The following is a 57,671-nucleotide window of genomic DNA, read 5'->3' on the forward strand; positions in this document are numbered from 1 at the left end:
AAAGACGCTGACGTTGACGCTATGATCGAAAACTTGCAAAAACAACGTCAAACTTGGGCTGTAACCAAGGGTATGGCGAAAAAAGACATGCAAGTGACTTTTGACTTTGAAGGCACTATCGATGGTGAGAAGTTTGAAGGCGGTTCTGCTGAAGACTTTAAACTTGTGTTAGGTTCAGGTCGTATGATCCCTGGATTCGAAGATGGCATCATTGGCATGAAAGCTGGTGAAGAGAAAGTAATTGACGTTACTTTCCCTGAAGATTACCAAGCTGAAAACTTGGCTGGTAAAGCAGCTCAGTTCAAAATCACTGTGAAGCAAGTTGAAAAATCTAAACTTCCAGAAATTGATGCTGAATTCTTAAAAATCTTCGGTGTAACTGAAGAGGAAGGCGTTGAGAAGTTAAAAGCTGACGTTCGTAAGAATATGGAACGTGAAGTTCGCAATGGTTTACGTAACCAAGTTAAACAAGCTGCTTTTGATGCTCTTGTTGCTGCGAATGAAGTTGAAGTTCCAACTGCAATGGTTGCTCAAGAAATTGACCGTCAACGTCAACAAATGGTTCAACAGTTCACTCAACAATTTGGTGGTGCAGGCGCGCAATCTTTTGACAAGAGCATGCTTCCTGACGAATTGTTCAAAGAACAAGCAGAGCGTTCTGTTAAGCTTGGCGTATTGGTAAGCAAAGTTTTAGCTGATGCTAAACTTGAAGTTGATCAAGCTCGCGTTGATGCTTACATTGACGACATGGCTTCTTCTTACGAAGATCCAACTGAAGTGATTGAATACTTCAAAAATGATGCTCAACAACGTGCTCAAATCGAAGCAGTTGTATTAGAAGATCAAGTTGTTGATCACATTTTAGCTGGTGCTAAAGTGACTGACAAAGCTGTATCTTATGATGACTTATTGAAAGAACAGCAAGCTCGCCGTATGGGCTAATCTTTTGAGAAGTCAGAAGAAGGCGCCTGAGGCGCCTTTTTTGTTTTTCTTTATGTGGTCAATTAGAGTGCGGTATTAAGTACTTAGGTATAAATAATATAATATTTCAGTGCGAACCTTTTGCAATTTGAGAAATTATCCCGCATATTGTTGCCATAGGTTAAGTCACAAAAAATTTAGGAATAAATAACGTATGTATGTTCCAACAATTGAAAATGCTTTAGTTCCTGTTGTGGTTGAACAATCTTCTCGCGGCGAACGTTCTTTTGATATTTATTCACGACTTTTACGTGAGCGCGTCATTTTTTTGACAGGTGAAGTTGAAGATAACATGGCAAATCTGATTGTTGCCCAAATGTTGTTTTTAGAAGCTGAAAATCCTGATAAAGATATCCACCTTTATATCAACTCTCCAGGTGGATCTGTGACAGCGGGCATGGCTATTTATGACACGATGCAGTTTATTAAACCTGATGTCGTGACATATTGTATGGGTCAAGCTGCTTCAATGGGTGCATTCTTGTTAAATGCGGGCGCTAAAGGTAAACGCTATTGTTTAGAAAATGCTCGTGTCATGATTCATCAACCACTGGGTGGTTTCCGTGGTCAAGCATCGGATATTGAAATCCATGCGCGTGAAATTCTCTTTATTAAAGAACGTTTGAACCGCTTAATGGCAGAGCACAGTGGTCAAGACTATGAAACCGTTGCTCGTGATACTGACCGTGATAACTTTATGACAGCCCAAGCTGCTAAAGAATATGGTCTGGTTGATCAGGTGTTAAGTAAGCGTCCATAAGGACCTTATTATATAAATAACTTGAGATGTTGAAAAAGATCTCCATTTAGTTATTTATGCAGTGCATCTTGCCCTAATATTTAAGATTCTATTTGTGGAGTGAATATGTCCGAACATCCTCAAGGACAAAAACATTGTTCATTTTGCGGTAAAACGCAGTCTGAAGTCGGGAAACTGATTGCAGGTGAGGACGCATATATTTGTAATGAATGTGTGGATGTCTGCTTAGACCTTGTACAAACCAGCCAACAGGTTGAAGCAGGTGACTGGGCGAGTAAGGCATTGCCAAAACCACATGAAATACGTGCTGCGCTTGATCAATATGTTATTGGTCAAGATCTTGCCAAAAAGACATTATCTGTTGCGGTTTATAACCATTATAAGCGCTTAAAAGTTGGTCATAATGGCCATGTGTCTAAAGAAGTAGAAATTGCTAAAAGTAATATCTTACTGATTGGACCTACTGGCTCAGGTAAAACTTTACTTGCGCAAACATTAGCTCGCCTTTTAGATGTTCCATTTGCGATGGCAGATGCAACAACATTAACCGAAGCTGGTTATGTGGGTGAGGATGTTGAAAATATTGTGCAAAAGCTTTTGCAAAAAGCAGACTACGATGTAGAGAAGGCTCAGAAGGGCATTATCTACATCGACGAGATTGATAAGATTACTCGTAAATCTGAAAATCCATCAATTACGCGTGATGTGTCTGGTGAAGGTGTACAACAAGCATTATTAAAAATGATTGAAGGTACAGTTGCTTCGATTCCGCCTCAAGGTGGCCGTAAGCATCCACAGCAAGAGTTTATCCAAATTGACACCTCAAATATCTTATTTATTTGTGGTGGTGCATTTTCTGGTTTGGAAAAAATTGTACAACAGCGTCAAGAGAAAGGCGGTATTGGTTTTACAGCTGACGTTAAAAACAAAGATGAAACCAAAAAGCTTGCTGAATTGTTCCGTCAGGTTGAGCCAACTGACTTAGTGAAATTTGGTTTGATTCCAGAATTCATTGGTCGTTTACCAGTGATTGCTACACTTGAAGAGCTAGACGAAGAAGCTTTAATGCAAATTTTGACTGAGCCAAAAAATGCATTAACACGCCAGTATCAATATCTTTTCACTATGGAAAATGTTGATCTGATCTTTGAAGATTCTGCATTACGTGCTGTTGCTAAAAAAGCGCTTGAACGTAATACGGGTGCGCGTGGTCTACGTTCTATTATGGAAAACGTACTGCTTGAAACTATGTATGATTTACCAAGTCGTACAGATGTTGGAACAGTCATTATTAATGAAGCAGTCATTAATGGTGAAGCAGAACCTGTTTATCAGGCTGAACGCCAACCTAAAGAAGCTGCAACGCATGAAAGTGTTGCTAAAGCAGATTTAAAGGTTATTGATTCGAAGTCTGCATAGATTTCATTCATCTAAAAAGCATGAATCGCGTTAGTGATTCATGCTTTTTTTGTTTTCAATTTATATGGGTAGTGTTAATCTTAAAAATACAAAATACGCATAGTTTTGCGGTGTAAAAAATAAATCAAAAACAAAACGCTTTGAGGGATGCCATGCGTTATTTAATCGTATCTTTGTGCTGTGCAGGACTATTTGTGGGCTGTCAAAGTTCATCTCATTTAGAAAAAAATCCGAGTGAATTGACCGCGACTCTACCTAAAGTTGATGTTGAAAAAGAACCTGGTTTATTAGATCAATATCATTTAGGCGGTTTTACTGTGGGAGGGTGGGTCAACCAAAAATTGGGTCAGACTTTTGCTCCAATCAAACCACAAAATGAACAGGCAGCTGTAGTTTATCTATATCGACCAGACACAAAATGGAATCGTCAGGAAATTGCAGCAATTAATCTCTTTGTGAATGGTAAGCGCATTCCGAGTCTATTACATAATCATTATTACTGGATTGAGTTACCAGCAGGAACGTATCGTCTTTCTGCGAGTCGCCCTTTACTTGGTATCCATTTTCAAGAACCAAAATATATTGATATCACTGTTGAGGCGGGAACGTCTTATTATTTGAAATATGATGAAGAAAATAAAATGGACCGAAGTGAACATACTGGTCCATTTATGTTAATGCAAGACAATATTGGACGTAGAGAGATAGCATTTACCGAGCTTAAATCTTCTAGCTATAATTTTGTTGCTGAAGATGCTTCAGGAAAGATCCGCCATAAACCACAAGAATTAAAGCCAGCTAAATATGATGAAAAATCAGATGTACATCTGATTAAACCATTTAAATTATGGAATCCTTTAACTTGGTAATAGCCTAAAAAAGATAAAGAAAAGTTAAGACTTTTCTTTATCTTTCATCAATGGTGCAAGAATTTTAAGCATCTCTTCTTGCATATGATCTCGTGCTTTAGGGTCATTAAATGTTTGCTGTCCCAACTCCATCATATATTCTGAAATTTGCCCCATAATCTGTACGTTTTTGCGCGTAATTGATTGGCCTTCTGGGGTTTTTAAAAATTTCAGATTCGCCTGAATTTCCTCTTCAGTATAAGTCTTTAGGTAAATATCCTGTAAGGCTTGAGCTGTTTTGGGGTTGCTAATGAGCTGATTGCTCGAATCTTTTAGGAGAGAGCCTAACTTCTTCGCGGCCTCTTTTTCTTTTGGACCTAAAGTTTTGATACCCGTGATATTACTAACGATCTGTTCTGCCTGTTGATCATAGTAAGGCGTTAATTCATTAATTGACTCTTTAAGCAGGTAATCAATTTGGCTCATTTGCATGAGTTCTTTAACTGAACTTAATTTGGCAGGAGAGGCAAATAAGCTTGTGGTAATACAGCTTAGGCAGAGGCTGATTGAGAGATTTTTAAGAATAGGGCGAATAGTCATGAAATGACCTATATTCAATATTTGGCGAGAGGGTGCTTTCATTAATAGCACAGATTGACGAAGTAATTGTTACAATTCTTTTCAGATTTTAAAATAAAAAAAGAATGCATAAAAAAAGCACCGAATTCGGTGCTTTTCTTGATTAGCCAGCTGCTGCATCGACTACTGGAATTTTTCCAATTTTCGCTTGCCAGATTTTTGGAGCTACTGCGTGAATTGAAGTACCGTTTACATCAACTGCAACAGAAACTGGCATATCTTCAACTACGAATTTGTAGATTGCTTCCATACCTAAGTCTGCAAACGCAACAACTTCAGCTTCACGAACAGCTTTGGATACGAGGTAAGCCGCACCACCAACTGCCATTAAGTAAGTTGCTTTGTTGTCTTTGATTGCTTCAATTGCTGTAGGACCACGGTCAGCTTTACCGATCATACCGAATAGGCCAGTATGTTCTAATACTTTACGTGTGAATTTATCCATACGTGTTGCAGTTGTAGGGCCAGCAGGACCAACGACTTCATCACCCACTGGATCAACAGGGCCAACGTAGTAAATAAACTTACCTTTAAGATCAACTGGTAATTCTTCACCATTGTCGATCATTTCAACCATACGTTTGTGCGCAGCATCACGACCTGTGTACATTGTTCCGCTAAGAAGTAATGTGTCACCCGGTTTCCAAGAGTCCATTTCTTCTTGAGTAATGGTATCAAGGTTTACGCGTTTAGACTGTGAAGAGTCCCAAGTTACAGATGGGTAGTCTTCAAGTTTTGGTGCTTGAATATGAGCTACACCTGTACCATCAAGCTGGAAGTGAGCATGACGAGTAGCAGCACAGTTAGGAATCATACCTACTGGTTTACCAGCAGCATGACATGGGTAATCTTTAATCTTAATATCAAGAACAGTCGTTAAACCACCGAGACCTTGTGCACCAATACCAAGTGCGTTTACTTTTTCAAAGATTTCTATACGAAGCTCTTCGATTTTGTTCTCTGGTCCACGGCGAAGTAATTCATCCATATTGATTTCTTCCATGAGTGCTTCTTTAGCAAGCATCATGGCTTTTTCAGCAGTACCACCAATACCAATACCGAGCATACCAGGAGGACACCAGCCTGCACCCATAGTTGGAACGGTTTTAAGTACCCAGTCAACAATCGAGTCAGATGGGTTAAGCATCGCAAGTTTAGATTTGTTTTCTGAACCGCCACCTTTAGCAGCAACAGTAATATCTACTTTGTTACCCGGAACGAGTTTGTAGTGAATTACAGCAGGGGTATTATCTTTTGTATTTTTACGACCAAATGCAGGGTCAGCAAGTACAGATGCACGAAGAACGTTGCTGTTTTCAAGGTAACCTTGGCGAACACCTTCATTTACTGCATCGTCTAAGCTCATCGTTAAATCAAATTTAACATCTAAGCCCACTTCAAGGAAAACGTTAACAATACCAGTATCTTGGCAAATTGGACGATGACCTTCCGCACACATGCGAGAGTTAATTAGAATCTGTGCAATTGCATCCTTTGCGGCTTTGTTTTCTTCGCGATCATAAGCACGGCTCATCGCTTGGATAAAGTCTTGCGGGTGATAGTACGAAATAAACTGTAGGGCGTCCTTGATCGATGTAATCAAGTCATCTTGTTTGATAATCGTTGTCATACCAGAAAATCTCTTGAGCGGGCTGTTAGCTAGCGGGCTAAATTATATGACAAAAAGAGGGTGTTGTGGGAAATTGGTTGATCTTTTGACCGAAAGTCGCATAAGAACATATTGATGAGATTTAAAAGAGAGAAATCGGAAAATTATTTATTTTTAATGACTAAAATAAAAAAAGCCATTTGAGCGGATATCAAATGGCGAGAGGTAGTAAAGGCGAATTTATTAATTATTTGGCAGCGGCTTGCTGCTCTGCCTGAATTGCCGTTAACGCAATGGTAAAGACGATGTCATCTACCAATGCTCCACGAGACAAGTCATTGACTGGTTTGTTGAGGCCTTGCAGCATTGGTCCAACGCTCACAACATTTGCAGCACGCTGTACTGCTTTGTAAGTGGTATTACCCGTATTTAAATCTGGGAAAATAAATACATTGGCACGGCCAGCAACACGTGAGTCAGGTGCCTTTTGACGTCCCACACTTTCAACGGAAGCTGCATCGTATTGAAGTGGACCATCAATCAGTAAATCCGGGCGACGTTGCTGAGCAATTTGAGTTGCTTGCTGTACTTTTTCAACATCAGCACCTGTTCCAGAAGTACCAGTTGAGTAGCTGATCATGGCAATACGCGGATCAATTCCAAAAGCTTTCGCTGAGTCAGCCGACTGAATTGCAATTTCAGCAAGTTGTTCTGCGGTTGGATCTGGATTAATCGCACAGTCGCCATATACATAAACTTCATCTGGCAAAAGCATAAAGAATATTGATGAAACCAGTGAATATTCAGGTGCTGTCTTGATGAGCTGGAATGCTGGGCGGACCGTATTTGCTGTGGTGTGTACCGCACCTGAAACTAAACCGTCGACTTGATCTAAGGCTAACATCATGGTGCCAAGCACTACGGTATCTTGAAGTTGTTCTTTCGCTTGAAGCTCGTTGAGTTTACCTTTACGTAGCTCAACCATTGGTGCAACGTATTGGTTACGAATACTATCGGGGTCGACAATTGCCAATTCGGCAGGTAATTCAATACCACGTGCTTTGGCAACATCGTGCACAGCATCTGGTTTAGCTAACAAAATACAATCAGCAATACCACGTGCCTGACAAATTGCCGCAGCTTGAATGGTGCGCGGTTCATCACCTTCTGGTAACACAATTCGTTTTTTTGCTGCAATTGATTTTTGCACCAGTTCATGACGGAAAGCAGATGGCGACAGGCGAGGGGTAGCGGCATTGTTGCTGTGCTGCTTAAGCCATTCGACATCAATGTGACTTGAAACAAATCGAGTCACTTGCTCAGCACGTTCAGTATCGTCAGTTGGAATTTCATTACCAAAATTAGATAGGCGCTGTGCGGTTTCAAGTGTATTTAAACGGGTATGTAAAATCGGTAACCCTTGTTTAATTGCACTTTGGCAAAATTCTAAAAGCTCTGGTGCTGGCGCTTCTCTTTCGGTAAGTACCAAACCTGCAAGAGGAATACCATTGCTGGTTGCCAAACTACTTGCAAGTAAAACGTCGGTACGCTCAGATGCGCTAATAATTAATTCGCCTGCAATAAATTTATTCAGTTCATATTCAATGCTTGAAGCAATTAAACTCGAATGCAAAATACGACGTGTTTTAGCTTCACCTTGATGAACCCATTGCCCATCAATGACATTTGCAATATCAAGTGTTCTAGGTACGCTTAGCGTGTTACTAAATGGAACCAAACCAATAATCGGTAAATCGCTAGAACCAAAATAACGATTATATTTTTGCAGTTCGGTCGTAAATTTCGCAATTTCTTCAGTCGGTCGTAACGATGGATCAAACGCAACAGGAATTTGTGCTGTTTCTTCAGTTAATCCACGGGTACGCATAAACAGTACGCCAGCAGTACGATTTGATGCTGCTCCACCAAACTGGCGTAAATGAGCATCTACTTTTTCTGCTGCTTTTTTCGGGTTTTGAATATCTGCTGTACTGACCAACACGACTTCTGCATCAAGTGCTTGTGCAAGACTTGCATTGAGCTCACTGGCAAAATGATCTTGTCCGTTTGGTAATAAGCCTTCCACAATAATGACATCATGGTCTGCTGCAACACTACGATGAAGGCTAACCGCTTCTTCAAGTAATTCATCTACTTCCCCAGCGGCAATAAGCTGAGTTAATTTTTCATGTGAAATAGATTGAACAGTTTTACTTTGAAATAAATGACCAAATAATGAAGTGGTTCGGTCAAGATGCTCTTGGTCTTCTTGAGAAAATGGTTTTAAAAAGCCTGCTTTAATGCCGTTGCAATCAAGTGCGTAAATCATACCTAAGCAGGCAGAGGTTAAGCCAACCCCTTCACCTGTAGGAATCAATAAAATTGTATTCATATAAACCTATAAATAAACGAATATCGAGTTTTCGCTAAGCTCTAATTAAGCAAGGCTTGCTACAGATGCTGTATTTTCTGCCGCTTCAACAACTTGACGAGTTTCTTTGGCAATACGGCCTTCTTCATCTGTAGGAATGACCCAAATTTGAGGTCCTGTTCCGTTGTCGATTCGGCCTTCAGTGCCACGTTTTAGGTTGTTGTTTTGATCTTTATCAAGCTGCAAACCAAAATGAGGTAAATAAGCTAAGGTTTTTTCACGAATATAGGCTGAGTTCTCGCCAATACCGCCAGTGAAGATTAAGCCGTCTAAAGTTGGTAAACCACAGCTTAATGCAGCAAGTGATTTTGCAAGACGATAACTAAACACTTCAATTGCAAGGCAAGCATCTTCATTACCATTTTCAGCAGCTTCAATCACTGTACGCATGTCGTTAGACAGTTGAGATAAACCTAGTAAGCCACTTTCATTATTTAAAACTTTATCAATTTTTGCTAAATCCCAACCGAGGTTTTTCGCAAGGAAGCTATGTAAGCTTGGATCAACGTCACCACTACGCGTTCCCATCACTACGCCTTCAAGTGGAGTAAGGCCCATAGACGTGTCAACACTTTGTCCATTCCACACTGCGCAAGTTGAACTGCCGTTTCCTAGATGCGCTGTTAACCATCCACCTTTTTTCAGGTTACCTGCCAGCTCACTCGCTTTGTCAGACACATACGCATGGCTTGTACCATGGAAGCCATAACGGCGGACGTTGTGGTCAGTATATAAAAACTTAGGAATTGCATAACGGTATGCATGCGGTGGCATGGTTTGATGGAATGCAGTGTCGAATACGGCAACTTGAGGTAATTCAGGAAATAGACGTACGGTTGCGTCAATACCAATTAAATGTGCTGGGTTATGAAGTGGGGCTAAAGGTGTCGCAGCACGAATACGTTCAATAATTTCAGGAGTGAGTAATTCTGCTTTGGTTAAACTACCCCCGTGTACAACACGATGTCCGATTGCTTGCGGTTTGTAGTTGGCAAGACGTGCAAGTAAAGTTTCTAAAGCTTTGGCATGGTCAGCATAAGGGATTGAAAGTTCAAGTGGTTCACCACCTACTGTAATTCCCTTAATACGAGCATCAGCTGCCCCCAAGTTTTCTGCTAAACCGTAAATACGATCTTCACGACGCTCTGAAACCAGTGCGTATTTAATAGATGAAGAGCCGCAATTGATAACTAATACTGATGTAGCCACGTTGAAATACCCAAGTCCTGATTTAAAATAGTTTTCCTAACTTCCTGTTCAACATGTATTATTTTTCGATACAGATTGAACGGGTTGTCATGTTTTAACATGTGTTGTTTTTCTGTCCAAGATAGACTTTAGCCCATTAGACTTAAGCACTATCGACCATCAAATTATTTGTAACTAATATTTGTCCAGTATAAAGCTTAACCACTGTATTCCTTGTTTTTTTATGCGTGTTGAAACGAGTTTTTTGTATATATTTATGAAAGGTAAATTTCTATTTAATGTATTTTTCAAATATTTGGTATAAATTTTTTAAGAAAAAAGACATGCTGTTATTTTAATCAAACTAAAGGGGAGTATTACAAATAATATACGTAAATGAAATTAAATTTTAATCGTTTATATATAGGTTAAAATATATAAATCATAAACATTTTTAATATAAAAATTAGTATAAAAAATCCGGTATTAATACATTTATAAGAATATTTTATTGCTTTGATATTATGAGAATTTTCTCATAGTTATTAGGGGCTAATATACCAGTAAATATAGTCAAAAATAAAACCAGCTTCTTGTTTAAAACTTAAACATAATTTGTATTTAATAACCATGCTCGGGTATTACCGTAAAATTGACTAGGGCTTGCATGTCGCTTTTTGCCTTAATAATATTGTTCCTTCCCCTTATCAAATGATGATGAAATATATCATTTGGTCTATTTTTATGTTCCGGCTTATCCGGTTGTACAGGAGCGTCCAGCATGGACTTGCCGAATCCAGTATTGGCAAAAGTGACCGAGCGTGTAATCGCACGTAGTCAAAAAACTCGTTCTGCATATTTACAACGTATTGAACATGCACAAGGCAAATTTCCTGCTCGTGGAGCACTTTCATGTGCCAATCTGGCTCATGGTTTTGCCAGTATGGACGATAATGAAAAATTAATTATTAAAGTAGGCCGTGAACCAAATATTGGCATCGTATCTTCATACAACGAAATGCTGTCGGCTCACGCACCGTATAAAACATTTCCAGATTTAATTAAAACAGCCGCTCGTGAGAATGGCGGCGTGGCACAGTTTGCAGGTGGTGTTCCTGCGATGTGTGATGGTATTACCCAAGGTAATGCTGGCATGGAACTGTCATTGTTCTCTCGTGAAACCATTGCGATGAGTACAGCGATTGCATTGTCTCATAACATGTTTGACGCAGCTTTATGTCTTGGTGTTTGTGACAAGATCGTGCCAGGCTTGCTCATTGGTGCTTTGCAGTTTGGCTATTTACCTACTATTTTTGTGCCAGCTGGCCCAATGACCAGTGGTTTATCTAACGATGAGAAAGCCAAAATTCGTCAGCAATTTGCAACGGGTCAGGTTGGTCGAGATGCTTTGCTAGAAGCTGAGTCAGCTGCTTATCACGGTCAAGGGACCTGTACTTTTTATGGTACAGCCAACAGTAATCAAATGCTGATGGAAGTAATGGGCTTACATTTGCCAAGTGCCGCATTTGTTCATCCTCATACACCATTACGTGATGCACTCACCGCAGAAGCGGCGATTCGTGTACTTGATTTAACAGTTGAGCGTGGAAACTACACGCCGATTGGTCATGTTGTCGATGAAAAAGCAATTATAAACGGTATTGTGGCATTGCTCGCTACAGGTGGGTCAACCAACCATACTTTGCATTTGATTGCGATTGCTCGCGCTGCTGGTATCTTGATTGACTGGGATGACTTTGATGAGTTATCGGCTGTTGTTCCATTACTCGCAAAAATCTATCCAAATGGTAAGGCTGATGTAAACCATTTCCAAGCTGCGGGTGGAGTCGCTTTCCTCATTCGTAACTTACTTGAAGCTGGTCTGTTACATAACGATGTAACGACTGTGGCTGGTAAAGGTTTACAGCATTACACCAAAGAACCAAAACTGATTGATGGCAAGCTCACTTGGGTTGACGGTGTGGTTCAAAGCCTTGATGACAAAGTTCTACGTAGCATTGATGCACCATTTCAACCAGATGGTGGCTTACGCTTAATGCAAGGTCGCCTTGGCCGTGGCGTAATCAAGATTTCTGCTGTTGCGCCACAACATCGTAAAGTTAAAGCTCCGGCAATTGTGTTTGATTCTCAAGAAGCAGTGCAAGCTGCATTTGATCGTGGTGAATTACACCGAGACTTTATTGCAGTTGTTCGTTTCCAAGGTGCGCGTGCTAACGGTATGCCTGAATTGCATCGTTTAACGCCTGTGTTGGGTGTTTTACAAGATCAAGGTTTCCACGTTGCTTTAGTGACTGATGGGCGTATGTCTGGTGCTTCAGGCAAAGTTCCTGCGGTGATTCATTTATCTCCAGAAGCCTTATTAAATGGGCCGATTGCTAAAGTTCAAACAGGCGATATGTTAATCATTGATGCCGAAGCTGGCGTACTTGATGTCGAAATAGATGACGATGTATGGCAGTCGCGCCCTGTTGCACAGCCAGAACATCAGGCAGAAAACGAAGTTGGTTTTGGCCGTGAATTATTTGGTGTTTTCCGTGCTGCTGCTGCGCCAGCTGAACATGGAGCATCTGTATTTGGTGCATTGGTTGGTGAAAATTCACCAGAGCAGATTTGAGTCAAAGGAACTAAAAAATAATGATTAAAATTGAAGATATCGTCGAATTAGGCCCAGTCATCCCTGTATTGGCATTTGATTCTGCTGAGCAAGGTGAAGATGTATCACGTGCTTTACATGCAGGTGGCGTAAAAGTCCTTGAGATTACATTGCGTACCGCTGCGGGTCTTGCTGCTATTGAGCGTGCTAGCCAATTAGCTGATGACATTGTGGTAGGTGTAGGTACGATTACCAAGCCAGAACACTGTGCTCAAGCCAAAAAAGCAGGCGCTCAATTTGGGGTATCTCCTGGTTTAACTAAAGATTTGCATTTGGCTGCGCAAGATGCTGGCTTACCTCTATTGCCGGGTGTGATGACACCAAGTGACCTGATTCAAGCGATTGAATTGGGTTATGACATTGTGAAGTTCTTCCCAGCTCAACAGGCAGGTGGCGTTGAGATGCTAAAAGCATTTTATGGTCCATTTCCAAACTTGCGCTTTTGTCCGACTGGTGGAATTACGGCAGAGTCAGCGCCAGATTTCTTAAAACAACCTAACGTGGTTTGTGTAGGTGGTTCATGGTTAACACCTAAAGCTACTGTAGCTGCACAAGACTGGGCTGAAATTACTCGCTTGGCACAAATTGCGAGTCAGTTGAGAGCTTTGTAAATGTAGACAATATTTATAAAAAATGAAGTGCATTCTATGTGCTTTAAAGGCTGTATTGATGTGACCAGTTTGTGCTGGTCACACCTAAATATAAAAATTTAATGTCTTAACAGTAGGAATTACTGTGGTTGAAGACCCTTGTTTAGGCAGTGTGCCTAAATAATTATTCCAAGGAGAAGTGTCCCATGGAGACGGTTCAGGGTGGCATGTTACTGATCTACACTGTAATCGCGATTATTGCTTTAGTGGTCATGATCGCGAAGTTTAGAATTTATCCATTTTTAGTTCTTATTATTGTTTCACTCGGTTTAGCCTTGGCTGTTGGCATGCCAATGGGTGATATTGTTAAGTCTTATGAAGCCGGTACAGGTAAAACCTTAGGTCACCTTGCGATTGTAATCGCACTAGGAACGATGCTCGGTAAAATGATGGCCGAGTCTGGTGGTGCAGAGCGAATAGCAATTACTTTAATTAAGTGGTTTGGTGAGAAAAATATTCACTGGGCTATGATGTTTATTGCCCTTATTGTTGGCCTTCCCGTATTTTTCGAAGTAGGTTTCGTTCTACTCATTCCAATTGCATTCAACATTGCTAAACGGACAGGCAAATCTTTATTAGTTGTTGGCCTGCCAATGGTTGCCGGTTTATCGGTTGTGCATGGCTTAATTCCACCACATCCAGCAGCATTGTTGGCAGTACAGGCTTATCATGCTGATATTGGTAAAACGATTGCTTATAGTCTGATCGTTGGTGTGCCAACAGCTATTGTTGCTGGACCATTGTATGCACTTTGGATTAATAAATACGTTAAATTGCCCGAAAATAATCCGTTAGCGAAGCAGTTTATTGAAGCAGATACGAATAGAACTCGTGAGCTACCAAGCTTTGGGATTACCTTATTCACAATTATGCTGCCTGTAGTATTAATGTTGGTTGGAAGCTGGGCTGATCTGTTCTTTGCACCACAGACTTTCGCAAATGATTTACTACGTTTTATTGGTACTTCTGATATCGCATTACTCATTGCCGTACTGGTCAGCTTTATTACCTTTGGTACGATGCAGGGCTTTAATCGTGAACAAATTGAAAAATTCTGCGGTGGATGTTTAGCTTCTATTGCAGGGATTATGTTGATTGTAGGTGCTGGTGGTGGTTTTGGCGGCATTTTGCGTGACACTGGTATTTCTAATGAGATTGTCTCTACAGCGTTGAAAGCAAACCTGTCGCCGTTGTTGTTGGGTTGGTTTGTTGCAGCATTAATTCGTTTGGCAACAGGTTCTGCAACGGTGGCTATGGCTACAGCGTGTAGCATTGTTGCTCCAATTGCAGCTACGGCTGGTGTCGCAGTTAGACCAGAACTTTTAGTGCTTGCGACGGGTTCAGGTTCATTAGTTTTCTCACATGTAAATGACGCAGGATTCTGGTTAATCAAAGAATATTTCGGTATGACAGTAGGGCAGACCCTCAAGACTTGGTCGGTATTGGAAACGATCATTTCAGTGTTGGGTTTATCTTTCACGCTACTGCTTAGCACAATTTTATAATTAAAGGTGAGTAATCCATGATTGTGATTGCAATGGGTGTCTGTGGAACAGGTAAAACCCTAATTGGTGAGTTGTTATCAGAGCGTTTGGCTTGTGAGTTCCTTGATGGCGATACGCTTCATTCAGCTGCAAATAAAAGTAAGATGAGTCAAGGTATCCCTTTAACTGATGAAGACCGCTTGCCATGGTTACAGGCAATTCGTCAGGTCATTGAAACCAAACAAAGAGACGGTGAAACGGCTGTATTTACATGTTCATCTTTAAAACGCATGTATCGCGATATTTTAAGAGGGCAGGATCAGAATGTTAAGTTTGTGTACTTAAAGGGCTCTTATGAATTATTAGAGCAAAGACTCGCAGCAAGATCTGGTCATTTCTTTGATCCATCATTGCTACAAACTCAGCTAGATACATTAGAAGAACCTGATGTGAATGAAGCAATTGCTATTGATATTGCTCTCACACCAGAACAGATCATTGAACAAGTCATCCAGAAGCTAGGGGTGACTGATAGTGTGTGTCGGGGGTAAATTCATCTAGAAAGATTATCAACGCTTTAAGATATTCACCTTGTAGTTTACGGTTCAAGCAAGGTGAGTACGGATAATAATAGTGATATTGACCCGAATAAGACCTGATTACAGTGGCAAGTTCGGGAATATATAAAAGACATACGAATAATAAGGTATTAAGAAGAATGAATCAGTTAAATAATCTACAGCTTAAATTCCCAGTAGTGGACAGTATTCCTGAAAGTGTGCGTCTGCCCTCCCAAATTCATCAGCGTGTTTCACTCGTGGATGGTGAGTTGAAGCTATGGGCTGGTGCAACTAAGAAAACATTATCTCCAATTTGGATTCAGCAGCCTGACGGTAGCCTACAGCAAGTTGAACTTGGTAGTTATCCAATCATGGGTGAAAAAGAAAGCGATGAAGCACTAGAAGCAGCGGTAAGGGCTTACAACAATGGTCGTGGCGAATGGCCAATCATGAAGGTTGGTGAGCGCATTGCCTGTATGCAAAATTTTATTCAGCGCATGGTGGAACAGCGAGATCTAATTATTAAGCTGATCATGTGGGAAATTGGCAAAAGCTTGGCGGATTCAGAGAAAGAATTTGACCGTACGATTACCTACATGCGTCAAACGATTGATGCTCTGAAAGATTTAGATAATGCCAACTCCCGCTTTGTAATTGCTGAAGGTACGATTGGACAAATCCGTCGTACTCCATTAGGCGTAGTGTTGTGTATGGGACCATACAACTACCCACTGAATGAAACCTTTGCAACTCTGATCCCAGCCATGCTGATGGGAAATACCATTATTTTTAAACCACCTCAATTTGGGACTTTGTTGTTTGAACCTTTACTAGAAGCGTTCCGTGATTCATTTCCAAAAGGCGTGATCAATACCATTTATGCACCAGGTTCTCTAGTGGTACCCCATCTACTGGCATCTGGGAAAATTAACGTACTGGCACTGATTGGTTCTAGTAAAGTGGCTGATCACTTGAAGAAGCAACATCCTAAATCTCACCGTCTGCGTGCGATTTTGGGGTTGGATGCGAAGAATGCAGCTATTATCTTGCCAGATGCTGACTTGGATTTGACCGTGAAAGAATGCCTGCTGGGTGCATTGTCGTTTAATGGTCAGCGTTGTACTGCGCTCAAAATGCTGATGGTACATCGTTCGATAGCCGATGAATTTGTTAACCGCTTAACGGCTGAACTGGCCAAACTTAAAGTGGGGATGCCGTGGGAAAAAGGTGTATTTATTACGCCATTACCAGGTATGCACCGTACGACCTACATGACTGACGTCATTGAAGATGCCGTGGCTAAAGGGGCAAAAGTAGTTAATCCGGAAGGTGGTGAATTCTGCAAAACAATGTTCTATCCAGCCGTAGTTTATCCAGTGACTGAGGGGATGAGACTGTATCGTGAAGAACAGTTTGGTCCAGTGATACCAGTCTCTGTTTATGATGATATTGAAACTGTCTTGGAATATGTCACTACTTCTGATCATGGGCAGCAGGTGAGTATTTTTGGTAGTGACCCTGAGCAAATTGGTCATTTAGTTGATCCGCTGGTCCATCAGGTTTGCCGTGTAAACATCAATTGTCAATGTCAGCGTGGCCCTGATGTGTTCCCGTTCGGTGGTCGTAAAGATTCTGCGGAAGGTACACTGTCTGTGCATGATGCTCTACGAGCGTTCTCTATCCGTTCTATGATTGCTGCTAAACAAACAGATGATAGCAAAGGCATGTTGGCCTCTATGGTGTCTGAGCACTATTCTAAATTCGTGAATACCGACTTTATTTTCTAATTAATAACTTGAATAATAAAAAACGCCTGATATTGATCAGGCGTTTTTGTTTGAACTCATAGATTAATTATTGGCGAATTTGACCGTCACCTAACACAATCCATTTTTGAGAAGTTAAGCCTTCTAAGCCAACAGGACCGCGGGCATGGATTTTATCTGTAGAGATACCAATTTCTGCCCCTAAGCCATATTCAAAACCATCAGCAAAACGAGTTGATGCATTAATCACGACTGAACTTGAATCTACACGAGCCAAGAACTGACGAGCCAAAGTATAGTTTTCAGTCACAATTGCATCGGTGTGATGTGAACCATATTTGTTAATATGGTCAATTGCTTCATCAATACCGCTAACCACTTTAACAGCAAGAATTGGCCCTAAATATTCGGTATACCAATCTTCTTCTGTCGCAGGTTTTACAGAGGCACCCAAAATACAGCGTGTTTCTGGGCAGCCACGTAATTCAACTTGTTTTTCAGCATACAGTTCAGCAATACGTGGTAAGAAAACGTCTGCAATTTTTTCATCAACAAGCAGTGTTTCCATCGCATTACAAACACCGTAACGATGTGTTTTGGCATTTAAAGTAATTGGTAATGCTTTTTGCAAGTCTGCCTGCGCTTCAACAAATACATGGCAGTTACCATCAAGATGTTTAATGACAGGAATACGCGCTTCGTTGGTTACACGCTCAATTAAGCTTTTACCGCCACGTGGAACAATTACATCTACATATTCAGCCATCGTGATGAGGTGACCAACAGCTGCACGGTCAGAAGTTTCAATGACTTGTACTGAATGCTCAGGTAAACCGGCAACTTTTAAACCATGCTTAATTGCTTCTGCGATTGCTTTATTTGACTCGAGTGCTTCTGAACCACCACGTAAAATAATGGCATTGCCTGATTTAATCGCTAAAGATGCAGCTTCAAGTGTTACGTTTGGACGTGATTCGTAAATCATACCAACAACACCTAAAGGTACACGCATTTTCCCAATTTGAATGCCTGTGGGGCGATATGCAAGATCAGTAATTTCCCCAATTGGATCGACAAGCGCGATCACATCTTTTAAACCTTGCAACATCCCTTTAAAGCGTGCGGGCGTAAGCTCAAGACGATCAAGTAAGGCACTGTCGAGCTGGTTATTACGACCTTTATCCATGTCGATTTGATTCGCTGCCAAAATAGCTGCCTGGTTATTTTCTAAAGCAGTATAAATAGCAGAGAGTGCATGATTTTTTAGTGAGGTAGAAGCACTTGTTAAGACGCGTGAGGCCTCGCGTGCTTGTTGCCCAACTTTTTGCATATATTGTTCAATTGAATCTTGCATAGCATTTTTTAATCATTTACCAATGAGTAAGATAGTAGCAGTCAAATGCGGAACAATGAATGGCTTTTTTTGAAAAATGTGACCGCCATAAAAAAACATTTAAATATTTTGCAAACTATTAGCGACTTAAACAAGATGAGCGGTCATTTCAGCGATTGCGTATATTTCAGACAATTGTTTAGAATGTTATTGTGCAATACAAACTAATACAAATTTTAAAGTTTTGTGCATAAAAGATTACGTGTTCAAGAAGGAACTCTTGCAGCATAAAAAAATTACAGCAAGGAGGAAGCAAGGATATGAATTCCATTATTCAAATGGATTCGGAGATCAACCAAGCTTATGCCGGTTTTGGCTTTTTCGATATCTACCATAGAGATAGTTTTAAACAACCTGCTCGTACAACATGGATTGACGGTTGGAAAATTGAATATATGGCAATTGCCGATCCTAAAACGATTCACAAAACGCCGATTGTGATTGTTGGTGGTGCTTTCCAGAATTTTAATTCTTATAAATATTGTGTTGAACAATTGTTTGAAAGTGGTCCGGTTATTTTAATTGATTTACCTTCGATGGGTGCAAATCAGCAAATTACTAATCGCGACACAGGAGTATCTGCGGGTACTTTAGAACTTCCTGATTTATCTGAAATGTTAGGACGTTGGTTAGATATCGTTGGAATACAAAAAGTTTCTGTAATGGGAATGTCTTTAGGGTCCGTGATTGCCTCTTGTTTTGCTCATCACCGTCCTGACCTGATGGATCGTATGATCTTGATGGGAGTTATGCAAAAGACTCGTAAAAGTTGGCGCATGATTTTGGAAGAGTCGCTCAAACTCATGCAAGAAAACCGCATGGAAGAGTTTGGGCAAGCTGTTATTTTGTATTTAGTTAATCATGCAAAATTAGATAAAACACGTATGTCACCAACCGCTAAAAAATTATTTTTTAGACAAATGGCTGAATTTACGGGTACTGAGCGAGAACGTTATGAAATTAACTGTAATCGTCTTTTGCGTTTAACAGATGTACCTATTCCAGAGTGCAAAACATTGGTTGCAGCAGGGCAATACGACAGCTTTACTTTGCCTCATGAAAATGCGAACTTTGCGTTGCAATGTCCTGATATGGAATTTGCACTTATTGCAAACGCTGATCATGTACCGCAGCTCCAGCGTCGTAAAGAAACTATGAGTTTGTTCACTTCATTCTTGAAGGGTGAATCTATCCAAAATTTGGATGGCATTATTCCTATGACACGTGAACAAATGCAAAACATGGAGCGCCGTGGTGAAGAGCGAGTTCCAGTTTTGCAACCGAATACTCAACTGAGCCACCGTGAATGTAAAACAGAAGTGCCAGTGACGATTGTTGACGTGACTTTCTTTGGGATGTATTTAAAAATGGATGATGTTTCACAGCTTGATTTTGTGAATGATCATCCACGTGATTTGGCACTTCATTTAGAAGATGAAGAAGGTCGTTTTGCAATTGAGTGTTTAATCTTTGAAGCTACTGAACAAGGAATACGTGCTTTATTTAAACATGGTAGTTTTGAGCTTGCTGATCGGTTAAGCCGTTTTATTGCTCGTCAAAAACAAGCAGCTTAATAATATAGTTATAGATGGAAGCTCGTTTATGTCGAGCTTCCATTTTTTATATTTATTATTTTATTTGAGCGTGAATAATCCAAACTAAGTCGCCTAAATGCTCTTCATGGTTATCTTGAGAAACTTGCCCAAAGAATATTTGTGGCTGTTCAATAGTAACCTGCTCAAATTCTGTATCTTTAAAAAAGTCTTTCACTTCTTGTGGACTTTTGAAATGAAAACTAAATGAACTACGAGACATGAGTTTAAGTAACTTACTACTATTCCAAATAATACTGGCGAGTTTGTTTTTAATGGGTTCAGGATATAAGTCGGTTAAATAGTGAAACTTTTTAAAAGTAGCACCATAGTGGCCAATCGATTGGATCAATTGTTTTAATAAGTTTTTATCAAAATAGTTAATCAAGCCTTCACTGATTACAACCAATGGGCGGTTAGGGTCAAATACTTTAAATGCTTGTTCAAAAGCATCTGTAAATAAATCAACTGATAAGATTTCAGGTGCATTTTTTTCAATTTGCTGTAACGCATTTTGTTTGGTTTGTGCCATATCGGGCAAATCAAGCTCCCGATAGGTAATCGAAGGGTAATGTTGTCTAAACCACCAGCCACGTGGAGACAAGCCACATGCTATTTCTAGAACCTGTAAATCAGGACTTTCTTGAATGAGTTGTTCTAAATGATGGTCAAGCATGGTGTGGCGTTGTTTGAGCGTAGTGCGCATACTACCGCCTACATATTTCTCTGCCCATGATTCTATTGGATGAACCAAATAAGCCAGTGATTTGCCTTTGGTTGTGGCAAGTGCTTCATGAGAGATCCCCATTTGATACCAGATATAACCCGTATAGTGGGCTGTAAAAGAGATATGGCGGTGTTTTGAAAGTTGTTGTGTCATTCGTCCTGAACTCGATTTATTGTTTTTGTGTGATCTTCATTATTTATAAAAATGAAGAATTTTTACTGCATTGATGTTGAATGAACCTGCATGACGGAGTCCTGTGAATTAGGTTAGCATTCTGGGATGAACTTTCAGTTGGAGTTACTTTTCTTTCGGGAAAAGTAACCAAAACCATTGTCATACGCAAAACCTGTTCACTTTCTGCATCTATCAAATATATTGAAGCAATCAATATCCTTCAGCAGATGAGCAGGTTGCGTATGACTTAACCGCGTATCAGATAGTGAATAGGTTTTTGTAGCCAATTAAAATTTTTAATAACTTAAATCGAATTTTTAAACTCTTCAATGGCTGTTTTGACAGCTTGCCACTCATTTCCAAGCGATAAGGTTTCACCGATCTGAATTTGTGGAATTTGGCCGCGCATGCGTTCTAAACGCTCTTGGTTTGGTAGTTCTAAGTTTGTAATACCTTCAAGTGCTGTACAGGCTGCACTTCGGTCATTACACACCAGCCCCATGTCACACCCAGCCGCTAGAGCAGCTTGAATACGAGCATCTGCGCCACCTGCTACACATGCAGCCTGCATGCTTAAGTCATCAGAGAAAAGTACACCATCAAACTTCAAACGCTTGCGTAGAACTTCTTGAATCCAGAAAGGTGAAAAACCTGCTGGATTTGGATCAACTTGATCATAAACCACATGTGCTGGCATGAGCGCATCAAGCTGAGGCATAAGCTTAATGAAGCTTTGCATATCATGGTTATAAATTTCGTCATAGCTACGGCTGTCGATTGCAGCAGCAACATGAGAGTCGGCTTTCACAGAACCGTGGCCTGGGAAATGTTTGCCCGTATTTGCCATTCCAGCTTTTTTCATGCCTTGCATAAATGCGCCTGCAAGTGGGGCAATATCTTCAATAGTTTTAGAGAAGCCACGGTCGCCAATCACATCACTAATTGCATTAAGATCTAAAACCGGTGCAAAACTGAAATCGATACCGACAGCAAGGACTTCGGTTGCCATGAGCCAACCGCATTGCTCAGCCAGCTCAAGTGCTTTTTGAGGTTGAGTTAAATATAACTCCCCAAAACGGCCCATGGCTGGTAATAAGGTAAAACCTGATCTTAGGCGTTGAACTCGGCCACCTTCTTGGTCAACAGCAATCAAAATATCTGGGCGAATTTGACGCATATGGTCGGTTAAAGCACGTACTTGTTGTGGAGATTCAATATTTCGTGCAAATAAAATCATGCCACCGACTTGCGGAGCGCGTAATAGTTCAATATCTTCTTGAGTAAGTTCTGTGCCAGCGATGTCCAGCATCAATGCGCCAATCATATTGGTTCCATTTGAATTTTGATTGAAAAACAATAAGCGAATTTTGCAATGTTTTGCTACATTTTGTCAGTACAGAATATGATAAAACTACACGGTATAAACAATTTAGTTGGTTAAGATTTTGAATCTGCTTAGTTCATATCGAAAACAGAGCGTGTAAGATAGGAACACCCAAGGAAGTATTAAAAATTTATGAAACTTCAAACTATAGCTTGTGCAGTAGCGATCGCGACTGGCGGTTTATTCTTCTCTCATACGATGAATGAAGCGAGAGCGGCAACCAATACTGCTGCGGTTTCTCAATCAATCCAGCCAACGCAAGAACAGGCTTTGGTGGCTCGCCAACTGGCAACTTTAGTTGATCGTCAACATTATTTAAATATGCGTCTGGATGCGACCACATCAAATCGTATTCTGGATATGTATTTAGATAGTCTTGATCCAGATCACTCATTATTTCTAGATTCTGAAGTTCAAAATTATAAAAAACTATATGGTTCAAATTTTGGTGCTTCATTAAAAGCGGGGAATTTAACTGGACCGTTTGCAATTCATCAGCAATATCGTGAACGCTTAAAACAATTTTATGAGTTCATGTTAGCTGAGTTAAAACAACAGCAAAATTTAAAGCAGCCTAATAGTTATATTGAAGTTGATCGTGAAAAAGCACCGTATTTTAAAACGACTGCTGAGCAACAAAATCACTGGCGTAAAATGCTGGTTTCTCAGTTAATTAATTTAACGATTAGCCGTGAAGAAGAGCAGGCGAAACAAAAAGCGCTTAAAGAAAATCCTTCACTTGCTGATGGTCAGGACTTAACTGGCCCAGAAGATTTAACGCCAGCTCAAACGTTAACTAAACGTTATACGCGTCAGCTTGAAAGAATTAGTCGTGTGAAAAGCGATGACGTCTTGGACAAAACATTAAATGCAATGTTGGCGACCTATGATCCACATAGTAACTATTACCCGCCAATTGATGCGATCGAACTGAATCGCCAAACTACCTTGCAACTTGAAGGTATTGGTGTGTCGATTCGTCCAGAACGTGGCAACGAAGATTACACCAAGATTGAAACCATTGTAGAGGGTGGTCCTGCAAGTAAGTCTGGCCAAGTGAAATCAGGAGATCGAATCATTGGTGTCGCCCAAGAAGGCGAGAAAATGGTTGATGTAATCGGTTGGACAAGTTCTGAAATTGTTGGGCTTATTCGTGGTAAACGCGGAACAAAAGTCACATTAAAACTTCTTGGTGCTGGTGCATCAATGAGTCAGGCACGTAATGTGACCCTAGTACGTGATGTGATTCAAGAAGAAGATGCTGGTGTTCGTTCACGCACAGTTGAAGTGACACGTGATGGTAAAAAGCATGTGTTGGGTGTAATTGAAATTCCATCATTCTATTTTGACTATCGTTCACGTCGTGCGGGTCAACAATACCGTTCAGTTTCTGAAGATACTGCAAATGCTTTTGAAGCGCTTAAAGCGAAGAAAGTAGAAGGTATTATTATTGACTTACGTAATGACCCGGGTGGCTCATTAGAAGAAGTTGCACGTATGTTGGGGCAGGTGATTAAGTCTGGTCCGGTGGTGCAAATTCGTGATGGCAATGGCAACGTAAGCGTGTTTGAAGATAACGATGGTGGTCAGCAAATTTATACAGGCCCACTCGCGGTATTGGTGAACTTGGCCTCTGCGTCGGCAAGTGAAATTTACTCTGCTGCCATTCAAGATTATGAGCGCGGTATTATTATTGGTAGTACAACAACTGGTAAGGGTACAGCTCAGGTACAACTTGATACTCTGGCATATGGTCAAGCGACTTTAACTCAGCGTAAGTTCTATCGTATTACAGGTGGTAGTACACAAAATAAAGGTGTAGTGCCAGACATTAAACTCGTCGATATCTATAACGAAGAGTTTGGTGAGCGTAAATCGAAAAATGCGTTGAAGTGGGACACAATTCCTACTGCACCATTTAAGCGCGAAGGTTCTGTTCAGCCATATGTTACGAAGTTGTCTCAATTCTCTGAACAACGTGTTGGCAATGATGCTCAGTTTAAATATCTAAATAAACGTACTGCGATTGCTAAGGTAACAAGTGAGCAAAAACAAGTTGTACTTGATATTGATAAGCGCCGTGCTGAATTACTTGGTTTAGAGAAACAAACTTTAGATGCAGAGAATGAACGCCGTGCTGCAACGGGTCAAAAGCCTTTTGCAAACTGGGAAAGCTATCAAGCGTCATTAGATGCTCTAGCTGAATCTCGCGCTAAAATGAAAGCATCGCAACGTCCAGCGTTACCAGAAGAAGAAACTTTTGTGACTGAAGCTGCTAATGTACTCATGGATTATGCAAAATTGCAAAATCGCTAAGAGTTACTAGAATTTAAGAAAAAGCATGCTGTCATCAGCATGCTTTTTTTATTTTTCATGTCAGTAAACTGTCATGCATTTATCATCAAAATGTCAAAAAAACTGCTTAATCTTTAAGCATGAAAATAAATACATTGATGGATGGCGCTATGCAAAGTTCATATGCGACAGCACTATTAAAACAACAGCAACTTCCTGAAAGCTTCCAATTCTTTTTTAAACAAAAGCAGCAGCTATCTAATGCACATTCATTGCATGATTTGGTGCGTCCACGTTTAAAAATTGCGATTGTAACGGAAACTTGGCCACCCGAAATCAATGGTGTGGCACTATCATTATTACAGTTATGCCAAGGTTTACAAAAACAGGGGCATAAGATTTTACTGATTCGCCCCGAGCAAAAAGCGAAATGTCATGACTTTACGCCAGAGCAAGAATGTCTGGTGATGTCGCAGGCGATTCCAAAATATCCAACTTTACAGTTTGGCTGGCCACAATATTTAAAAGTATCGAAAGCTTTTGAAAAGTTTGTGCCAGATGTCGTCCACATTGTGACTGAAGGGCCGTTAGGTTTAACCGCCATGCAGGCTGCTAAGGCAAAAGCTATTCCTGTTTCGAGCGGCTTTCATTCGCCATTTCAAGACTTTAGTCGTTTCTTCGATTTGGCTTTTTTAGTCAAACCGATTCAAAAATACCTGTGCTGGTTTCACAATAACACTCAAGTAACTTGTGTGCCGAGTAAAGATACTCAAGAAGCATTACGCGGTTTTGGTATTACTTGTCCACTGGTTGTCGTTGGGCGTGGCGTAGATACAACCAGATTTTCACCGAAGCATCGCTCTGAAAATTTGCGAAAACAATGGGATGCTGATGAGAATACACGCGTTATGCTTTATGTGGGGCGTTTGTCTCCCGAAAAAGAAGTACAAGTTCTCATTGAAAGTTATGCGAACCTGCAAACCATTCAGCCAAATAAAACTAAATTGGTTATTGTAGGAGATGGCCCAGATTTTGCTCGTTTAAAGTCACTACCTGAAGCGAAGGGTGTTATCTTTACCGGAAGTCTGAGAGGTCAAGATTTGGCGGCTGCCTATGCGAGTGCAGATGTATTCGTATTTGCGAGTCAAGTTGAAACGTTTGGTAACGTAGTTTTAGAGGCAATGGCAAGCGGTTTACCAGTTATAGCGTATGATTATGCATGTGCACATCAATACTTAACACAAGGTGTGAATGGCTGGTTAAGCCCACTTGGACAAAAAAACCACTTTATACAACAAATTTATCAGCTTCCTTCAGTACAACAACTTAGAGAAATGGGCGTACAAGCCTGTCATAAAGTACAGCAAAGCGGTTGGCAACTTCCGGTTCAGCAATTGGAGCAGGCATTTTATCAGGTAGTGAAGGAGCCCTCGTTGGACTTCACCTAAGTATCCTAAGATAGGAGAATGACCATGAAATTTAAGAATGCAAAAATAAAAATACTCGATTTAGATTTGAGAGGCTGTTTATATCTGAACAATTTCTCTCACTCACAGCGTGTTGCCCTCTTTTTCAAAATTATCAGTCGTGTTGGTGATGGTCCATTTTGGTATCTAATGCTGGCAATCGTGTGGGGTATGCAAGGCATTAACTATAGCTTGCAAATCATCTACTTGTTATTAGGTGGTTCTATTGGCACAGCAATCTATAAATTTTTAAAACATAAAACAACGCGACCACGTCCTTATCAGGTGCATCAGGTAATTGTACTTGGTGAAAGACCGCTTGATCACTTTAGTTTTCCATCAGGTCACACGCTTCATGCGGTCATGGTGACAATTGTATTGGGTTACATCCAGCCAGTTCTGCTTGCAGCCATGTTCCCATTTATGGTGCTTGTCGCTTTGTCACGGATGGTATTGGGCCTTCATTATCCAAGTGATGTGATTGTTGGTGCGCTAATTGGTGCAGTGGTCGCGGCTACGATTATTTTTGTGGCGCCATTATTGAACATCGCTTTATAAGTATCGGTAATTTTTATCAGCTTAAGCTATCGATTAAGTTTGTGGATTTGCTAAAGTACACAGTTCGTGATTTAGCAGATTAAACAGATAGGAGCCGCTATGGGCTTACGTTGGACGGATACGATTGATATTGCCATTGAATTGTCAGAAGCACATCCAGAAGTTGATCCGCAATGGATTCGTTTTACCGATTTACATGCATGGGTGTGCGCATTGCCAGACTTCACTGATGACCCAAATAAATCGACAGAAGGATTGCTAGAAGGCATTCAGATGGCCTGGATAGACGAAGTTCGCTAAAAACAGTAGAAAAAATCGCAACTTTTACACATTCAAAGCTGATTATTGCCTATGACATCGGTATAATGCGGCAAATTTTTTAAAGTTTAAATCTTAAAATAAAGGAGCCACTCATGGCTATTGAACGTACTTTGTCTATCGTAAAACCTGATGCAGTGTCTAAAAACCACATCGGTGAAATTTTTGCTCGTTTTGAAAAAGCGGGTTTAAAAATTGTTGCGACTAAAATGAAACACCTTTCTCAAGCTGACGCTGAAGGTTTCTATGCTGAGCATAAAGAACGTGGTTTCTTCGGTGACTTAGTTGCATTCATGACTTCTGGTCCAGTTGTAGTATCTGTTCTTGAAGGTGAAAACGCAGTTCTTGCACACCGTGAAATCTTAGGTGCTACAAACCCTAAAGAAGCTGCTCCTGGTACGATTCGTGCTGACTTCGCTGTAAGCATCGACGAAAACGCTGCTCACGGTTCTGACTCAGTTGCTTCTGCAGAGCGTGAAATTGCTTACTTCTTTGCTGACAACGAGATCTGCCCACGCACTCGTTAATCGAAAGCATTCAAACCAGATAAGTGGTATACTACTTATCTGGTTTTTTTATTCTCTTAAGAGAATATTGTTTGATTCTTGAACAATATCTTCAGTTTTTTGACATGGTTTAGGTAAATACACATGAGTTCTGCAGTGGTCGTTTCATCTGAAAATCTTGATGGACAGCAGCAATCTTCGTCCACGCCGGTAATCCCTGCTGCCGAAAATAAAGTGAATTTACTCGGCATGTCTCGTCCTGAGTTAGAAAAATTCTTTGAAGATATTGGTGAGAAGAAGTTTCGTGCCGGACAGGTCATGAAATGGATACATCAATACTTTGTTACTGACTTTGCTGAAATGACCAATATTTCAGGCAAATTACGTGCGAAGCTTGAACAGATTTGTGAAATTAAAGCACCTGAAGTGGTTCACCGTCATTACTCAAAAGATGGTACACGTAAGTGGGTGTTTCGCGTAGGTGAGGGTGCAGGTTCTTTAGTTGAAACTGTATTAATTCCTGCTGAAGATAAAACTGGGTTACGTAAAACGCTTTGTATTTCCTCTCAAGTGGGCTGCGCATTAGATTGCTCATTTTGTTCAACAGGTAAACAAGGTTTCCAACGTGATTTAACGCCAGATGAAATTATTGGGCAACTCTGGATGGCAAACTATTCTTATATGGAAGAAGTGCCTGTTGCCGAGCGCGAACGTTCAGTGACCAATGTTGTGATGATGGGCATGGGTGAGCCATTGCTCAACTATGATGCTGTATTAAGCTCAATGCAGATTATGCTTGATGACTTTGCTTATGGCATGTCAAAACGTCGTGTGACTTTATCGACATCAGGTGTTGTACCAAAAATTGACCAGCTTGCAAAAGATATTGATGTGGCTTTAGCCATTTCTTTACATGCGCCAAACGATGAATTACGTAACGAATTAGTACCTATTAATAAAAAATATCCATTGGCTCAGTTAATTGCAGCATGTCAGCGTTATATTGCTAAAGATGGTAATGAAAGTACGCGTAAACATGTGACGATTGAATATGTGATGTTAGAAGGCGTGAATGATCAGCCTGAACATGCACAGCAAATGATTAAATTATTAAAAAATTTACCAAGTAAAATTAACTTGATTCCGTTTAACCCGTTCCCGCATGCGCCATATGGTCGTTCAAGCCGAAATCGTATTATCTCGTTCCAAAAAACTTTGTCTGATGCTGGATTTGTGTGTACGATTCGTCAAACACGTGGTGATGATATTGACGCTGCATGTGGGCAGTTAGTGGGTCAAGTGGCTGACAGAACCCGTCGTGCTGAACAGTGGCAGAAAAAAGTCACACAGCGTCAAGAGATTTTGCGTACACAAGGATAAATTGAGGGCAGGCTTTGAGTATTCCAAAGTTAAAAACGGTTTTATGTATGGGGATTGCAGTTGCATTTCTGGTAAGTGGTTGCCAGACAACGCATACGCAAAAAAAAGACCCTGAGAAAGCGGTAAAGGTGCGTACACAACTTGCTGCTGAACATATCCGTTCGGGTGACTTGGACTCAGCAAAGCGAGCTCTTGATCAAGCTTTAAGTGTAGATAGCCGCGATGCTACTGCAAATATGATGATGGGTATTTTGCTACAGCAAGAAGGTAGCAAACCCAATTTAGAAAAAGCAGAACATTATTTTAAAAGAGCAATTTCATCTGAACCGGATAATGCTCAAGCACATAATAATTATGGTACTTATTTATATCAAATGGAGCGTTATAATGATGCGGTTGAGCAATTTCGTATTGCTGGCGCAACATTAGGTTATGACCAACGCTATCAGGCATTAGAAAATCTGGGGCGTATTTATTTAAAATTGGGTGATGTTGCGAATGCTGAAAAAACATTCAAACAAGCACTCCTTGCTAACCGCGACTCTTATATTTCAATGTTAGAGTTAGCGGAAATTTTTTATTTGCAGCAGCAGATTCCGGCTGCCACACAAATGTATGAGCAATATGTTCGTACAGTGGGGCAGAAAAATCAGGGTGCAAGAGCACTTTGGATTGGTGTAAGAGTGGCTCGAGCCAATGCGGATAAAATGGGAATGCAAGTGTTAGTAAACCAGTTACGTGCTTTGTTCCCGGAAAGTCCAGAATATCAACGTTATTTGCAATTACAGTATAGTACTGAGGCCGTATGGAAATAAATCCTAATTCACAGCAGCCAACTGGCTCAAGCTTACCGACTTCTGCTTTAGGAAATATTCAACGTCCTGGTGAGTATTTACGTCAAATTCGAGTTGCTCAGAATAAAGAGTTAGGGCAAGTTTCTTCAGATTTAAATATGCCGGTTAAGACCTTGACCGCTTTAGAGCAAGATGACTATAAATCATTGCCGGAAGCGACTTTTATTAAGGGTTATTACCGTTCATATGCAAAATATTTAAATACGGACGCGACGGCAATTATTCAGCGTTTCGATGAGATTTATGCAAATGATACTGGGCTGTTACCAAATCATGCCTTAAATAATTCGCCAATTAAAATCATGGGTAAACTCCCGGGTTCTAATAGTGATCGTAATAAGAAATGGTTAAAGCGCGCACTTCTTGCTGTTGTAATTCTTGCTGTTGTGTCATTGCTTGTTATGGGTGTCCAAAAATGGACTTCAAAGAAAGAAGATGCTGATTTACCTAAAGTAAATCAATCGAATGTTGAAGTTTTACCTATGCAAGGGGCTACCACCTCAACAGTGGGTGATCAATTGGTGTTAAACTTTAACCGACCAACTTCTGTTCATATTGTTGATGCAACAGGTAAAGTTTTGGCGACAGGTCGTCAGTCATCAACTTTAAACTTAACTGGTGAGTCTCCATTCCAGATTCGTCTTGATGATGCAACGGCTGTGTCATTAAGTCTAAACCAAGAACAGATTTCATTGTCTCCATATACGGTAAACGGTAAAGCAGAATTCCGTTTATCCCGCTAATACCATGAGTTGAGCGATACAATGATAGAGAACCCAATTAAACGTCGACCAACACGTAAAATCCGTGTTGGTTCGGTGTATGTCGGTGGCGATGCACCTATTAGTGTGCAAAGTATGACAAATACCGAAACTTGCGATGTCGATGCAACCGTTGCTCAAATCGAGCGTTGTGTTGATGCAGGTGCTGATATTATGCGTGTTTCGGTCCCATCTATGGAGGCTGCTGAGGCATTTGGTGCGATCCGTAAACGTGTTTCAGTTCCATTGGTGGCTGATATTCACTTTGACCATAGAATTGCTCTGGCAGTTGCAGACTATGGTGCAGACTGTTTACGTATTAACCCAGGCAATATTGGCTCAGACCAGAAAGTGCGTGAAGTCGTTGCTGCGGCGCGTCATCATGGCATTTCTATGCGTATTGGGGTCAATGCGGGTTCTTTAGAAAAAGATTTACAAAAGAAATATGGCGAACCTACAGGTGAGGCGCTGCTTGAATCAGCACTACGTCATATTGATATTTTAGATCGTCTCAACTTCCATGAATTTAAAGTCAGCGTAAAAGCATCAAATGTGTTTTTAACCATGGATGCTTATCGTTTACTTTCAAAGCAAATTGATAACCCATTACATCTAGGTGTGACTGAAGCTGGTATTTATCGTACAGGTACTGTGAAGTCGGCGATTGCCCTTGGCGGATTGTTGATGGAAGGTATTGGCGATACGATGCGTATTTCGCTTGCCGCCGAACCGGAAGATGAAATCAAGATTGGTTTCGATATCTTAAAATCACTAGGGCTTCGTTCTAACGGGATTAACTTTATTGCTTGCCCAAGTTGTTCTCGCCAAGAATTTAATGTTATTCAGGTAATGCAAGCATTGGAAGAGCGTTTAGAAGATATTCGTACTCCAATGGATGTGTCGGTAATTGGTTGTAAAGTAAACGGCCCGGGTGAAGCAAAAGAAGCTGACATCGGGGTTGTTGGGGCTGCGCCTCGCTCATTGGTTTATCGTAATGGTGAAAAAAGCCATTTAATCGATACCGATCAATTGGTTGATGAAATCGAAACTATGGTTCGTCAACGTGTCCAAGAGCTTGAAGAAGCTAAATCTAAAGAAATTATTCGTAGTTCATCATGAGTTCAATCGTCGCAATCAAAGGTTTTAATGACATCTTGCCATCGCAAACAGTAGCGTGGAGACGTCTCGAGCAACATTTAGCATCTTTAATGGATGCTTATGGATATCAACAAATTCGTTTGCCGATTGTTGAACAAACGGGCTTGTTTAAACGTGCTATTGGTGATGCTACCGATATTGTTGAAAAAGAAATGTATACCTTTTTCGACAAAGGTAATCCACCAGAGTCATTAACCTTACGTCCAGAGGGTACAGCAGGTTGTGTTCGTGCATTGGTTGAACATAATTTGTTGCGCGGTGCTACGCCACGCGTGTGGTATATGGGACCTATGTTCCGTTATGAAAAACCACAAAAAGGACGTTACCGTCAGTTCCACCAATTTGGTGTGGAAACTTTCGGTGTTGCGACTCCTGATATTGAAGCTGAAGTTATCTTGATGACAGCTCGCTTATGGAAACGTATGGGCGTTGATCACATGGTTCAACTTGAGTTAAATACTTTGGGTGAAAAAGATGAGCGTACAGAATACCGTAATGCTTTAGTTGCGTTTTTAAACGAGCATAAAGATGCGTTGGATGAAGACTCACAGCGTCGTTTAACAACAAATCCATTACGTATTTTAGATTCTAAAATTGAATCGACTCAGAAAATTCTAGAAAATGCGCCGAAATTATATGACTTTTTGAAAGAAGATAGTTTAAGTCACTTCCAACAATTGCAAGATTATTTGACTGCTGCGGGTGTTAAATTTGTCATTAATCAAAAATTGGTGCGTGGTCTGGACTATTACAACAAAACCGTTTTTGAATGGACAACAACTGCACTTGGTTCGCAAGGTACTGTGTGCGGCGGTGGTCGTTATGATGGTCTTGTTGGTCAGCTAAAAGGTAAGCCGGATCAATCTGTACCTGCTGTTGGCTTTGGGATGGGGATGGAGCGCTTATTGCTTCTGGTTGAGCAAGTTGAACAGGCTCAAGTTATACGTGATTGTGAAGTCTTCTTGGTTGCAGAACCTGCTTATCAAACCAAAGCTTTGATTTTAGCAGAACAATTACGTGACCAGTTAGAAGCTGCAAATAGCAGTATTCGAATCAAAACAGGTTCACAAGGCAGCATGAAGAGTCAGATGAAAAAAGCTGATCAGGCTGGGGCTGTTTACGCCATGATTTTAGGTGAGCGTGAATGGGAAGCGCAGCAACTTGCTATCAAAGAGTTAGCAACAGCTGAGCAGTCTCAAGTTGCGCTGGCTGAGCTTGTACCATTCTTAATCGAAAAATTTACAAAATAAACTGAAACATCTGGAAAAGGACAATCACATGAGTGTAAGTGATGAAGAACAATTCGACAGCTTAAAGTCGTTCGCCAAAAAATATGGTTCTGCCATGATTAGCGGGATTCTCATTGCATTGATTGCCTTTTTTGGGTGGGAATACTGGCAAAAAAGAAATCTTGCGAGCAGCCAGACAGAAACTGCAAAAGTACAACAGTTAATGGATGAGGCAAATGCAAGTGCTGATAATCCTAATGCTTTAACTTCGGTAACTGCATCGGCAGATAAAATCGTAAAAGATGATATCGATTCTGTTCAGGCGATACAGACTCAGTTTGTGTTAGCAAAATTAGCTTATGAAAAACAAGACTATGCTGCTGCTGAAAAAGCATTGAAGAAAGTCGAAAATTCAAAAGTAAAAGATGAAGGTTTGATTCAGGTTGTAAAATTGCGTTTAGCAGATGCACAATTGGCGCAAAACAAATATGATGAAGCACTGAAAACTTTGTCTGGTAACGTCGATCCTGCGTTTAAAGCAACAGTAGAAGAGTTACGTGGTGATATCTTTGTTGCTAAGAAAGATGTTGATTCTGCTAAAAAAGCGTATCAGGCAGCATGGGATTCGTTACTGGAACGTAAACAAGAACGACAAATTTTACAAATTAAACTCGAAAGTGTTGGCGTTTTAGTTGAAGATCCACAGATTGAGCGCCCAATTTTGGAAACACAGGTGGAAGAGTCTTAATGAATCAGAAATTCAAACTGCCTTTGGCAATTGCAATCGCATCAGCTGTACTGGTGGGATGTTCTAGCAACAAAGTAAAAGAAGCAAAACCAAATCCGCTACCGAAATTGACTGAGTCGAAAAAGACTCTAGTACCCGTGTTTTCGCGCAGTGTTTCTTCTACTGATAAGGCAGATCCGTTACGTTTGCAGCTTGATGCAAGTGAGGGCGTGGTCTTTACGCTTGACCCAAAAGGTGAGGTCGCTGCATATCGTGGCAAGGAACGCATTTGGGAGAAAAAAGTCAGCAAATTAGGCTTGAGCTCTGGTGTTGAAGCTGCTGAAGGAATTGTTGTTGTTGGTAATAGTAAAGGTCAACTTTTTGCTTTAGATCAGGCAACAGGTGAACAAAAGTGGACTGCGCAGTTATCTGGTGCACTATTAAGTCCTTCTTTAGTTCAGTCTGGACGCGTTATTACCATTGCTAATGATGGTACTGTATTTGCCCATGATGCTGCTTCAGGCCAACAAGTTTGGGCTTATAAATTGCCAAATGTCCAATTTAGTTTACGTGGTCAGGCGTCACCGGTGAGTCTTGATCCGCGTACCGTATTAATCGCATCTGCAAATGCGTATGTTTATGCAATTGATACGATTAGTGGTATTCCACGTTTCCAACGCCGTGTTGCGGTAAGTGAAGGTCGTTCTGATATTCAACGTTTGATTGATATCGATGGTGATCCTACTGTTGCTGGACAGTTTATGGTAACGACTAGTTTCCAAGGACAAGTGACTGTAACTGATCTAGCTTCTCAACGTGTAGTTTGGAGTGAAGACTCAAGCAGCACGAAGCGTCCAGAAGTTTATGACAATAAAGTATTTGTTTCATCAACTGATGGTAAGTTAACTGCTTATGATTTAACGACAGGCGAACAAGTTTGGCAAAATGATAGTTTATTAAACCGTCATTTAAGTAACCCTGTTGTGTTGGGATCGGATCTTATTGTTGGTGATTTAGATGGCGTATTACATCTTGTTGATCCTGCAACAGGTAAGTTGATTGGTCGTTCAAAAACAAGTGGTGAGGTCAATACATTACGTGTTATTGAGAACCAACTTTACGTTTCGACCAGAAAAGGCGATTTAAGTATTTGGCAGAATCGTTAATTTCGTTTGCTTGTGCTAAAATAGCCGCTTAACAAATTACGCTGTTAAAAAAATATCGGGGTGTTTGAATTAAATCAGTTCAAAGCCCCGTCTTTTATTATGGTCATATCTGACCTTAAAATATATCTCCTGTATTGTTTCTAATGCTCATGCCATGAGATATGGCTGGTCTTGAATTAAGGTTATTGTATGAAACCCGTTATTGCGCTCATTGGTCGTCCGAATGTCGGAAAATCAACGTTATTTAACCAGATTACCAAGAGTCGTGATGCACTTGTAGCCGACTTCGCGGGTCTGACTCGTGACCGTAAATATGGTGATGCGACTTATCAAAATAAGTCTTTCATTGTTGTTGATACTGGTGGTATCGGTGAGAGTGAAGGCGGTATCGATAACTACATGGCCGAGCAGTCAAAAACAGCGATCAATGAAGCAGATATTATTATTTTTGTGGTTGATGCTCGTGCTGGATTGTTAGCTTCTGATGAGCAAATTGCTCGTGAACTACGTACTTTAGGCAAGAAAATTTATCTTGTTGCGAACAAGGTAGATGGTGTTCATGCTGAAGCAGCGTTGGTTGAGTTCTATAAACTTGGTATGGGTGAACCATTACAAGTTGCAGCGACCCATGGTCGTGGCGTACAGCAAATGCTGGAAGATGTACTTGCAGAAGTTCCAGAAGATGAAAACCCTGAAGAACATGACAAAGATACTGGTTTACGCTTAGCAATTATTGGTCGTCCTAACGTTGGTAAGTCAACACTGGTCAACCGTTTGCTTGGTGAAGACCGTGTGGTGGCATTTGACCAACCAGGTACAACTCGTGACTCGATTTACATTCCTTTTGAGCGTGAAGGCCGTAAATACACCTTAATTGATACAGCAGGTGTGCGTCGTAAAGGTAAAGTTGATGAAATGATTGAGAAGTTCTCAATTGTTAAAACTTTGCAAGCAATGAAAGATGCACATGTTGTCGTGGTTGTAGTCGATGCGCGTGAAGGTATTGTTGAGCAAGACTTGCATTTAATTGGCTATGCGCTTGAAGCTGGTCGTGCCATGGTTATTGCCATCAACAAATGGGATAACATGTCTGAATACGACCGCAAGCAGTGTAAGCTTGATGTTGAACGTCGTTTTGACTTTATTCCATGGGCAAAAATCCATTTAATTTCTGCTTTACATGGAACTGGGGTAGGTGATTTATATCCTTCTATCCACCGTGCTTATGAGTCTGCGAACTTAAAAGTATCACCAGCTAAATTGACTCAAATTTTGAGTGATGCGACAGAAGCCCATCAACCACCAATGATTAGCGGTCGTCGTATTAAAATGCGTTATGCACATATGGGTGGTCAGAATCCACCGACTATTGTGATTCATGGTAATAAGGTTGATAAGACACCTGCCGATTATCGCCGTTATTTAGAAAACGTGTTCCGTAAAGTGTATAAACTCGAAGGTACACCAGTTCGTATTGACTTTAAAACTTCTGAAAACCCGTTTGAAGGTCGTAAGAGTCAGGTTGATGAACGTACTGCTGCACGTCGCCGTCGTTATATTCAGAAATTTAAGAAAGCAGAGAAAAAATTTAACCGTTAAGTTTTTTATTGTTCAAAAACCCAAAGTTTTCTTTGGGTTTTTTATTACATGGTTTAATAAGTTATTGGTATTTTTTATATTAGCTTTAGTCCCTCATGGGATGGATTTAGAAAGATGAATGATAGGAAAATTGAAGTTTATATAGGAAAGCTCAATGAGTTTTTAAAACAAGAACAACAAAACTTTCCAGACTTCCGTTCATTTAATCATTATAAAAAACAACAAATACAGAGTGTCAGAAATCGACTGATTGCAGAGAAACTCCAACTCACGTCAATGGAATTGGAGTTTGCCAAGCATGAACATGGTAAACCTTATTTATTGAATCACACTTTGCATTTTAATCACTCACATAGCCAACAATACTACGCTTTAGCCATGAGCGAACAAGTTAAAGATATTGGGGTAGATGCTGAGGAACTGGATCGAAATGTACGCTTAGATGCTTTAGCAAAACATGCCTTTCATCCCGATGAATATGAAACATGGCTAAGCTTAGAACAAGATAGAGAATATTGGTTCAAAGTCTGGACCACAAAAGAAGCCGTTTTAAAAGCTTCAGGATTAGGTATACGTTTAGATTTAAATACGTTAAATACTCAGGCACATCCTACCGATCATGGTGGAGTCTGTTCTCACCCACTTAATGGGACATTTGCTTATCAGAATTTTATTGTTGGCAATATGATATTAACCGTGGCATGGCGTTCAGAGTTATCTTGCCGTGGTTTTCAGTTTCCGTCTATTCAGCTTCACTCACTTGACCGTTAAATCTAAATAGCACACATAAAAAAACCGCGTAATACGCGGTTTTTTTTATTAAAAGGAGAAGCTAAAAAATTAAGCTTGACCTTCAACAGCAGCAGCTTGAGCACGTTGCATGTTAGCTTCAAACTCGGCATCAAAGTTGATTGGAGTAAGAAGTAACTGTGGGAAGCTACCTTTAGTTACTAAATCATTTACAGCTTCACGTAAGAACGGGAACAAAATATTTGGGCAATATGCGCCTAAAATATAAGGTAAACGCTCTTCTTCAATGTTGTCGATCAAGAAAATACCTGATTGAGTTACATCTACAATGAACGCTGTTTCGTTGTCGTTATCGGCTTGTACCACAACTTTTAAAGAAACTTCAAAGTGAGTTGGGTCAATCTTTTCTGCAGCAGAAGAAAGATTGATATTAAGTTCAGGTTGCCATTGTTTAGTAAAAACCTGCGCCCCAGGAACCTCAAAAGAAATATCTTTTGTATAAATACGCTCTAAAGCTAATTGTGGTTGAACTTGTTGTTCTTCGCTCATTGTTTTTTCCTTAATATGGATGCGATGTTAAGCCAATAATTCGTCGAGTTTACCTTCACGCTCTAAAGCATAAAGTTGGTCAAAACCACCGATAAACTGATCGTTAATGAAAATTTGTGGGACAGTACGATGATTTGTGCGTTGCATTAATTCAACACGTACTTCTGGTGCTTCAACAGAAAGATTTACTTCTTTATAAGCAACACCTTTACGCTCAAGTAACTGTTTAGCACGAACACAATACGGGCATACAGAAGTTGAGTAAACAATGACATTTGCAGCCATGATAATTCTCCTTAAGCTTTTGGTTTGCTTTTAACAAGAGGTAAGCCTTGTGCTTTCCAGTTACTAATACCACCATCAAGACGATAGCTATCGTGGTGAGCAACTTTTTGCAAAGCACTTCCAGCAACTTGCCCCAAGTTGCAAATAAATACCAGTGGACGGTCACTTGCTTTTAATTCGTCAGCATGACTTGCGATTTGGCTATACGGAATATTGCGACTGCCACTAATGTGACCTTCGCGGAAATCTTTGCTATCGCGTAAGTCAATCAAAAGAGCATTTTTCGCTTTCACTAAAATACCAAGCGACTGTGGAGAAATTTTACGACCGTTACGTTGACCTTCAAAAATGAAGAACAACACGATCAAGACTCCGAGCGTACCAAACAAAATGGGGTGATTCCCCATAAACTCTAACCAGCGTTCCACAAGTCACCTAAAAAAATTAAAAAACAAAATTGACCTAGAGTATAGCGTATATAGATGGTGATCAAAATCACCACTTCAAGGGCAAATAGGGCAGAAAATCAGTTTTTTTGCTGCGCTTCTTGAATCTCATCGATTAAACGCAAAAAGCTATCTAAACGTCGTGGCAAAATTTCACCCGCTTCAACGGCCTGTTTAAGCCCACAATTCTTTTCATGAGTATGTGTGCAATTACGGAATTGGCAAGATCCTAGATGTGCGGCAATGTCAGGAAAGCCCATACGAATTTTTTCTAAATCGAGATGCCAAAGCCCAAACTCACGAATTCCCGGAGAATCAATTAAGGCACCATTTTTACCGAAGTTGATTAAGCGCGTAGAGGTTGTCGTGTGTTGTCCAAGTGCAGAATTTTCAGAAATAACATTAGTTTTTTGCTCTGCATCTGGAATGAGCACATTAATTAAAGAGCTTTTTCCTACGCCTGATTGCCCTACAAATGCTACGGTTTCACCATCTAAACGCTCAGATAAAGCAGAGATATCTCCCTTCTTGGACTGACAAATCATCACTTCATAACCCAAGGTTTTATATTCTTCTAATAAGGTAAGAATTGGGTCATTTTCAGTGAGTAAATCAGACTTATTGAGGACCAAAAGAGCAGGAATGTTAGCGTCTGCACAAGCAACTAGATATCGATCGATTAACGTTGGAGCTGGTTCAGGAAGCGGTGAAAATACAATCACAATCAAACTGATATTCGCGGCCACTGGTTTAACTTTGTGATAGCGGTCAGGGCGGGTAAGTAAAGATGTACGTGGGTGAATGGCTGTAATAATGCCTAAACCAGTATTTGGATCTGCCTGCCATTTAACACGATCACCAGTTACAAGTAACTCAAGATTAGTTCGAGTATGGCAACGCCAAACGCTATTGAGTTCGATCGGCTTCCAGAATGGTTCTGGTTCTCCTTCGGCAACTTGTGGTTTTTCTGGGTGATGCTCCTCAGGTACAGAGAGGGCTTGTACTTCAAGTTGACGGCCATAATGTTGTACAACGAGTCCGTCTAGATCCTGTGAAGTATCGATCTCTTCTTGGCGAGTTTTATGCTGTTTTTCAATACGACGTTGCTGTTGTTCAGTTAAACGACGCTTACGAATTAAAGCCATTCATATCCCAAAAAAACCATTGTTTGAAGACCGCAAAAATAGCATGAAGCAGCTATAGAATTACAGCGCGGAAGCAAGAAATTTGCTACTATTGATGTTTTTACGGCATTTTAGAACGTACATTCATGAGCAGTACTTTAAATACACGATTAATTTGGATTGATCTGGAAATGACCGGATTAGATACCGATAATGATCAAATTATTGAAATCGCAACAATTATTACAGATGATCATTTAAATGTACTTGCCGAAGGTCCAGTTTTGGCTATTCATCAACCTGATCGTATTTTAAATGCAATGGATGAATGGAACACTCGTCAACATGGGCAGTCTGGACTGATTGAACGAGTCCGTCGCAGTAAGTTAACAGCCCGTGATGCTGAGTTACAAACTTTAGAATTCCTAAAAAAATGGGTAAATCCAAAAGTTTCACCAATGTGCGGTAACTCAATTTGTCAGGATCGCCGTTTCTTACACCGTCTTATGCCTGAACTTGAGCAGTATTTCCATTATCGTAATCTTGATGTATCTACGGTAAAAGAGCTTTCAAAACGCTGGCGTCCTGAAATTATGAGTGGCCTGAAAAAAAATGCATCACATTTAGCAATGGATGATATTCGTGACTCAATTTCAGAGTTGAAATATTACCGCGAATATTTCTTTATCATGAATACAGATGGTAAAGATTGATTACGTTGTAGACGTGATATGAAAGGGAGGCTATTGCCTCCTTTTTTATTACTTAAAGGACCTTGTTACAATAATGCCGATTGCTTAATTTGGCTTTCATATTCATTTTGCTTAAAATGATATTTTAAATTTTTATTATAAAAAGAGAGCATTTATGCAAAGTAATAACCCGATACTGACGCGTGTTGAAACGGTCAGTGATTATAGTCAACCGATGACTGTGCAAGGTGCCATTCAAAAATCTGTTATGTTGACGGTCATTGCAGCTGCAGTGGGTGTCGCTTTATTTTTCTATTCAGCCTTTACTGCAAATGTTGGTATTGCTTACGCGGCTTCAATTGTGGGTGCAATTGGTGGCTTGGTTTTAGCTTTAATTACAACGTTTAAACCAACGACCGCGCCAACATTGGCAATTCCGTATGCCTTATTTGAAGGGGCTTTTTTAGGTGGTATTTCGTTTACTTTCCAGTTGAAATACCCAGGTGTTCCACTTCAGGCTTTATTAGCAACCTTTGTCACCACTTTGGTGATGTTTGGTTTATATAAATTCCAAATTATCCGCGCAACTGAAAAGTTCAAGTCAGTTGTAATCTCTGCATCTTTGGCAATTTTTATTGTATTTATTGTGCAGATGATCATGCGTTTAGCATTTGGTTCAAGTGTTCCTTATATTTTTGAAAGTAACTGGTTAGGTATTGGTTTTGCTGCATTCGTCGCGGTCATTGCTTCGCTTAACCTAATTTTAGATTTTGATTTAATCGAAACTAATGCAGCTTATCGTGCACCAAAATTCATGGAATGGTTGTGTGGTATCGCATTACTTGCAACTTTAGTATGGATGTATATTTCTTTCTTACGCTTACTGGGTTTATTGTCTGACGACTAAGATTGAATTCATCTAGAAGTCGCTCCTCATCAGGAGCGATTTTTTTTCGTGCGATTTTTGAAAAAAGATGCATTATGCAATTTCGAAAACCGCCGAATATTGGCATTATGCTTGAAATTGTTTTGAGTGAGATCGGCATGACACAAGGACTTTTAGCAGGTAAGCGCTTTTTGATTGCAGGCGTTGCTAGTAAATTATCAATTGCTTTTGGTATTGCACAAGCATTACACCGTGAAGGTGCAGAGCTTGCGTTTACTTATCCAAACGAAAAATTAAAAAAACGTGTGGATGAATTTGCTGAGCAATTCGGTTCTAAGCTTGTGTTTCCATGTGATGTTGCTGTTGATGCTGAAATTGATAATGCATTTGCAGAACTTGCAAAACATTGGGATGGTGTAGACGGTGTTGTACACTCAATTGGCTTCGCACCTGCACATACACTTGACGGTGACTTCACTGACGTGACTGACCGTGAAGGTTTTAAAGTTGCTCATGACATCAGTGCATACAGCTTTGTTGCAATGGCACGTGCTGCAAAACCTTTATTACAAGCTCGCCAAGGTTGTTTATTAACTTTGACTTACCAAGGTTCTGAGCGCGTTATGCCTAACTACAACGTAATGGGTATGGCAAAAGCTTCTTTAGAAGCTGGTGTTCGCTATTTAGCATCAAGCCTTGGTGTTGATGGTATCCGTGTAAACGCGATTTCTGCGGGTCCAATCCGTACTTTGGCTGCATCTGGTATTAAGTCTTTCCGTAAAATGTTAGATGCCAATGAAAAAGTTGCGCCGTTAAAGCGTAACGTAACGATTGAAGAAGTAGGTAACGCAGCATTATTCCTATGCTCACCTTGGGCTTCAGGTATTACTGGTGAAATTCTATATGTAGATGCTGGTTTCAATACTGTAGGTATGAGCCAATCTATGATGGATGATGAATAATTAGATTGCTCTAAATTATTTAACAAAGCCGCTTTTATAGCGGCTTTGTTTTAACAATCTGTTTTCGCTTTTTATGTCATTTCAAAATTAATATAAATATAGGTCTATAGTCTAATTATTCGGTTTTGGGATATGGTCCTTCAATAAACCATTCATGATCTTTGTAATATTCAAGCCATTCATCAAACATAGGATCATCTATACCGCAGCGCGAGAATTCATCTTGCAGAGTGCAGGAAAATGAATTGCTCTCCATGCTCCATTTAATAGATTTGATTTTTTGGTTTCTTTCAAAAGGAAAGTCAATTTCTAAGCCAATGAAAGGAATAAATGGCATCTCAATCGTTTTATATGCAACCGCCCAATTATTCGATTGGTCTAAATTTTGACGATCCCAAATATATAGGAGAAGGTGAACTTTATGCGTATTGTTATTATTATCCATGTTAAGAGACCTGTTTATAATTTAATAAATACTTGAATATCCAATTTGTTAAGCCGTACTTTGGTGATTTTATATCGCTACGCAGAGTTTATGTGGCAAAAGTACATAGTTAAGCAATTTATACTATTTGTTTTCTCATATATTCTTTTGCTTGGTTTAATATATCTTCACCCATTGTTTTAGAAATTAAGTCATCAAGTTCACCTGCTATAAATTGTTCGAAAGAAACAGACTTTGAACCACTCGAATGAGCAAAACGCCCATATGTACAAATGACATTTTTTTCTTTGTGAATTATTAATTCATATAGCTCATCTCCAATGTTGTCTAAAGTCCACTTTTTGATAATTCCATTTACCCAAGGTTCGTGCATTTAACTAGTCTCTTTTGATATATCGTTGTAATAATAAAATATAATTAATTGGATTTTCTATCTTATTTTTATCGACATATAAAAACAATATTTTCGTCAAGATGCATAATAATCAGGAGTTACCAGCCCTTCGAAAATGAGCTGATAACTCTAATTGAATAAAGAAATAGCATCTATAGTGCTATTAATTCGGCAGTTCTTTTACAGGTGAACCACCTAAAGCTTGCATGAGAGTGACATACGCGTTGTATTGGCTTTGCTTGGTTTCAACGAGGCTTAAACGTGCAGTACGTGTGGTTTGCTGTGCATCGAGAAGAGTCTTTAATGCAACAGCACCATAGCGATAACGGACTTCGGTTAAACGTTCAGTTTTTTCTGCAAGTTCAACATTACGCTCTTGTAATGCTACTTGTTTGTTGAGTTCGGTACGACTCGATAAAGCATTTTCTACATCAGCAAAAGCCTGATAAAGCGTTTGACGATATTGAATAATCGCTTTTTCATAATCTAGATTGCTAATCGCGATATCTTTCTTCATATCGTTATATTGCAAAAACGGTAAGCTCAAACTTGCCCCAAGCGTGAGGGCAGGGTTACGTAATAACTCTGTTAACGATGTGCTGCTTGAGCCCAAACTACTGGTTAAGCTAATCGATGGATAGTAGCTCGCTTTAGTAGCATCTTTAGTGGCTAATGCTTTTCTTAAACGTAGCTCACTTGCTTGCAAATCAGGGCGGCGCGATAAAATGTCGGCAGGTAAGCCAGCACCAATTGCAGGTAGAGCAGTGCGTGGTAAACGCTTTGGCTCTTGAATATTTAATTGCTGCAATGGTTCATGCAATAACACCGCAATGGCTGTGCGAGTTTCAACCAGTTGTTGTTCAATTTGGCTTAAACTCGCTTTCTGGCTTTGTACTGATTGTTCTGCTTGAGTCAGATCTACACCTGAAACGGCACCAGCTTTATATTGAATCTGTACCAAGTCATAAAGCTTTTGAGAGGTTGCTAGACTTTGCTGGGCAGTTGTGTAGCGCTCATTTAAATAACCCAGTTGCCAATAAAGTTTGGCAGTAGTTGCAATTAAACTTTGTCCCGTAGCTTGTAAGTCTTGTTCAGTCGCTAAAGCTTCCCATTTACTTGCTTCGGTTTGGCGGGCAAGCTTACCAAACAAATCAAGCTCATAGCTTACCCCAGCACTCATGGAAAGACCTTTAGCACTGTCATCTCCCGAATTTAAATCGAAAGAATGTCCTGTAGAAACACTAGAGCTCGTTCGCAAGCCTTGTTTGTTAGCGGTTAAATCAGCTTGTAGACGGGCTTGCTTTAAAGTAATACCTGCAACTGCTAAATCGCTATTACGTTCTAATACGTTGTTTACGAGTTGGTTGAGCTGTGCGTCGTTAAAAAGCGTCCACCAACGGTCAGAATATTGATCGGCAGACATGGTTTTTGTTTTTGCTGTGTCATATTGAAAACTACCCGGAACTTGTACTGCAGGTGTTTCATAAGGTGTTTTTACTACAGCCGCACATCCTACAAGAGAACCTGTGAGAAGGAGTGCTGTGCTGAGTTTAGTCATAGAGAAAGACATGCAATTTTCCTTATTCTCGAGATAGTGCGGCAACAGGGTCAAGTTTCGCGGCATTCTTGGCTGGTAAGAAACCAAAAACGACCCCAATCAGTGTTGAACAGACAAAGGCTGCAATAATTGAGGTGCTTGAATAAGCCACACTAAAGTTACCACCAGCAAATTTATTAATAAGTTGTCCAAGTCCAAGCGACAATAAGACGCCAAGCACACCACCAATTAAACACACTAAAATTGCTTCAATCAGGAATTGCTGCAAAATATCACTTTGACGCGCACCTACGGCCATACGTACACCGATTTCTTGAGTACGTTCAGTCACCGAAACCAACATAATATTCATCACCCCGATACCACCAACCACCAGTGAAATTACGGCAATTGCAGAAACTAGAAGTGTCATTGTGCTGGTTGTTTTCTCAATGGTTTGACGGATACTGTCACTGTTCATAGTGAAAATATCTTGTGCACCATGGCGCTGGGTTAATAAATTCACAATCGCATTTTCTGCGGCAGCAGTTGAATATTTGTCATTAATACGAACCACGATATTACGTACATTAGATTGTCCTAACATACGGCTCATTACGGTTGTATAAGGCATATAGACATTTAGCGTGTCATCTGAACCCATACCGCTTGTTTGTGGCTCAACAACACCAATAATACGAGCAGGTACACTACCAAGTAAGACTACTTGACCGATTGGGTTAGTACCGTCACTAAAAAATTGTTTTTGAGTATTGGTATCAATGACCACATCCTGTGAGCGATCACGAACACTACGTTGATCAAAAGTTTGTCCATCTTTAAAGACCAAACCTTTCACATCGAAATAATCGTTACTCACACCATTAATGGTCGCGTTAGCTTCATTTTGTTGATAACGCATGGTTTTGGATGTACTAACGATTGGGCTGACTGCACTAACATACGGTTGAGTCATTAACGCATCGGCATCGGCAGGCACCAAGGTTTTAAAACTTGCAGTTTTAGAGTTGTCACCAAAACCACGGCCCTGAAATACCGTAATCGTATTTGTTCCTAGACTGCTAATATTACTTAAAATTTGCTGTTGAGAGCCTTTACCTAGCGCGACAACCGTAACAACCGATGCAATACCAATAATGATCCCAAGCATGGTTAAAAAAGTACGCATGCGGTGGGCATTCATAGACAGTAAAGCCATTTGGAAGGCTTCAGATAAACGGTCTAAAGTAGAGCGCCATGCAGAAATACTTTTGCCTTTCTTCTGTTTACCTTGTAAAGCAGGCGCCGCATCAGGATCAGATTTGATTGGTTCAGCTGCTTGATCTGGAACATTAGGGCGGTCACTAATAATTTCTCCGTCACTAATCTCGATAATGCGAGTCGCATTTTTTGCAACTTGCATATCGTGGGTGACTAAAATAATAGTGTGACCTGCAGCATTGAGTTCACGCAAGATACGCATCACCTCAACACCACTATGAGAGTCGAGTGCCCCCGTCGGTTCATCTGCCAGAATAACGTCACCGCCATTCATCAGCGCACGGGCAATAGAAACACGTTGCTGCTGACCGCCAGAAAGTTGGCTTGGTCTATTAAGTGTTTTAGTACCTAAACCTAATTCAGTCAGTAGAGCCGTTGCGCGTTGTTTACGCTCAGAAGGTGTAACACCTGCATAAACAGCTGGAACTTCAACGTTACCCTCAGCAGATAAGTCACCAAGTAAATGATAGCGTTGGAAAATAAAACCAAAATATTCACGGCGTAGTCGAGCCAGCTGATCTGGCTCAAGTTTACCTGTTTCTTGTCCATTAACCTTGTAACTACCACTCGTAGGTCGGTCCAAACAACCCAGAATATTCATGAGGGTCGATTTACCAGAACCAGACTGGCCGACAATGGCAACCAGTTCACCTTCATAAATGGTCAGGTCAATGCCTTTTAAAATTTGTATCGTGCTTTCGCCAGCAGGGAATTCCCGGACTAGATTGCTGACTTCAAGCAAAGCTTGTTTTGTCATGCTTACATTCCCATTGGGCCACTACGGCGACGGTTATTACTACTATTTGCTGATGCAGCAGAAGTATCGGCACTATCGGCAATGACAACTTGATCACCTTGTTTTAAGCCCGCAAGAACTTGCGCATTTACACGGTTGTTAATGCCAACCAAAATTTGAGTTGGTTTAGTTGTGCCATCAGCTTGTAATACACGTACAACACTTAGCGTTAATTTACCTTGTTCAACGAGTTGTTTTTGTTCAGTAGTCAAGTTTAGGCGTTGTAGACGAGCTCCGTTTCCTTGAGATTTTTTAGCTGCTTCAGGTGAAGAACTTGATTTATCAGATGATTGGCCTGATTTTCTTTGACCTGAAAATTGTTTACTACTTAAAGCAGAAGATGGAACCAATAAAGCATTTTTAGCTGAATTTAATACGATATAAACTTGTGCAGTCATATCAATACGCAATTTACCATCGGTATTTGGCACATCGAATAAGGCATTGTAGTAAACAGCCGAGCTTGTTGTTGAGTTTGTAGAGCTTGTTGATTCGCTAGAAATTGAGTCTGGAGCTGGTTCAATCTGACGTAATGTTGCATAGCGCTTAGTTTCATCACCTAAAGTTGTAAAGTAAACCTGTTGTCCTTTTTCAACTTTCATAATGTCAGCTTCACTCACCTGCGCCTTAATCGTCATGTTTTGTAGTTTTGCAATTTTGACAATTGTTGGAGCGCTTTGGTTTGCGTTTACAGTTTGGCCTTCTTCGGTCACAATCGCGACAACCGTACCATCAGTTGGAGCTACAATACGTGTGTAACCAATGTTGGTTTGTGCCGTAGATTTTGTGACTTTTGCAGATTCGATTTGTGCATCTAATGCTTTAATTTGTGCCTGAGCTGTTTTATAGCTTGCTTCAGCCGATTCTAAATCTGCACGTGGCGTTGCATCTTGCGCATACATTTGTTGCTGACGGCGGTATTCAAGTTGTTTTTCATTTAAAGAAGCAACTTGTTGAAGGCGCTGCGCTTCTAAATTTTTAATGTTTGCATCAGAAGTTTTTAAGCTATTTTCTTGGGTGGTTGAGTCAATTTGTGCAATGAGTTGACCTTGTTTAACCTGATCGCCCAACTGTACATACATCTTTTTAACCTGACCAGATACCTGTGCACCCACACTAATTAGTTTAGTTGCATCTAGTGTACCTGTCGCAAGTACATTATTTTCAATATCCCCACGTGTTACCTCAGCAGTAATATATTGAGGTTGCTGCTCTTTAGGCTTTAAAAACTTCCAAGCTAATACAGCAATAACTGCTATACAGAGGATAATAATAACAAGTTTGATTGGCTTTATTTTTGGCATGGTGAGAGGTCGAAAAGTTTAAAATTTAATTTAGTATAAAAGCGAAATGAGGATAAAACGTGAATTTTTATTATATTTCAAGAATGAAGAAAAATGATTCCGCCGAATTATTGTATAAATAGCGTTTTACCACATAATTCAGCAATGGCCTGCTGCATCAAATGTTGGGCATTTTCATTCGACATTCCTTTAATTGCTGCATCAACTTGTAATAGAAGGGTGGACCAGCCTAAAAATTGTTGAGGATTTAATCTTCTTAACGCTTGTTGATATAAACTGACTTTAGTTTTCCAGATACCAAGTTGTAATGCATTATGAGGCTGTTCAAATAATTGCATCAATAAACGCATTTCTTTGCTTAGTGTCCATAAAATCAGACTTTCTGGTTCACCAGCTGCAATTAAATATTGAAAAATCTTAATGGACTGAGCGAGATTACCTTCTAATAAAGCATCGCTTAAATCGTAAGTGGTGTAACGAGATTGATCTTGTAAACAAGCATACAACTGTTCAATTTGAATCAGTTGTTGGTCTGGAAAAGTATCTCTTACACGCATCAAGCTATTCTTAGCTGCGAGCAGATTATGCTCATGATGCTGCATGAGCCACTGCCATGCGTCATTATCGAGTTGAATTTCAAGTTTCTCTGCTTCAGCAGATAAAATTCTTTGACGGTCTTGCGGATAGTTTGCCGTTAGGGCAACGACAACACCATTTGCTTCCACAACTTGGAAAAAAGCAGACTTTAAGCTACTACTATCTTGCTTAGGTAAAACAATTAAAAGCAGGTTAGTTTCATTATGTTGAATATAACTTTTAAGTTGTTTTAGCCCATTTGCGTCAGGCTTTATATTGCCATGTACTTCAATGGCAAGCTGCTGAGAAAATAAAGATAAGCTGTTAAGAGCGTTAAAAACATTTTTCCAGTCGCTTACACTACTAATATCGTAGCGTTGTCTTTCAACTTCTTGTTGTTGCCAACTTTTACGAAAAGCATCTAATAAATTTTGTTCCAGCAAAGGTTCTTGGCCATGTAAGATCCACGCACCCCGTGCTTCCGGAATGCGTTTTAAGGCTTGTAAATAGTCAATTTTCATTGCTGGTAAAAATAAAGATTAAGGCTGAGCTTTTGGTAAACGGTTTGCTGAAATCTGACGAGTAATTTGCTGTGCAATGTCATCGATCACAATACGTTGCAAATAAGATTCTTGCTGATTTTCGGTGTTAACCGTTGCAAGATCATACTGATAACTACGAGATGCAGTTAATGAACGTGGTTCAGTAATTTTATTACCCTGACGGTCTTCAATCTGGAAGGTTACGGTTAAGCGTAATAATACTTCCGTTAGTTTTCCGTTTAAAAGCTGACGACGTGGAGTGTACTCTAAAACACGCAGTACGTAGGCATCATTATCATTGCTGAATTGAACACCATTTGCAGCTAAATAAACTTTTAACTGGGTTTCCAAATCATCAGTTTTAGCTGGTAACTCAAGGCTTAATTTTTTATAAACAAGCGGAGTTGCAGTCGGGTTGGTTCCTTTTAAATGAAATCCACACCCGACTAAGCCTGCACTAAGGCCTAAGGTCAAAACAACAGCGGCTAAACGTTTGGCAAAGTGCATGCTTGATCCTCTCATTAATAACTTTAATTAAACCACGAGGTTAACTAATTTATTTGGAACCACAATTTCTTTTTTTGTTGGTCCTGTTAAGAATTGTTGAACTTCTGGAAGGGCTTTAGCTTGAGCTAATAGATCTTCTTTAGAGATATCAACCGAAACTTCAAGTTTACCGCGAAGTTTACCGTTAACCTGTACAACAATCGTTTGCGTATTACGAGTTAATGCAGAAGCATCGACTTCAGGGAATGTTGCTTCTGTTACATCTGTACCAAACTGAGCCAATAATGTTTGACTTAAATGTGGTGCAAATGGAGCAAGTAAAGTTAACAGTGTGGTGATCGCTTCACGTTCTACAGCAACGTCGTTGTCATCTTTTGCTTCAAACTTGTTGCTCGCATTTAACAATTCCATCAAAGCGGCAATCGCAGTATTGAATGCATGACGACGTTCGATATCATCACTTACTTTTTGAATAGTTTCGTGTGTTTTACGACGTAAATCTTGAGCATCTTTAGACAAGTTAGCAGCATCAATCGTAGAAGCTTGGTTGCTCTTTTCAAGGAAGCTTGCTACAAGGCGCCATACACGTTTCAAGAAACGGTTTGCACCTTCAACACCTGCATCAGACCATTCTAAAGATTGATCTGGTGGAGCAGCGAACATCATGAATACACGCGCTGTATCTGCGCCGTATTGATCAATAATCGCTTGTGGGTCGATACCGTTGTTTTTCGACTTAGACATTTTTTCTTGTCCACCGATCACAACTTCTTGACCATCACCTGAATATTTTGCAGAAAGAATGCGACCTTTTTCATCGCGTTCTAATTCGATATCAGCAGGGTTAAACCAAGTTTTCTTACCATTTTCTGCTTCACGATAGAATGTATCAGCAAGCACCATGCCTTGAGTTAACAAGTTGGTAAATGGTTCATTACCTTGTACTACACCTTCATCACGCATTAATTTGTGGAAGAAACGTGCATAAAGTAAGTGAAGAATCGCGTGTTCAACCCCACCAATATATTGGTTTACAGGAAGCCAGTTTTGAGCTGCTTCAGGTTTAACCATACCACCAGTGAAGTCTGGAGACGCATAGCGTGCGTAGTACCAAGATGACTCTACGAATGTATCCAATGTATCTGTTTCACGACGTGCATCGCCACCACAACAAGGACATTTAGTTTTATAGAATTCAGGCATTTTATTAAGCGGGTTACCTGAACCATCTGGAACAACGTCAGTTGGTAATACAACTGGAAGCTGGTCTTCTGGAACTGTGACTTGACCACAAGTATCACAGTTAATCATTGGAATTGGACAACCCCAATAACGTTGACGAGAAACACCCCAGTCACGTAAACGGAATTGAACTTTAGAATTTGCTAAACCTTGTGGTTCTAATTTTGCAAGGAATGCATCAAAAGCAGCTTGGAATTCTAAACCATCAAACTCACCAGAGTTAACAAGTTTACCTTCTTTAGAACCGTACCATTCTTGCCATTCAGTTGCAGAGTAGTCTGCATCGTCAGTACCTTTAGCATCAATCACTTGCTTAATTGGCAAGTTGAACTTGTTTGCAAATTCAAAATCACGTTCGTCATGCGCTGGTACAGCCATCACTGCGCCAGAACCGTAAGACATTAATACGTAGTTTGCGATCCAGACAGGAAGCTCTTCACCAGTTACAGGATGCTTTACAAACAAGCCTGTTGCCATGCCTTTTTTCTCGGCTGTTGCCAAGTCCGCTTCTGCAACTGAACCCATGCGGCACTCTTCAATAAATGCAGCCAATTCAGGGTTGTTTTCAGCAGCTTTAAGCGCAAGAGGGTGTTCTGCTGCAACGGCAACATATGTCACGCCCATAAGCGTGTCAGCACGTGTTGTATAAACAGTTAAGCCATCAGCATAAATTTCGGTATTGGCAGATGGGAAAGTAATTTCCATGCCTGTAGAGCGACCGATCCAGTTACGCTGCATGGTCAACACTTGTTGAGGCCAGCCGTCTTGTAGAGTGTCTAGGTCGTCTAATAATTCTTGTGCATAGTCAGTAATACGGAAGTAGTACATTGGAATATCGCGCTTTTCAACCAATGCACCAGAACGCCATCCGCGACCATTTTCAACTTGTTCGTTTGCTAAAACAGTTTGGTCAACTGGATCCCAGTTTACTGTTGAAAGTTTACGGTAGATCAGGCCTTTTTTATAAAGCTGAACAAATAACCATTGTTCCCAGTGATAATACTCTGGTGTACAAGTTGCAAATTCACGATCCCAATCTACAGATAGACCTAATTTTTTTAATTGGTCACGCATGTACGCAATGTTTTCAAATGTCCATTTTGCCGGAGCAACTTTATGGGCAATTGCTGCGTTTTCTGCAGGTAAACCGAATGCATCCCAACCCATAGGTTGTAATACAGTTTCACCTTTTAAACGATAGAAACGGCTAATCACATCGCCAATTGTATAGTTACGCACATGCCCCATATGCAGCTTGCCGCTTGGGTAAGGAAACATTGACAGGATGTAACGATGTTTACCTTCGACAGTGTCGGCAACTTTAAAGACTTTACGATTTTCCCAATCTTGTTGAACTGATGGTTCAATCGTGTTTGCTTGATATTCGGGGTCAATGTGAGAAATAGTCATAGACGTAAGCTATACAACAAAAATTGATATTAAAGATTGTTGCACAGCATAGCGCAAAATCGACAAAAATGCAGTTTCGGGATGGATTTATTTTCCGTTAAAAATTAAACAAGAATAAACCTAAAAAAAGCGGGGTAATCATAAAAAAAGAAAAGTGGAAAAATCAAATAAGATGAAAAAATAGCCAGTTAAAAAATAATCATAGAAAAGTGTTTCTTTAATCTTGACTTTAGTGAATTAAACAACAAAAATGCTTCCTTTAGTTTTATATGCGATTATTTGATCACCCTTCGAATAACCGTCATGTTTTGTAATAGACATTCTCTCTAGCCGAGAGATTGATTTTACTTAAAGTATGTATATCCAGACATGCTTTATTAATGTTAAAAAAGCTTATACGGCTGAAAAACAGAAATTTTTCTATTGCAACGAAAACTAGACAATATGTGTGCTATAACAGTGCAGACAATTCAATGAATGAAACACTATTTGTGCCTTCCATAAATAGTGATAAAGATTTTAGGGTGAATCACGTTGGAACTTTTATCTGGTGGTGAAATGCTCGTTCGTGCTCTTGCGGACGAAGGCGTTGAACATGTTTTTGGTTATCCAGGCGGCGCTGTATTACATATTTATGATGCGCTATTTCAACAAGACAAAATCAATCATTACCTCGTACGTCATGAACAAGCTGCTGGTCATATGGCAGATGCTTACTCGCGTGCTACAGGTAAGACTGGCGTAGTACTGGTCACTTCTGGACCTGGCGCAACTAATACTGTGACTCCAATTGCAACAGCTTATATGGACTCAATCCCAATGGTGATTTTGTCTGGCCAGGTTGCATCACATCTTATTGGTGAAGACGCTTTCCAAGAAACTGATATGGTAGGTATTTCACGTCCTATCGTGAAACACAGCTTCCAAGTTCGTCATGCAAGCGAAATTCCTGCAATTATCAAAAAAGCATTTTATATCGCAGCAAGTGGTCGCCCTGGTCCAGTTGTAGTCGATATTCCTAAAGATGCGACAAATCCTGCAGAAAAATTTGCGTACGAATATCCTGAAAAAGTGAAGATGCGTTCTTATCAGCCACCTTCACGTGGTCATTCTGGCCAAATTCGTAAAGCGATTGATGAGCTTTTAAGTGCAAAACGCCCTGTAATTTATACGGGTGGTGGTGTTGTTCAAGGTAATGCATCGGCATTATTGACTGAACTCGCGCATTTACTAGGTTATCCAGTAACTAACACACTTATGGGCCTTGGTGGCTTCCCTGGCGATGATCCACAATTTGTGGGCATGTTAGGTATGCACGGTACTTATGAAGCAAATATGGCGATGCATAATGCTGATGTCATTCTTGCAATTGGTGCGCGTTTTGATGACCGAGTGACCAATAACCCAGCAAAATTCTGTGTGAATGCTAAAGTTATTCATATTGATATTGATCCGGCGAGCATTTCAAAAACAATTATGGCGCACATTCCGATTGTAGGGGCGGTTGAGCCTGTACTTCAGGAAATGTTGACGCAGTTGAAACAATTGAATGTGTCTAAGCCAAACCCTGAAGCAATTGCTGCGTGGTGGGATCAAATTAATGAATGGCGTAAAGTTCATGGCTTGAAGTTTGAAACCCCGACTGATGGCACAATGAAGCCACAGCAAGTTGTTGAAGCTTTATATAAAGCGACCAATGGTGATGCCATCATCACTTCAGATGTGGGCCAACACCAAATGTTTGGTGCGTTGTATTACAAATACAAACGTCCACGTCAATGGATTAACTCAGGCGGATTGGGCACCATGGGCGTAGGTTTACCTTATGCAATGGCTGCGAAGCTCGCTTTCCCAGATCAACAAGTTGTTTGTATTACTGGTGAAGCTTCAATTCAAATGTGTATTCAAGAGCTTTCAACGTGTAAGCAATATGGCATGAATGTGAAGATCTTGTGCTTGAATAACCGTGCTTTAGGTATGGTGAAGCAGTGGCAAGATATGAACTATGAGGGCCGTCACTCAAGCTCATACGTTGAATCATTGCCTGATTTTGGCAAGTTAATGGAAGCTTATGGTCACGTTGGTATCCAGATTGATCATGCCGATGAACTAGAGTCGAAGCTTGCTGAAGCAATGGCGATTAATGATAAATGTGTATTCATTAATGTCATGGTTGATCGCACGGAACATGTTTATCCAATGCTGATCGCAGGTCAGTCTATGAAGGATATGTGGTTAGGTAAAGGGGAGCGTACATAATGAGACATATTATTTCTGTACTCGTTGAAAACGAAGCTGGTGCGCTTTCTCGCCTTGTTGGTTTATTTAGCCAACGTGGATATAACATTGAAACACTGAATGTTGCGCCAACCGAAGACCCAACTTTGTCACGCTTAACATTAACAACTTATGGTGATGACCATAAGATTGAACAGATTACAAAGCAGCTCAATAAACTTGTTGAAGTTGTAAAAGTAGTTGATTTATCAGAAGGTTCACACATTGAGCGTGAACTGATGTTGATTAAAGTGAAAGCGTTAGGTGCTTCACGTGCTGAAATTAAGCGAACAGCGGATATTTTCCGTGCGCAGATTGTAGACGTGACACCAACTACCTATACCATTCAAATAGCAGGGACAACTGAAAAATTAGATGGTTTTATCGATGCGCTTGCAGAAAACACTATTCTAGAAGTCGTTCGTTCAGGTGTATCTGGTATCGCCCGTGGCGAAAAAGTATTAGCCATTTAATTTTTTAAAAAGTATTTTAGCGGAGAACACAAATGCAAATTTTTTACGATAAAGACTGTGACTTATCAATCATCCAAGGCAAGAAAGTAGCGATTATTGGTTACGGTTCTCAAGGTCATGCTCATGCACTTAACCTTAAAGACTCAGGCGTAGACGTAACTGTAGGTTTACGTGCAGATTCAGCTTCTTGGAAGAAAGCTGAAAACGCAGGTCTTAAAGTTGCAGAAGTTCCTGCTGCTGTTAAGCAAGCTGACCTCGTAATGATTTTGACTCCAGATGAATTCCAATCACAACTTTACCGTGACGTGATTGAGCCAAACATCAAAGAAGGCGCGACTCTTGCATTTGCTCATGGTTTCTCTGTTCTTTACAACCAAGTTGTTCCACGTAAAGATTTAGACGTAATCATGGTTGCTCCAAAAGCACCAGGTCACACTGTACGTTCAGAGTTCCAACGTGGCTCAGGTGTTCCTGACCTAATTGCAATCCACCAAGATGCTTCTGGTAATGCACGTAACGTTGCTCTTTCTTACGCTTCTGGCGTAGGTGGCGGCCGTACAGGTATTATCGAAACCTCATTCCGTGAAGAAACTGAAACTGACTTATTCGGTGAGCAAGCAGTTCTTTGTGGTGGTGCGGTTGAATTGGTGAAAATGGGCTTCGAAACTTTAGTTGAAGCTGGTTATGCACCAGAAATGGCTTACTTCGAATGTTTACACGAACTTAAATTGATCGTTGACTTAATGTTCGAGGGTGGTATCGCTGACATGAACTACTCAGTATCTAACAATGCTGAGTACGGCGAATATGTAACTGGTGTTGAAGTAATCAATGAACAATCTCGTGAAGCAATGCGTAATGCATTGAAACGTATTCAATCTGGTGAGTACGCTAAGATGTTCATTCAAGAAGGTGCGTTAAACTACCCATCTATGACTGCTCGTCGTCGTCAAAATGCTGCACATGGTATTGAAGTAACTGGTAATAAGTTGCGTGCAATGATGCCTTGGATTCAAGCAAACAAAATCGTAGACAAAGAAAAGAACTAATTTTCTTTATCTAACGTTTTAAAAGAACCCTGCTTTAAGCAGGGTTCTTTATTTATACTATTTTATTTGAATGTGAAAATTGCGATTAGGTCAACTTGACTAGATTAAATAAATTCTATATTTTTCATATAATTGGCTGCTTAATTTTTATTTACTTTATTGATTTATAAAGTAAAAAATACTTGACCAAAAGATAGATAATGTTATTGTTTATAACTGACTGAATAAGTCAAATTTACTAAAATTTCTTTAACATGTTTAATTGTATTTTGGGCAATGAGTTGAACAAAATAAAAAAAAGTATTGAATAATCATGGAAGTCCAATATGGGTCATGTTGATTACGATAGCACATTGATCGTCGGCTCTTTTATTGCAGCTGGCTTCATTTGTTATATTGTAATTTCCATGGAGCAGCTAATATTCAAGCAAGTCTATAAGAAATTTGAGTCCTTAATTTTATTTATTAATGGATTGCTACTCGCCTTAGCAATTAGCATCGTCCATATTGTTGGTATACAAGCTTATCATCTGTTTGATACAGCTCACTCTAATATTCCTTTAATTGCAATATCTTATGCTATTAGTGCATTGTTATCTTGCATTGCGATGTGGTTGACTTCGCGTTTTACACTCCCTTTATTTAGACTCATTTTGAGCTCGATTATTATGGGAATCGGAATTTCAGCTTCATATTACATTAGCATGCTGGGCTGGAATATTAATGTTTATAAAAAAGATTACACTTCGTTTTTACTTTTATTTTCTGTATTAATTGCGATGAGTGGTTCAGGGCTAGCGTTTTTACTCGCCTATAAATTAAAAGACACCGAACGATATCGCTTAACTTTAAAAATCGCATTTTCGGTTATGATGACCTTAAGTATTATGGGGATGCATTACACAGCGCTTATTGCGACGAATATTACCGATAAATTTATCAGCCAATATCAGGCTGAGCATGACTTATTATTATTCACAATTATTCTAGTCACCTGTTTGGTACTCGTAGCAAGTTTTATTGTTGCAATGTTAGAGCAACGCCTTACTCAACAGAATTTAGAGCTGCGCAAAGCAAATAAAGAATTAGCTAACCTATCTATACAAGACAATTTAACCAAATTACCTAACCGCCTTTATTTGGTGGATTATGCTGAAGTATTACTTTCAGATCATCGATACAAAGACCAGAAAATTGCTTTCTTATACATTGATTTAGATCGATTTAAATCGGTGAATGATGCATTTGGACATCATGTGGGTGATCAATTACTTATTCAGATGGCGAACCGCTTACATTGGCAACTCAATGAGAAGTGCAAACTGCTTAGAATTGGCGGTGATGAGTTTTTGCTTATTGCCGAAAATACAAATGCCGATGAAGCAGTTATTTTGGCTGAGAAAGTTTTACAGCTGATTCAAGAGAGTTATCAGATTTCTGGTAAAGAAATTAATATCTCTGCAAGTTTAGGGGTGGCACTATTTCCTGAGCATGGACAAAATGTTCAGGACTTACTCATGAATGCTGATGCCGCGATGCTCATGTCTAAAGAACAAGGCCGAAATACTTACACCATCTTTAGTTATTCAACCCACCAACAAGAAACGAGAAGTCAGTCAAAACTGATCAATGATCTTTATAAGGCCGTAGAAGAAAAGCAGTTCATCCTATATTACCAACCAAAATTTAATACGAATCTTGAAGTCTGTGGGGTTGAAGCATTAATCCGTTGGAATCATCCAGCTTTAGGAATACTCACACCGCATATGTTTATAGAAGGTGCAGAAAAAACGGGTTTGATCATTCCAATGGGATATTGGGCACTTGAGCAAGCTTGCCTGCAAATTC

Annotated in this window: 50 protein-coding genes and 1 pseudogene (2 of these 51 only partly in view); 31 read left to right on the forward strand and 20 right to left on the reverse strand. The window is 40.1% G+C overall.

The genetic code is table 11. From position 1 onward, the window contains the following. From tig to HMPREF0013_RS18005, 4 genes are all read left to right on the forward strand, one after another. Positions 1–942, forward strand: the 3' portion of a protein-coding gene (gene tig / locus HMPREF0013_RS17990) for a trigger factor (RefSeq protein ID WP_002114878.1). The gene continues 393 nt to the left of window position 1, outside the view; 942 of the gene's 1,335 nt are visible here — the last part of the coding sequence; the start codon falls outside the window, past its left edge; it ends in the stop codon at positions 940–942. A gap of 193 nt (positions 943–1,135) precedes the next feature. Beyond that, the gene (clpP, locus tag HMPREF0013_RS17995) at positions 1,136–1,741 is read left to right on the forward strand and encodes an ATP-dependent Clp endopeptidase proteolytic subunit ClpP (protein ID WP_002114870.1); all 606 of its coding nucleotides are present in this window, start codon (positions 1,136–1,138) and stop codon (positions 1,739–1,741) included. 105 nt (positions 1,742–1,846) lie between these two features. Beyond that, the gene (gene clpX / locus HMPREF0013_RS18000) at positions 1,847–3,160 is read left to right on the forward strand and encodes an ATP-dependent Clp protease ATP-binding subunit ClpX (protein ID WP_002114726.1); all 1,314 of its coding nucleotides are present in this window, start codon (positions 1,847–1,849) and stop codon (positions 3,158–3,160) included. Between the two features lie 152 nt (positions 3,161–3,312). Next, positions 3,313–4,029 (forward strand): DUF2846 domain-containing protein, encoded by a 717-nt coding sequence (locus HMPREF0013_RS18005; RefSeq protein ID WP_002115030.1) that lies wholly within the window; start codon positions 3,313–3,315, stop codon positions 4,027–4,029. Between the two features lie 24 nt (positions 4,030–4,053). Here HMPREF0013_RS18005 and HMPREF0013_RS18010 read toward each other — a convergent pair whose 3' ends face one another. From HMPREF0013_RS18010 to HMPREF0013_RS24685, 5 genes are all read right to left on the reverse strand, one after another. Beyond that, positions 4,054–4,608, reverse strand: a complete 555-nt coding sequence (locus HMPREF0013_RS18010; protein ID WP_002114716.1) for a DUF2059 domain-containing protein — start codon at positions 4,606–4,608, stop codon at positions 4,054–4,056. Positions 4,609–4,750: 142 nt separating this feature from the next. After that, entirely contained in the window at positions 4,751–6,277 is a 1,527-nt protein-coding gene (locus HMPREF0013_RS18015; protein ID WP_002115045.1) for a fumarate hydratase, read from the reverse strand. Between the two features lie 226 nt (positions 6,278–6,503). Beyond that, on the reverse strand, positions 6,504–8,648 hold the full coding sequence (pta, locus tag HMPREF0013_RS18020) for a phosphate acetyltransferase (RefSeq protein WP_002114833.1): 2,145 nt from the start codon (positions 8,646–8,648) through the stop codon (positions 6,504–6,506). 45 nt (positions 8,649–8,693) lie between these two features. Further along, entirely contained in the window at positions 8,694–9,896 is a 1,203-nt protein-coding gene (locus tag HMPREF0013_RS18025) for an acetate/propionate family kinase (protein WP_005079149.1), read from the reverse strand. Next, entirely contained in the window at positions 9,878–9,997 is a 120-nt protein-coding gene (locus HMPREF0013_RS24685) for a hypothetical protein (RefSeq protein ID WP_005804223.1), read from the reverse strand. The genes HMPREF0013_RS18025 and HMPREF0013_RS24685 overlap by 19 nt, the downstream gene beginning before the upstream one ends. Before the next feature lie 659 nt (positions 9,998–10,656). On the opposite strand from HMPREF0013_RS24685, the gene edd reads away from it, so the two are divergent. The 5 genes from edd (at position 10,657) to HMPREF0013_RS18050 (ending at position 17,030) form a co-directional block, all read left to right on the forward strand. After that, positions 10,657–12,510, forward strand: coding sequence for a phosphogluconate dehydratase (gene edd / locus HMPREF0013_RS18030; RefSeq protein WP_002115022.1), 1,854 nt, complete (start codon positions 10,657–10,659; stop codon positions 12,508–12,510). A 20-nt stretch (positions 12,511–12,530) separates the two neighbouring features. After that, a complete protein-coding gene (gene eda / locus HMPREF0013_RS18035) occupies positions 12,531–13,160 on the forward strand; it encodes a bifunctional 4-hydroxy-2-oxoglutarate aldolase/2-dehydro-3-deoxy-phosphogluconate aldolase (RefSeq protein WP_002114688.1) in 630 nt (209 codons plus the stop codon). A gap of 185 nt (positions 13,161–13,345) precedes the next feature. Next, positions 13,346–14,704, forward strand: coding sequence for a gluconate:H+ symporter (locus tag HMPREF0013_RS18040; RefSeq protein ID WP_002115035.1), 1,359 nt, complete (start codon positions 13,346–13,348; stop codon positions 14,702–14,704). A gap of 17 nt (positions 14,705–14,721) precedes the next feature. Then, the gene (locus HMPREF0013_RS18045; protein WP_002115138.1) at positions 14,722–15,234 is read left to right on the forward strand and encodes a gluconokinase; all 513 of its coding nucleotides are present in this window, start codon (positions 14,722–14,724) and stop codon (positions 15,232–15,234) included. A 167-nt stretch (positions 15,235–15,401) separates the two neighbouring features. Continuing rightward, positions 15,402–17,030 (forward strand): NADP-dependent glyceraldehyde-3-phosphate dehydrogenase, encoded by a 1,629-nt coding sequence (locus HMPREF0013_RS18050; RefSeq protein ID WP_002114925.1) that lies wholly within the window; start codon positions 15,402–15,404, stop codon positions 17,028–17,030. A gap of 67 nt (positions 17,031–17,097) precedes the next feature. Here the strand turns inward: HMPREF0013_RS18050 and HMPREF0013_RS18055 are convergent, their stop codons facing one another. Further along, complete coding sequence (locus HMPREF0013_RS18055; RefSeq protein WP_005804227.1) at positions 17,098–18,363, reverse strand: glutamate-5-semialdehyde dehydrogenase; 1,266 nt, start codon at positions 18,361–18,363, stop codon at positions 17,098–17,100. A gap of 299 nt (positions 18,364–18,662) precedes the next feature. Between HMPREF0013_RS18055 and HMPREF0013_RS18060 the strand changes: the two genes are divergently transcribed. Further along, the gene (locus HMPREF0013_RS18060) at positions 18,663–19,976 is read left to right on the forward strand and encodes an alpha/beta fold hydrolase (RefSeq protein ID WP_002115054.1); all 1,314 of its coding nucleotides are present in this window, start codon (positions 18,663–18,665) and stop codon (positions 19,974–19,976) included. 55 nt (positions 19,977–20,031) lie between these two features. Here HMPREF0013_RS18060 and HMPREF0013_RS18065 read toward each other — a convergent pair whose 3' ends face one another. Then, positions 20,032–20,874, reverse strand: coding sequence for a class I SAM-dependent methyltransferase (locus HMPREF0013_RS18065; protein ID WP_002114924.1), 843 nt, complete (start codon positions 20,872–20,874; stop codon positions 20,032–20,034). A 325-nt stretch (positions 20,875–21,199) separates the two neighbouring features. Beyond that, on the reverse strand, positions 21,200–22,219 hold the full coding sequence (gene nagZ / locus HMPREF0013_RS18070) for a beta-N-acetylhexosaminidase (protein ID WP_002114962.1): 1,020 nt from the start codon (positions 22,217–22,219) through the stop codon (positions 21,200–21,202). Between the two features lie 192 nt (positions 22,220–22,411). On the opposite strand from nagZ, the gene HMPREF0013_RS18075 reads away from it, so the two are divergent. The 14 genes from HMPREF0013_RS18075 to HMPREF0013_RS18135 all read left to right on the forward strand — a co-directional run bounded on the left by HMPREF0013_RS18075 (position 22,412) and on the right by HMPREF0013_RS18135 (position 37,067). Beyond that, complete coding sequence (locus HMPREF0013_RS18075) at positions 22,412–24,595, forward strand: carboxy terminal-processing peptidase (protein WP_002114787.1); 2,184 nt, start codon at positions 22,412–22,414, stop codon at positions 24,593–24,595. 137 nt (positions 24,596–24,732) lie between these two features. Further along, complete coding sequence (locus tag HMPREF0013_RS18080) at positions 24,733–26,022, forward strand: glycosyltransferase family 4 protein (protein WP_079377686.1); 1,290 nt, start codon at positions 24,733–24,735, stop codon at positions 26,020–26,022. Between the two features lie 24 nt (positions 26,023–26,046). After that, entirely contained in the window at positions 26,047–26,598 is a 552-nt protein-coding gene (locus tag HMPREF0013_RS18085) for a phosphatase PAP2 family protein (protein ID WP_002114791.1), read from the forward strand. Between the two features lie 99 nt (positions 26,599–26,697). Further along, complete coding sequence (gene iscX, locus HMPREF0013_RS0105580) at positions 26,698–26,898, forward strand: Fe-S cluster assembly protein IscX (RefSeq protein ID WP_002115051.1); 201 nt, start codon at positions 26,698–26,700, stop codon at positions 26,896–26,898. Between the two features lie 113 nt (positions 26,899–27,011). Then, the gene (gene ndk / locus HMPREF0013_RS18090) at positions 27,012–27,443 is read left to right on the forward strand and encodes a nucleoside-diphosphate kinase (RefSeq protein ID WP_000963851.1); all 432 of its coding nucleotides are present in this window, start codon (positions 27,012–27,014) and stop codon (positions 27,441–27,443) included. Between the two features lie 123 nt (positions 27,444–27,566). Beyond that, complete coding sequence (rlmN, locus tag HMPREF0013_RS18095; protein ID WP_002115097.1) at positions 27,567–28,802, forward strand: 23S rRNA (adenine(2503)-C(2))-methyltransferase RlmN; 1,236 nt, start codon at positions 27,567–27,569, stop codon at positions 28,800–28,802. 14 nt (positions 28,803–28,816) lie between these two features. After that, complete coding sequence (gene pilW / locus HMPREF0013_RS18100; RefSeq protein ID WP_002114699.1) at positions 28,817–29,617, forward strand: type IV pilus biogenesis/stability protein PilW; 801 nt, start codon at positions 28,817–28,819, stop codon at positions 29,615–29,617. Then, positions 29,608–30,399 (forward strand): helix-turn-helix domain-containing protein, encoded by a 792-nt coding sequence (locus tag HMPREF0013_RS18105; RefSeq protein WP_002114935.1) that lies wholly within the window; start codon positions 29,608–29,610, stop codon positions 30,397–30,399. Before pilW ends, HMPREF0013_RS18105 begins: the two co-directional genes overlap by 10 nt. Before the next feature lie 21 nt (positions 30,400–30,420). Continuing rightward, positions 30,421–31,536: a flavodoxin-dependent (E)-4-hydroxy-3-methylbut-2-enyl-diphosphate synthase gene (gene ispG / locus HMPREF0013_RS18110; RefSeq protein ID WP_002115078.1), complete on the forward strand. Its 1,116-nt coding sequence runs from the start codon at positions 30,421–30,423 to the stop codon at positions 31,534–31,536. Further along, positions 31,533–32,825 (forward strand): histidine--tRNA ligase, encoded by a 1,293-nt coding sequence (gene hisS, locus HMPREF0013_RS18115; RefSeq protein WP_002114994.1) that lies wholly within the window; start codon positions 31,533–31,535, stop codon positions 32,823–32,825. The genes ispG and hisS overlap by 4 nt, the downstream gene beginning before the upstream one ends. Positions 32,826–32,853: 28 nt before the next feature. Continuing rightward, complete coding sequence (locus HMPREF0013_RS18120; protein WP_002114884.1) at positions 32,854–33,552, forward strand: YfgM family protein; 699 nt, start codon at positions 32,854–32,856, stop codon at positions 33,550–33,552. Then, positions 33,552–34,697, forward strand: a complete 1,146-nt coding sequence (gene bamB, locus HMPREF0013_RS18125) for an outer membrane protein assembly factor BamB (protein WP_002115136.1) — start codon at positions 33,552–33,554, stop codon at positions 34,695–34,697. The genes HMPREF0013_RS18120 and bamB overlap by 1 nt, the downstream gene beginning before the upstream one ends. Positions 34,698–34,886: 189 nt before the next feature. Beyond that, positions 34,887–36,296, forward strand: coding sequence for a ribosome biogenesis GTPase Der (gene der / locus HMPREF0013_RS18130; RefSeq protein ID WP_002115095.1), 1,410 nt, complete (start codon positions 34,887–34,889; stop codon positions 36,294–36,296). A gap of 114 nt (positions 36,297–36,410) precedes the next feature. Continuing rightward, positions 36,411–37,067, forward strand: coding sequence for a 4'-phosphopantetheinyl transferase family protein (locus tag HMPREF0013_RS18135; protein WP_002114899.1), 657 nt, complete (start codon positions 36,411–36,413; stop codon positions 37,065–37,067). A 69-nt stretch (positions 37,068–37,136) separates the two neighbouring features. Here HMPREF0013_RS18135 and secB read toward each other — a convergent pair whose 3' ends face one another. The 4 genes from secB to rsgA form a co-directional block, all read right to left on the reverse strand. Continuing rightward, positions 37,137–37,595 carry a protein-export chaperone SecB gene (gene secB, locus HMPREF0013_RS18140; RefSeq protein ID WP_002115005.1) on the reverse strand — a complete coding sequence of 153 codons (459 nt, stop codon included), beginning with the start codon at positions 37,593–37,595 and terminating at the stop codon, positions 37,137–37,139. A 27-nt stretch (positions 37,596–37,622) separates the two neighbouring features. After that, positions 37,623–37,880, reverse strand: a complete 258-nt coding sequence (gene grxC, locus HMPREF0013_RS18145; protein WP_002114715.1) for a glutaredoxin 3 — start codon at positions 37,878–37,880, stop codon at positions 37,623–37,625. 11 nt (positions 37,881–37,891) lie between these two features. Beyond that, positions 37,892–38,308 carry a rhodanese-like domain-containing protein gene (locus HMPREF0013_RS18150; protein WP_000443006.1) on the reverse strand — a complete coding sequence of 139 codons (417 nt, stop codon included), beginning with the start codon at positions 38,306–38,308 and terminating at the stop codon, positions 37,892–37,894. 98 nt (positions 38,309–38,406) lie between these two features. Continuing rightward, positions 38,407–39,471, reverse strand: a complete 1,065-nt coding sequence (gene rsgA, locus HMPREF0013_RS18155; protein ID WP_002114663.1) for a ribosome small subunit-dependent GTPase A — start codon at positions 39,469–39,471, stop codon at positions 38,407–38,409. 125 nt (positions 39,472–39,596) lie between these two features. Between rsgA and orn the strand changes: the two genes are divergently transcribed. The 3 genes from orn (at position 39,597) to HMPREF0013_RS18170 (ending at position 41,990) form a co-directional block, all read left to right on the forward strand. Next, positions 39,597–40,163 carry an oligoribonuclease gene (orn, locus tag HMPREF0013_RS18160; protein WP_000099436.1) on the forward strand — a complete coding sequence of 189 codons (567 nt, stop codon included), beginning with the start codon at positions 39,597–39,599 and terminating at the stop codon, positions 40,161–40,163. 154 nt (positions 40,164–40,317) lie between these two features. Further along, complete coding sequence (locus HMPREF0013_RS18165) at positions 40,318–41,049, forward strand: Bax inhibitor-1/YccA family membrane protein (RefSeq protein ID WP_002114711.1); 732 nt, start codon at positions 40,318–40,320, stop codon at positions 41,047–41,049. Positions 41,050–41,186: 137 nt separating this feature from the next. Next, positions 41,187–41,990, forward strand: coding sequence for an enoyl-ACP reductase FabI (locus HMPREF0013_RS18170; RefSeq protein WP_031944198.1), 804 nt, complete (start codon positions 41,187–41,189; stop codon positions 41,988–41,990). Positions 41,991–42,105: 115 nt separating this feature from the next. Here the strand turns inward: HMPREF0013_RS18170 and HMPREF0013_RS18175 are convergent, their stop codons facing one another. The 8 genes from HMPREF0013_RS18175 to leuS form a co-directional block, all read right to left on the reverse strand. Further along, positions 42,106–42,435, reverse strand: coding sequence for a hypothetical protein (locus HMPREF0013_RS18175; RefSeq protein ID WP_002115115.1), 330 nt, complete (start codon positions 42,433–42,435; stop codon positions 42,106–42,108). Between the two features lie 118 nt (positions 42,436–42,553). Then, entirely contained in the window at positions 42,554–42,808 is a 255-nt protein-coding gene (locus HMPREF0013_RS18180) for a hypothetical protein (protein ID WP_002114885.1), read from the reverse strand. A gap of 184 nt (positions 42,809–42,992) precedes the next feature. Further along, entirely contained in the window at positions 42,993–44,387 is a 1,395-nt protein-coding gene (locus HMPREF0013_RS18185) for an efflux transporter outer membrane subunit (protein WP_079377687.1), read from the reverse strand. A gap of 22 nt (positions 44,388–44,409) precedes the next feature. Then, a complete protein-coding gene (locus tag HMPREF0013_RS18190; protein ID WP_002114873.1) occupies positions 44,410–46,404 on the reverse strand; it encodes a MacB family efflux pump subunit in 1,995 nt (664 codons plus the stop codon). Between the two features lie 2 nt (positions 46,405–46,406). Next, complete coding sequence (locus HMPREF0013_RS18195; protein ID WP_005804245.1) at positions 46,407–47,747, reverse strand: MacA family efflux pump subunit; 1,341 nt, start codon at positions 47,745–47,747, stop codon at positions 46,407–46,409. A 107-nt stretch (positions 47,748–47,854) separates the two neighbouring features. Further along, the gene (gene holA, locus HMPREF0013_RS18200; protein ID WP_002114918.1) at positions 47,855–48,844 is read right to left on the reverse strand and encodes a DNA polymerase III subunit delta; all 990 of its coding nucleotides are present in this window, start codon (positions 48,842–48,844) and stop codon (positions 47,855–47,857) included. A gap of 18 nt (positions 48,845–48,862) precedes the next feature. Then, positions 48,863–49,372 (reverse strand): LPS assembly lipoprotein LptE, encoded by a 510-nt coding sequence (gene lptE, locus HMPREF0013_RS18205; protein WP_002115142.1) that lies wholly within the window; start codon positions 49,370–49,372, stop codon positions 48,863–48,865. 27 nt (positions 49,373–49,399) lie between these two features. Beyond that, on the reverse strand, positions 49,400–52,024 hold the full coding sequence (gene leuS, locus HMPREF0013_RS18210; protein ID WP_002114754.1) for a leucine--tRNA ligase: 2,625 nt from the start codon (positions 52,022–52,024) through the stop codon (positions 49,400–49,402). Between the two features lie 534 nt (positions 52,025–52,558). On the opposite strand from leuS, the gene HMPREF0013_RS18215 reads away from it, so the two are divergent. From HMPREF0013_RS18215 to HMPREF0013_RS18230, 4 genes and pseudogenes are all read left to right on the forward strand, one after another. Further along, positions 52,559–54,283 carry an acetolactate synthase 3 large subunit gene (locus tag HMPREF0013_RS18215; RefSeq protein WP_002115026.1) on the forward strand — a complete coding sequence of 575 codons (1,725 nt, stop codon included), beginning with the start codon at positions 52,559–52,561 and terminating at the stop codon, positions 54,281–54,283. Then, the gene (gene ilvN / locus HMPREF0013_RS18220; RefSeq protein ID WP_002114824.1) at positions 54,283–54,774 is read left to right on the forward strand and encodes an acetolactate synthase small subunit; all 492 of its coding nucleotides are present in this window, start codon (positions 54,283–54,285) and stop codon (positions 54,772–54,774) included. Before HMPREF0013_RS18215 ends, ilvN begins: the two co-directional genes overlap by 1 nt. Before the next feature lie 32 nt (positions 54,775–54,806). Continuing rightward, complete coding sequence (gene ilvC / locus HMPREF0013_RS18225) at positions 54,807–55,823, forward strand: ketol-acid reductoisomerase (RefSeq protein WP_002115094.1); 1,017 nt, start codon at positions 54,807–54,809, stop codon at positions 55,821–55,823. Between the two features lie 326 nt (positions 55,824–56,149). After that, positions 56,150–57,671, forward strand: a pseudogene (locus tag HMPREF0013_RS18230) (EAL domain-containing protein) (its annotated part continues 344 nt past the right edge of the window); the annotation flags it as partial.

Source organism: Acinetobacter sp. SH024 (assembly GCF_000163635.1).
Taxonomy (GTDB): domain Bacteria; phylum Pseudomonadota; class Gammaproteobacteria; order Pseudomonadales; family Moraxellaceae; genus Acinetobacter; species Acinetobacter pittii.

Bases quoted from the DNA above. Each gene is read 5' to 3' on its own strand.
- HMPREF0013_RS18005 (WP_002115030.1), top strand. From the start codon at position 3,313: ATGCGTTATTTAATCGTATCTTTGTGCTGTGCAGGACTATTTGTGGGC.
- HMPREF0013_RS18055 (WP_005804227.1), bottom strand. From the start codon at position 18,363: ATGCAAGATTCAATTGAACAATATATGCAAAAAGTTGGGCAACAAGCA.
- HMPREF0013_RS18105 (WP_002114935.1), top strand. From the start codon at position 29,608: ATGGAAATAAATCCTAATTCACAGCAGCCAACTGGCTCAAGCTTACCG.
- HMPREF0013_RS18010 (WP_002114716.1), bottom strand. From the start codon at position 4,608: ATGACTATTCGCCCTATTCTTAAAAATCTCTCAATCAGCCTCTGCCTA.
- ispG (WP_002115078.1), top strand. From the start codon at position 30,421: ATGATAGAGAACCCAATTAAACGTCGACCAACACGTAAAATCCGTGTT.
- ndk (WP_000963851.1), top strand. From the start codon at position 27,012: ATGGCTATTGAACGTACTTTGTCTATCGTAAAACCTGATGCAGTGTCT.
- clpX (WP_002114726.1), top strand. From the start codon at position 1,847: ATGTCCGAACATCCTCAAGGACAAAAACATTGTTCATTTTGCGGTAAA.
- orn (WP_000099436.1), top strand. From the start codon at position 39,597: ATGAGCAGTACTTTAAATACACGATTAATTTGGATTGATCTGGAAATG.
- ilvC (WP_002115094.1), top strand. From the start codon at position 54,807: ATGCAAATTTTTTACGATAAAGACTGTGACTTATCAATCATCCAAGGC.
- HMPREF0013_RS18045 (WP_002115138.1), top strand. From the start codon at position 14,722: ATGATTGTGATTGCAATGGGTGTCTGTGGAACAGGTAAAACCCTAATT.
- eda (WP_002114688.1), top strand. From the start codon at position 12,531: ATGATTAAAATTGAAGATATCGTCGAATTAGGCCCAGTCATCCCTGTA.
- HMPREF0013_RS18015 (WP_002115045.1), bottom strand. From the start codon at position 6,277: ATGACAACGATTATCAAACAAGATGACTTGATTACATCGATCAAGGAC.
- HMPREF0013_RS18185 (WP_079377687.1), bottom strand. From the start codon at position 44,387: ATGACTAAACTCAGCACAGCACTCCTTCTCACAGGTTCTCTTGTAGGA.
- HMPREF0013_RS18080 (WP_079377686.1), top strand. From the start codon at position 24,733: ATGGATGGCGCTATGCAAAGTTCATATGCGACAGCACTATTAAAACAA.
- der (WP_002115095.1), top strand. From the start codon at position 34,887: ATGAAACCCGTTATTGCGCTCATTGGTCGTCCGAATGTCGGAAAATCA.
- HMPREF0013_RS18040 (WP_002115035.1), top strand. From the start codon at position 13,346: ATGGAGACGGTTCAGGGTGGCATGTTACTGATCTACACTGTAATCGCG.
- HMPREF0013_RS18190 (WP_002114873.1), bottom strand. From the start codon at position 46,404: ATGACAAAACAAGCTTTGCTTGAAGTCAGCAATCTAGTCCGGGAATTC.
- HMPREF0013_RS24685 (WP_005804223.1), bottom strand. From the start codon at position 9,997: ATGTTAAAACATGACAACCCGTTCAATCTGTATCGAAAAATAATACAT.
- HMPREF0013_RS18050 (WP_002114925.1), top strand. From the start codon at position 15,402: ATGAATCAGTTAAATAATCTACAGCTTAAATTCCCAGTAGTGGACAGT.
- ilvN (WP_002114824.1), top strand. From the start codon at position 54,283: ATGAGACATATTATTTCTGTACTCGTTGAAAACGAAGCTGGTGCGCTT.
- HMPREF0013_RS18175 (WP_002115115.1), bottom strand. From the start codon at position 42,435: ATGGATAATAATAACAATACGCATAAAGTTCACCTTCTCCTATATATT.
- nagZ (WP_002114962.1), bottom strand. From the start codon at position 22,219: ATGATTGGCGCATTGATGCTGGACATCGCTGGCACAGAACTTACTCAA.
- HMPREF0013_RS18135 (WP_002114899.1), top strand. From the start codon at position 36,411: ATGAATGATAGGAAAATTGAAGTTTATATAGGAAAGCTCAATGAGTTT.
- HMPREF0013_RS18165 (WP_002114711.1), top strand. From the start codon at position 40,318: ATGCAAAGTAATAACCCGATACTGACGCGTGTTGAAACGGTCAGTGAT.
- HMPREF0013_RS18170 (WP_031944198.1), top strand. From the start codon at position 41,187: ATGACACAAGGACTTTTAGCAGGTAAGCGCTTTTTGATTGCAGGCGTT.
- clpP (WP_002114870.1), top strand. From the start codon at position 1,136: ATGTATGTTCCAACAATTGAAAATGCTTTAGTTCCTGTTGTGGTTGAA.
- HMPREF0013_RS18195 (WP_005804245.1), bottom strand. From the start codon at position 47,747: ATGCCAAAAATAAAGCCAATCAAACTTGTTATTATTATCCTCTGTATA.
- rsgA (WP_002114663.1), bottom strand. From the start codon at position 39,471: ATGGCTTTAATTCGTAAGCGTCGTTTAACTGAACAACAGCAACGTCGT.
- HMPREF0013_RS18085 (WP_002114791.1), top strand. From the start codon at position 26,047: ATGAAATTTAAGAATGCAAAAATAAAAATACTCGATTTAGATTTGAGA.
- hisS (WP_002114994.1), top strand. From the start codon at position 31,533: ATGAGTTCAATCGTCGCAATCAAAGGTTTTAATGACATCTTGCCATCG.
- HMPREF0013_RS18065 (WP_002114924.1), bottom strand. From the start codon at position 20,874: ATGACACAACAACTTTCAAAACACCGCCATATCTCTTTTACAGCCCAC.
- pta (WP_002114833.1), bottom strand. From the start codon at position 8,648: ATGAATACAATTTTATTGATTCCTACAGGTGAAGGGGTTGGCTTAACC.
- secB (WP_002115005.1), bottom strand. From the start codon at position 37,595: ATGAGCGAAGAACAACAAGTTCAACCACAATTAGCTTTAGAGCGTATT.
- holA (WP_002114918.1), bottom strand. From the start codon at position 48,844: ATGAAAATTGACTATTTACAAGCCTTAAAACGCATTCCGGAAGCACGG.
- rlmN (WP_002115097.1), top strand. From the start codon at position 27,567: ATGAGTTCTGCAGTGGTCGTTTCATCTGAAAATCTTGATGGACAGCAG.
- grxC (WP_002114715.1), bottom strand. From the start codon at position 37,880: ATGGCTGCAAATGTCATTGTTTACTCAACTTCTGTATGCCCGTATTGT.
- HMPREF0013_RS18120 (WP_002114884.1), top strand. From the start codon at position 32,854: ATGAGTGTAAGTGATGAAGAACAATTCGACAGCTTAAAGTCGTTCGCC.
- HMPREF0013_RS18060 (WP_002115054.1), top strand. From the start codon at position 18,663: ATGAATTCCATTATTCAAATGGATTCGGAGATCAACCAAGCTTATGCC.
- leuS (WP_002114754.1), bottom strand. From the start codon at position 52,024: ATGACTATTTCTCACATTGACCCCGAATATCAAGCAAACACGATTGAA.
- HMPREF0013_RS18075 (WP_002114787.1), top strand. From the start codon at position 22,412: ATGAAACTTCAAACTATAGCTTGTGCAGTAGCGATCGCGACTGGCGGT.
- iscX (WP_002115051.1), top strand. From the start codon at position 26,698: ATGGGCTTACGTTGGACGGATACGATTGATATTGCCATTGAATTGTCA.
- HMPREF0013_RS18180 (WP_002114885.1), bottom strand. From the start codon at position 42,808: ATGCACGAACCTTGGGTAAATGGAATTATCAAAAAGTGGACTTTAGAC.
- bamB (WP_002115136.1), top strand. From the start codon at position 33,552: ATGAATCAGAAATTCAAACTGCCTTTGGCAATTGCAATCGCATCAGCT.
- edd (WP_002115022.1), top strand. From the start codon at position 10,657: ATGGACTTGCCGAATCCAGTATTGGCAAAAGTGACCGAGCGTGTAATC.
- lptE (WP_002115142.1), bottom strand. From the start codon at position 49,372: ATGCACTTTGCCAAACGTTTAGCCGCTGTTGTTTTGACCTTAGGCCTT.